This is a genomic window from Janthinobacterium sp. BJB426, assembly GCF_002735705.1.
Classification (GTDB): Bacteria; Pseudomonadota; Gammaproteobacteria; order Burkholderiales; family Burkholderiaceae_D; genus Janthinobacterium.
Map to the genome: position 1 here is coordinate 1 of NZ_PDZL01000004.1, position 56,392 is coordinate 56,392.

55 protein-coding genes and 1 tRNA gene (1 of these 56 cut by a window edge) are annotated in these 56,392 nt (G+C 63.1%); 35 read left to right on the plus strand and 21 right to left on the minus strand.

Translation table 11 applies throughout. The features are described from left to right. Positions 1-328 precede the first annotated feature (328 nt). A complete protein-coding gene (locus tag CSQ93_RS07835; RefSeq protein WP_099377584.1) occupies positions 329-1,708 on the plus strand; it encodes a sodium-dependent transporter in 1,380 nt (459 codons plus the stop codon). Here the strand turns inward: CSQ93_RS07835 and CSQ93_RS07840 are convergent, their stop codons facing one another. From CSQ93_RS07840 to CSQ93_RS07870, 7 genes are all read right to left on the minus strand, one after another. Next, the gene (locus CSQ93_RS07840) at positions 1,709-2,323 is read right to left on the minus strand and encodes a M15 family metallopeptidase (protein WP_099377585.1); all 615 of its coding nucleotides are present in this window, start codon (positions 2,321-2,323) and stop codon (positions 1,709-1,711) included. Next, a complete protein-coding gene (locus tag CSQ93_RS07845) occupies positions 2,323-3,225 on the minus strand; it encodes a LysR family transcriptional regulator (protein WP_099377586.1) in 903 nt (300 codons plus the stop codon). Before CSQ93_RS07845 ends, CSQ93_RS07840 begins: the two co-directional genes overlap by 1 nt. An 83-nt stretch (positions 3,226-3,308) precedes the next feature. Then, positions 3,309-4,118, minus strand: coding sequence for an N-acetylmuramoyl-L-alanine amidase (locus CSQ93_RS07850; protein ID WP_099377587.1), 810 nt, complete (start codon positions 4,116-4,118; stop codon positions 3,309-3,311). A gap of 30 nt (positions 4,119-4,148) precedes the next feature. Next, positions 4,149-5,096, minus strand: coding sequence for a BadF/BadG/BcrA/BcrD ATPase family protein (locus tag CSQ93_RS07855; protein WP_233516106.1), 948 nt, complete (start codon positions 5,094-5,096; stop codon positions 4,149-4,151). A 93-nt stretch (positions 5,097-5,189) separates the two neighbouring features. After that, positions 5,190-6,851, minus strand: a complete 1,662-nt coding sequence (locus tag CSQ93_RS07860; protein ID WP_099377589.1) for a glycoside hydrolase family 10 protein — start codon at positions 6,849-6,851, stop codon at positions 5,190-5,192. Positions 6,852-6,942: 91 nt separating this feature from the next. Next, positions 6,943-8,241, minus strand: coding sequence for an MFS transporter (locus CSQ93_RS07865; RefSeq protein ID WP_099377590.1), 1,299 nt, complete (start codon positions 8,239-8,241; stop codon positions 6,943-6,945). 45 nt (positions 8,242-8,286) lie between these two features. Further along, complete coding sequence (locus tag CSQ93_RS07870; RefSeq protein WP_099377591.1) at positions 8,287-9,168, minus strand: N-acetylmuramic acid 6-phosphate etherase; 882 nt, start codon at positions 9,166-9,168, stop codon at positions 8,287-8,289. A gap of 187 nt (positions 9,169-9,355) precedes the next feature. Between CSQ93_RS07870 and CSQ93_RS07875 the strand changes: the two genes are divergently transcribed. Continuing rightward, positions 9,356-10,414 (plus strand): helix-turn-helix transcriptional regulator, encoded by a 1,059-nt coding sequence (locus CSQ93_RS07875; RefSeq protein ID WP_158301172.1) that lies wholly within the window; start codon positions 9,356-9,358, stop codon positions 10,412-10,414. A gap of 142 nt (positions 10,415-10,556) precedes the next feature. After that, positions 10,557-11,690 (plus strand): nuclear transport factor 2 family protein, encoded by a 1,134-nt coding sequence (locus CSQ93_RS07880; protein ID WP_099377593.1) that lies wholly within the window; start codon positions 10,557-10,559, stop codon positions 11,688-11,690. 2 nt (positions 11,691-11,692) lie between these two features. Here the strand turns inward: CSQ93_RS07880 and CSQ93_RS07885 are convergent, their stop codons facing one another. Next, positions 11,693-12,433, minus strand: coding sequence for a GntR family transcriptional regulator (locus CSQ93_RS07885; RefSeq protein WP_099377594.1), 741 nt, complete (start codon positions 12,431-12,433; stop codon positions 11,693-11,695). 239 nt (positions 12,434-12,672) lie between these two features. Between CSQ93_RS07885 and CSQ93_RS07890 the strand changes: the two genes are divergently transcribed. The 12 genes from CSQ93_RS07890 (at position 12,673) to CSQ93_RS07945 (ending at position 26,745) form a co-directional block, all read left to right on the plus strand. Further along, on the plus strand, positions 12,673-13,995 hold the full coding sequence (locus tag CSQ93_RS07890) for a serine hydrolase domain-containing protein (RefSeq protein WP_233516107.1): 1,323 nt from the start codon (positions 12,673-12,675) through the stop codon (positions 13,993-13,995). Between the two features lie 81 nt (positions 13,996-14,076). Continuing rightward, a complete protein-coding gene (locus tag CSQ93_RS07895) occupies positions 14,077-15,363 on the plus strand; it encodes a D-amino acid dehydrogenase (RefSeq protein ID WP_099377596.1) in 1,287 nt (428 codons plus the stop codon). 80 nt (positions 15,364-15,443) lie between these two features. Beyond that, positions 15,444-15,887, plus strand: coding sequence for a YchJ family protein (locus CSQ93_RS07900; RefSeq protein ID WP_099377597.1), 444 nt, complete (start codon positions 15,444-15,446; stop codon positions 15,885-15,887). A gap of 40 nt (positions 15,888-15,927) precedes the next feature. Continuing rightward, complete coding sequence (locus CSQ93_RS07905) at positions 15,928-17,550, plus strand: carboxyl transferase domain-containing protein (RefSeq protein WP_099377598.1); 1,623 nt, start codon at positions 15,928-15,930, stop codon at positions 17,548-17,550. 13 nt (positions 17,551-17,563) lie between these two features. Next, positions 17,564-18,352 carry an enoyl-CoA hydratase/isomerase family protein gene (locus CSQ93_RS07910; protein WP_099377599.1) on the plus strand — a complete coding sequence of 263 codons (789 nt, stop codon included), beginning with the start codon at positions 17,564-17,566 and terminating at the stop codon, positions 18,350-18,352. Positions 18,353-18,371: 19 nt separating this feature from the next. Then, complete coding sequence (bioA, locus tag CSQ93_RS07915; protein WP_233516109.1) at positions 18,372-19,700, plus strand: adenosylmethionine--8-amino-7-oxononanoate transaminase; 1,329 nt, start codon at positions 18,372-18,374, stop codon at positions 19,698-19,700. Position 19,701: 1 nt separating this feature from the next. Next, on the plus strand, positions 19,702-20,898 hold the full coding sequence (gene bioF / locus CSQ93_RS07920; protein WP_099377601.1) for an 8-amino-7-oxononanoate synthase: 1,197 nt from the start codon (positions 19,702-19,704) through the stop codon (positions 20,896-20,898). Continuing rightward, positions 20,888-21,679: a dethiobiotin synthase gene (gene bioD / locus CSQ93_RS07925; RefSeq protein WP_099377602.1), complete on the plus strand. Its 792-nt coding sequence runs from the start codon at positions 20,888-20,890 to the stop codon at positions 21,677-21,679. The genes bioF and bioD overlap by 11 nt, the downstream gene beginning before the upstream one ends. A gap of 32 nt (positions 21,680-21,711) precedes the next feature. Beyond that, on the plus strand, positions 21,712-22,758 hold the full coding sequence (gene bioB / locus CSQ93_RS07930) for a biotin synthase BioB (protein ID WP_099377603.1): 1,047 nt from the start codon (positions 21,712-21,714) through the stop codon (positions 22,756-22,758). Between the two features lie 94 nt (positions 22,759-22,852). Beyond that, complete coding sequence (locus CSQ93_RS07935) at positions 22,853-24,880, plus strand: acetyl/propionyl/methylcrotonyl-CoA carboxylase subunit alpha (RefSeq protein ID WP_099377604.1); 2,028 nt, start codon at positions 22,853-22,855, stop codon at positions 24,878-24,880. 10 nt (positions 24,881-24,890) lie between these two features. Further along, positions 24,891-25,823, plus strand: a complete 933-nt coding sequence (locus tag CSQ93_RS07940) for a 2-hydroxyacid dehydrogenase (protein ID WP_099377605.1) — start codon at positions 24,891-24,893, stop codon at positions 25,821-25,823. 1 nt (position 25,824) lies between these two features. Further along, entirely contained in the window at positions 25,825-26,745 is a 921-nt protein-coding gene (locus CSQ93_RS07945) for a hydroxymethylglutaryl-CoA lyase (RefSeq protein WP_099377606.1), read from the plus strand. A gap of 149 nt (positions 26,746-26,894) precedes the next feature. On the opposite strand, the gene CSQ93_RS07950 is transcribed toward CSQ93_RS07945, so the two are convergent. Continuing rightward, positions 26,895-26,971, minus strand: a tRNA-Pro gene (locus CSQ93_RS07950). Positions 26,972-27,176: 205 nt separating this feature from the next. Between CSQ93_RS07950 and CSQ93_RS07955 the strand changes: the two genes are divergently transcribed. Then, the gene (locus CSQ93_RS07955) at positions 27,177-27,779 is read left to right on the plus strand and encodes a hypothetical protein (protein ID WP_099377607.1); all 603 of its coding nucleotides are present in this window, start codon (positions 27,177-27,179) and stop codon (positions 27,777-27,779) included. Positions 27,780-27,820: 41 nt separating this feature from the next. Here CSQ93_RS07955 and rsmI read toward each other — a convergent pair whose 3' ends face one another. Further along, positions 27,821-28,729 carry a 16S rRNA (cytidine(1402)-2'-O)-methyltransferase gene (rsmI, locus tag CSQ93_RS07960; RefSeq protein WP_034782777.1) on the minus strand — a complete coding sequence of 303 codons (909 nt, stop codon included), beginning with the start codon at positions 28,727-28,729 and terminating at the stop codon, positions 27,821-27,823. A 165-nt stretch (positions 28,730-28,894) separates the two neighbouring features. Between rsmI and CSQ93_RS07965 the strand changes: the two genes are divergently transcribed. The 7 genes from CSQ93_RS07965 to CSQ93_RS07995 all read left to right on the plus strand — a co-directional run bounded on the left by CSQ93_RS07965 (position 28,895) and on the right by CSQ93_RS07995 (position 33,780). After that, positions 28,895-30,106, plus strand: coding sequence for a penicillin-binding protein activator (locus CSQ93_RS07965; protein ID WP_099377608.1), 1,212 nt, complete (start codon positions 28,895-28,897; stop codon positions 30,104-30,106). Between the two features lie 9 nt (positions 30,107-30,115). Next, positions 30,116-30,475, plus strand: a complete 360-nt coding sequence (locus CSQ93_RS07970) for a YraN family protein (protein WP_099377609.1) — start codon at positions 30,116-30,118, stop codon at positions 30,473-30,475. Between the two features lie 57 nt (positions 30,476-30,532). Continuing rightward, a complete protein-coding gene (locus CSQ93_RS07975; RefSeq protein ID WP_034752465.1) occupies positions 30,533-31,129 on the plus strand; it encodes a phosphoheptose isomerase in 597 nt (198 codons plus the stop codon). Continuing rightward, positions 31,122-31,808 carry a BON domain-containing protein gene (locus CSQ93_RS07980; RefSeq protein WP_051959223.1) on the plus strand — a complete coding sequence of 229 codons (687 nt, stop codon included), beginning with the start codon at positions 31,122-31,124 and terminating at the stop codon, positions 31,806-31,808. The genes CSQ93_RS07975 and CSQ93_RS07980 overlap by 8 nt, the downstream gene beginning before the upstream one ends. An 82-nt stretch (positions 31,809-31,890) precedes the next feature. After that, on the plus strand, positions 31,891-32,412 hold the full coding sequence (locus tag CSQ93_RS07985; RefSeq protein ID WP_099377610.1) for a peroxiredoxin family protein: 522 nt from the start codon (positions 31,891-31,893) through the stop codon (positions 32,410-32,412). Between the two features lie 85 nt (positions 32,413-32,497). Next, entirely contained in the window at positions 32,498-33,088 is a 591-nt protein-coding gene (locus CSQ93_RS07990) for a sigma-70 family RNA polymerase sigma factor (protein WP_099377611.1), read from the plus strand. Beyond that, on the plus strand, positions 33,085-33,780 hold the full coding sequence (locus CSQ93_RS07995) for an anti-sigma factor (RefSeq protein WP_099377612.1): 696 nt from the start codon (positions 33,085-33,087) through the stop codon (positions 33,778-33,780). Before CSQ93_RS07990 ends, CSQ93_RS07995 begins: the two co-directional genes overlap by 4 nt. Here CSQ93_RS07995 and CSQ93_RS08000 read toward each other — a convergent pair. Further along, positions 33,777-34,205: a PaaI family thioesterase gene (locus CSQ93_RS08000; RefSeq protein WP_099377613.1), complete on the minus strand. Its 429-nt coding sequence runs from the start codon at positions 34,203-34,205 to the stop codon at positions 33,777-33,779. The two genes, CSQ93_RS07995 and CSQ93_RS08000, sit on opposite strands and share 4 nt — an antisense overlap. Positions 34,206-34,289: 84 nt before the next feature. Further along, the gene (locus CSQ93_RS08005) at positions 34,290-35,447 is read right to left on the minus strand and encodes a PepSY-associated TM helix domain-containing protein (protein ID WP_099377614.1); all 1,158 of its coding nucleotides are present in this window, start codon (positions 35,445-35,447) and stop codon (positions 34,290-34,292) included. Between the two features lie 216 nt (positions 35,448-35,663). Between CSQ93_RS08005 and CSQ93_RS08010 the strand changes: the two genes are divergently transcribed. The 4 genes from CSQ93_RS08010 (at position 35,664) to CSQ93_RS08025 (ending at position 39,681) form a co-directional block, all read left to right on the plus strand. Beyond that, a complete protein-coding gene (locus tag CSQ93_RS08010) occupies positions 35,664-36,209 on the plus strand; it encodes a YbhB/YbcL family Raf kinase inhibitor-like protein (protein ID WP_099377615.1) in 546 nt (181 codons plus the stop codon). Then, complete coding sequence (locus CSQ93_RS08015) at positions 36,199-37,020, plus strand: helix-turn-helix transcriptional regulator (RefSeq protein WP_199534311.1); 822 nt, start codon at positions 36,199-36,201, stop codon at positions 37,018-37,020. Before CSQ93_RS08010 ends, CSQ93_RS08015 begins: the two co-directional genes overlap by 11 nt. Before the next feature lie 69 nt (positions 37,021-37,089). After that, a complete protein-coding gene (locus CSQ93_RS08020; protein ID WP_099377616.1) occupies positions 37,090-37,434 on the plus strand; it encodes a hypothetical protein in 345 nt (114 codons plus the stop codon). Positions 37,435-37,524: 90 nt separating this feature from the next. Beyond that, on the plus strand, positions 37,525-39,681 hold the full coding sequence (locus CSQ93_RS08025; RefSeq protein ID WP_099377617.1) for a TonB-dependent receptor: 2,157 nt from the start codon (positions 37,525-37,527) through the stop codon (positions 39,679-39,681). Between the two features lie 61 nt (positions 39,682-39,742). On the opposite strand, the gene CSQ93_RS08030 is transcribed toward CSQ93_RS08025, so the two are convergent. The 6 genes from CSQ93_RS08030 to pdxR all read right to left on the minus strand — a co-directional run bounded on the left by CSQ93_RS08030 (position 39,743) and on the right by pdxR (position 44,488). After that, positions 39,743-40,411 carry a uracil-DNA glycosylase gene (locus tag CSQ93_RS08030; protein ID WP_099377618.1) on the minus strand — a complete coding sequence of 223 codons (669 nt, stop codon included), beginning with the start codon at positions 40,409-40,411 and terminating at the stop codon, positions 39,743-39,745. A gap of 90 nt (positions 40,412-40,501) precedes the next feature. Then, positions 40,502-40,807, minus strand: coding sequence for a Txe/YoeB family addiction module toxin (locus tag CSQ93_RS08035; RefSeq protein ID WP_099377619.1), 306 nt, complete (start codon positions 40,805-40,807; stop codon positions 40,502-40,504). Continuing rightward, a complete protein-coding gene (locus tag CSQ93_RS08040) occupies positions 40,788-41,060 on the minus strand; it encodes a type II toxin-antitoxin system Phd/YefM family antitoxin (protein WP_099377620.1) in 273 nt (90 codons plus the stop codon). The genes CSQ93_RS08035 and CSQ93_RS08040 overlap by 20 nt, the downstream gene beginning before the upstream one ends. Positions 41,061-41,181: 121 nt before the next feature. Further along, positions 41,182-42,198, minus strand: coding sequence for a lipoyl synthase (lipA, locus tag CSQ93_RS08045; RefSeq protein ID WP_034782748.1), 1,017 nt, complete (start codon positions 42,196-42,198; stop codon positions 41,182-41,184). A 37-nt stretch (positions 42,199-42,235) separates the two neighbouring features. Then, on the minus strand, positions 42,236-42,940 hold the full coding sequence (gene lipB / locus CSQ93_RS08050) for a lipoyl(octanoyl) transferase LipB (protein WP_035823263.1): 705 nt from the start codon (positions 42,938-42,940) through the stop codon (positions 42,236-42,238). 75 nt (positions 42,941-43,015) lie between these two features. Continuing rightward, positions 43,016-44,488: a MocR-like pyridoxine biosynthesis transcription factor PdxR gene (gene pdxR / locus CSQ93_RS08055; RefSeq protein WP_099377621.1), complete on the minus strand. Its 1,473-nt coding sequence runs from the start codon at positions 44,486-44,488 to the stop codon at positions 43,016-43,018. 115 nt (positions 44,489-44,603) lie between these two features. Between pdxR and CSQ93_RS08060 the strand changes: the two genes are divergently transcribed. Further along, positions 44,604-45,809: a multidrug effflux MFS transporter gene (locus CSQ93_RS08060; RefSeq protein ID WP_099377622.1), complete on the plus strand. Its 1,206-nt coding sequence runs from the start codon at positions 44,604-44,606 to the stop codon at positions 45,807-45,809. Here CSQ93_RS08060 and CSQ93_RS08065 read toward each other — a convergent pair. After that, positions 45,802-46,098, minus strand: coding sequence for a DUF493 family protein (locus tag CSQ93_RS08065; protein ID WP_099377623.1), 297 nt, complete (start codon positions 46,096-46,098; stop codon positions 45,802-45,804). The two genes, CSQ93_RS08060 and CSQ93_RS08065, sit on opposite strands and share 8 nt — an antisense overlap. On the opposite strand from CSQ93_RS08065, the gene CSQ93_RS29420 reads away from it, so the two are divergent. Then, a complete protein-coding gene (locus tag CSQ93_RS29420) occupies positions 46,097-46,333 on the plus strand; it encodes a hypothetical protein (RefSeq protein WP_233516110.1) in 237 nt (78 codons plus the stop codon). The genes CSQ93_RS08065 and CSQ93_RS29420 overlap by 2 nt on opposite strands. Before the next feature lie 82 nt (positions 46,334-46,415). Here CSQ93_RS29420 and CSQ93_RS08070 read toward each other — a convergent pair whose 3' ends face one another. Together CSQ93_RS08070 and CSQ93_RS08075 are read right to left on the minus strand one after the other, a co-directional pair. Further along, on the minus strand, positions 46,416-48,113 hold the full coding sequence (locus CSQ93_RS08070) for a DUF6600 domain-containing protein (RefSeq protein ID WP_099377624.1): 1,698 nt from the start codon (positions 48,111-48,113) through the stop codon (positions 46,416-46,418). A 102-nt stretch (positions 48,114-48,215) separates the two neighbouring features. Then, the gene (locus CSQ93_RS08075; RefSeq protein ID WP_099377625.1) at positions 48,216-48,857 is read right to left on the minus strand and encodes a LysE family transporter; all 642 of its coding nucleotides are present in this window, start codon (positions 48,855-48,857) and stop codon (positions 48,216-48,218) included. 193 nt (positions 48,858-49,050) lie between these two features. On the opposite strand from CSQ93_RS08075, the gene CSQ93_RS08080 reads away from it, so the two are divergent. The 6 genes from CSQ93_RS08080 to CSQ93_RS08105 form a co-directional block, all read left to right on the plus strand. Next, on the plus strand, positions 49,051-49,998 hold the full coding sequence (locus CSQ93_RS08080; RefSeq protein WP_099377626.1) for a DUF808 domain-containing protein: 948 nt from the start codon (positions 49,051-49,053) through the stop codon (positions 49,996-49,998). An 84-nt stretch (positions 49,999-50,082) separates the two neighbouring features. After that, positions 50,083-50,514 (plus strand): inner membrane protein YiaA, encoded by a 432-nt coding sequence (yiaA, locus tag CSQ93_RS08085; protein ID WP_099377627.1) that lies wholly within the window; start codon positions 50,083-50,085, stop codon positions 50,512-50,514. Positions 50,515-50,559: 45 nt separating this feature from the next. Then, a complete protein-coding gene (locus tag CSQ93_RS08090) occupies positions 50,560-52,668 on the plus strand; it encodes an EAL domain-containing protein (protein WP_099377628.1) in 2,109 nt (702 codons plus the stop codon). 195 nt (positions 52,669-52,863) lie between these two features. Beyond that, positions 52,864-54,531 carry a methyl-accepting chemotaxis protein gene (locus CSQ93_RS08095; protein ID WP_099377629.1) on the plus strand — a complete coding sequence of 556 codons (1,668 nt, stop codon included), beginning with the start codon at positions 52,864-52,866 and terminating at the stop codon, positions 54,529-54,531. 24 nt (positions 54,532-54,555) lie between these two features. Beyond that, complete coding sequence (hemN, locus tag CSQ93_RS08100) at positions 54,556-56,004, plus strand: oxygen-independent coproporphyrinogen III oxidase (protein ID WP_099377630.1); 1,449 nt, start codon at positions 54,556-54,558, stop codon at positions 56,002-56,004. A gap of 9 nt (positions 56,005-56,013) precedes the next feature. Then, positions 56,014-56,392, plus strand: partial view of a sulfite exporter TauE/SafE family protein gene (locus CSQ93_RS08105; RefSeq protein ID WP_099377631.1) — the 5' end (the start) only. 392 nt of this gene lie beyond the right edge of the window; only the first 379 of its 771 coding nucleotides appear in the window; it begins with the start codon at positions 56,014-56,016; the stop codon falls past the right edge of the window.

The window sequence follows — 56,392 nt, forward strand, 5'->3', positions numbered from 1 at the left end:
ACTTACATCAAATGCCCACACTTATCGACTGTTAATTGTTAAAGAACTGTATTCGGTTACTGCTTTCGCGCTATCGACAAAGCGTTGTGTTTGTCAGCTGCGAAGAAGGAAGAGTATGAAGCATTTCGCTACGTCCGTCAACTCCTTCTTTTTGCTACATCGCCGTTTCCGGTGATCCTCAACTGCCGCATTTGACTGCGCCTCATTGGGGAGGCGAACTATAGCAAAGCGCCCCCGTAGTAGCAAGGCTTTTCCGGGGTATTTGCGGCCAACTGCTACAATTTCGCCCCCTCAGCGCAAATCCGCGTCCATACATAGAAGATTCACCATGAAACAACAAGCTCAAGGATCAGGCCTGACCCTGAAACGGGCTGGCTTTACCACTGGCTTCGGCGTGCTCGCCGCCACCCTCGGTTCCGCAGTCGGTCTCGGCAACATCTGGAAGTTCCCCTACCTGACGGGCGCCAACGGTGGCGCCGGCTTCCTGCTCATCTATCTGCTCGCTACCTTATTAGTGGGACTGCCCGTGATGATCGCGGAAATCACCTTGGGGCGCCGCGCCAAGGTCAATCCCATTTCCACCATGGAACAGCTGGCACCAAAGGGCAAACCCTGGTGGCTGGTCGGCGTGATCGGCATGGTGGCCGCCTTCCTGATCGTCGCGTTCTACTCGGAAGTGGTCGGCTGGGTGTTTGCGTATATCGCCAAGGCCATCGATGGCTCCATCCTCAGCAGCGACAAGCGCGTGACGGAAGCGGCCTTCGCTTCGCTGATCAGCAATCCCCTGCAATCGCTATTCTGGCAATGGGGCGTGCTGCTGTTTATCGGCGGCATCTTGATGCTGGGCGTGACCAAGGGCATCGAGGCGATCGCCAAGAAACTCATGCCGCTGCTGTTCCTGCTGCTGCTGCTGCTGTGCGCGGTCAGCCTGTCGCTCGACAAAGCGGGCGAAGGACTGGCTTTTCTGTTCCGTCCTGATTTTTCCAAGCTGACAGCCTCCGTCGTGCTGACGGCCATGGGCCTGGCCTTCTTTAAATTGTCCGTTGGCATGGGCACGATGATGACCTACGGCAGCTATTTCCGCGACGACCAGAATATCCCCGTGACAACCCTGCGCGTGATGGCGGCCGACCTCGGCGTCTCCATGCTGGCCGGCATCGCCATCTTCCCCGCCGTGTTCACGTTTGGTTTCGCCCCCAGCGCGGGACCGTCGCTGGTGTTCATCACGATTCCCGCCGTGTTCTCGCAAATTCCCATGGGACAAGCGCTGATGGTGGTGTTCTTCATCCTGGCCGCCGTCGCCGCTACCGGGGCGATGCTGTCCCTGATGGAAGTGCCCGTAGTGATTTTCCATGAACGCTTTGGCTGGACCCGCACCAGGGCTACCGTCGTGACCATGCTGCTGCTGGCAGTGCTCGGTTCCGTCTGCGCGCTGAGTAACAGCACCCTGGCAGACTTCAAGCTGTTTAATTTGAATATGTTTGATCTGTTCGACTTCGTCTCGTCGAATATCTTCCTGCCGGTTGGCGGGATCGCGATTGCCTTGTTTACCGGCTGGGCCTGGGGCAAGCAGCATTTCATCGATGCGATCAGCAATCACGGCCAGCTGCAGAACAGAAAACTGGCGCATGTGCTGCTGTTCCTGCTGCGCTTTGTCTCGCCCGTATTGATCCTGATCGTGATGCTGAAAGGCCTGAAGGCCTTCTAATCAGAGTACCCGGGTGTAGGTCTGGCGCACCAGCACCCGGTCGCCGCAATCGAAATGCCACCATTCGCTGTTGATGCCGAAGAAGCCCGCCTGGAACATGGCGTCGCGCAACAGGCGGCGGTGCGCCACGTGTTCCTCGGTAATTTCCCCTTTCTCCAGCAAAACCAGCTCCAATGCCGGGTGCGAGCGCTCACTTAAATCGTCAAAGCCAGTCCCCATGTCCAGTTCCTGCCCATCCGGGCCGACGATGGTGATGTCGAGCGCCATGCCGAACGAATGGATCGAGCCGCGCGACGGCTCGGCGATGTAGCCGAGCAACTCCGTTCCCTGCAGCGCGTCCCACAGTTGCTGCTGCACCCGCTGCGGACGCAGGGCATCGAGCACCAATAGATGATGATCGGGCCGCCGCGCGGCCAGCCAGGCCACGGCCTGTTCCAGTGCTGCGGCCGCGTCGCGGTGCAGCCAGGCGCAATCGATGGGGCTGTATAAGTCGCGGCCGACGAAATTGTCGGGCGTGGCATAGCGCAAGTCAACGGCGATGCCGGCGATGCTGCTCAGGTGGCGAAATTGCGGATCGCTGCTCACCGCTTCCAATTGCAAACTTGCAACAGACATCAGACTCCTCTTTCCAGGCAATTACGCGCCGCCACGCCGATGCTGTCGGCCAGGCGCCGCGCGCCATGCGACAGCGGCGAGTGGCTCGCCGTCAATAAATACAGTTGGATGGGGATCGTGGGCGCCCAAGGACGGCGCTGCAGCCGCTCGGGCGAGCCGGACGCGGCCGTAAACGGGTCGACCACGGCCATGCCGGCGCCCGCTTCCACCAGAGAACGCGCGATTTGATAAGTCTGCACCACGGTGGAAAACACGGGGTGGATATCCTGCGCTTCGCAGGCGGCGACGACCAGTTCGCCCAGTGGATCGTTGTCAGCATGGCCGATCAGCTCGCCATTCAGGCCATGCGCCGTCAACGGGGTGCCGCAATCGGCCGCGCGCCAGGTGCCGGCCGGGGCGATCACCGTCATGACGCCCTGCGCGATCGGTTCGGCCACGATGCCCGGATGGCGCGGGTCTTGCAGCGACACGGCCAGGTCCGCTTCACCGAGGCGCAAGGTATTGACGATCTCGCCCGTATGGTGGGTAGCCAACTGGCAACGCGTGTGGGGAAAGTCGCGCCGCCACTCCGTCATGGCAAACGGCAAGACGCTGATGGCAATCGTCGGCGTGGAAACCAAACGGATGGTTTCCACCGCGTGGCCCTTCAGGCTGGCCGCCAGGCGGCGGATACCCAATAAGTCGCGGTTGAGCTTTTCCGTCTCGACAAACAAGCGGTGCGCCTCGGGCTTCGGGTACAACTTGCCCCGTACGCGCTCGAACAGCGGCATGCCGAGTTGCAACTCGCAATGCTGCAAGACCTTGGTTACGGCCGGTTGCGAGATATGCAGCACCTGGGCGGCGCCGCTGATGGTGCCAACTTGCATGATGGCGTGAAACACTTCGATATGACGCAGCCGCATGAGCTATTCCTTTACCTTGCCGTGGCCGCCTGGGCCGTCAACGTTCAGCATATAAGAAAAAGTCATGGACTGGAACGGCCATGCTACTTTGCAACAACAGCTGGGGCCGCTGGGGCTGGCGTCGTCAGCACTTCCAGCAGGGCCGCCGTTTCGCCATCAGGCGTGCCGTCGAACAAGGTGTTGCGGTATTTCATCTGGAAGGCGATCAGCACATTGCGCGTCGCTTCATCAAACACACCCGTATTCGGCGTCGCATAGCCGTGCTGGGCCAGCTTTTTCTGGAACCAGACGGCATCCGGCACTTGCTGCTCAAAAATGATTCGCTGCGCGGCCACGCGGTTCGCATCGGGCCAGACGATCAGGCCCGCATCGGCCAGCTGGCGCCATGGGAACAGCGGACCCGGATCCTGCTTGCGCTGCGGGGCGATTTCGTTATGACCGAGGATATTTTCCGGTGCGATGTTGTAACGGGCCTGTATATCTTTCAGCAGCGGAATCAGCTCATCGATCTGCGCCTGCGGGAAGGGATACCAGAGGCGGCCTTCCTGCGTGTCCTTGTAGCCGGGATTGACGATCTCGATGCCGATCGAGCTGACATTCAACTGTGTATAAGTCTTCCAGTTACTCACACCCGCGTGATTGGCCTGACGCGATTCATCGACCAGCACGTAAAACTTCGGCTTGTCCGTGTCCGTCAGCAAATAATGGCTGCTGACCACTTGTTCCGTCAGGATCTTGATCGAGCGGGGCAGGTCGCTGACAGTGTAATGGATGACGATGAATTTCACGCGCGGGCTCTGGCTGCGCGCCGTCAAACTGTGGTCAAGGTGCGGCGCGGGCGTGGTACAGGCGGAGAGCAGGGCCACCAGCAGGGCGAGGGCGATTTTTTTCATGAAAGATCCATGTTCGGGTTAATAAAATAGTCAGTTCTTGCCAGTACGCTGGCTGGCTGCCCGGGCTGCCAGCTTGGCCGCAGCCTCATGCGCACGAGCAACTTTTTGCTCCATCATCAACGATACCGGCAAAGCAGCCCGCATGGCAACCGCAATGGCCGGGTGCAACTGCGCCGCGCGGCCCGCCAGCACCACGGGACGGGAACCGTAGCGCGTCGTCAGGGCCAGCGCCAGACGCGCCAGTTCCTGTCCCGCGCGCTGCAAGATGTCCAGCGCCAGCGGGTCTGCGTCCGCACTGGCGGCCACGGCCAGCGCCAGCCGGCCGATGGCGCCCCGGTCCTGACCATACATGAAGGCGCGCGACAATGACCAGTCGCTGCCACCCAGCTGCGCAAATACGGCCCCGGCCATGGGAGACCCTTGCCAGCTGCCGGGCGCCTCGTCTTCGCGGCGCCAGATGTGGCGCAAGGCTTCGCGCGCGATCCAGTAACCGCCGCCGCCATCGTCGAGCAACACGCCGCGCCCGCCTGCGCGGTGAAACACGCCATCCGCATCGATCCAGGCGGCAATCGAACCCGTGCCAGCGTAGACCAGATAACCTTCGCCTGGTTCAAAACTGTCGCGATAGGCAATGTCGATATCGTTGCCCAAGCGGACATCAACGGCTTCCAGCGCCAGCAACTCCGCCAGCATGTACGCCAGCGCCACATCATCGCCGCCAAAGCCAGTCAAGCCCGCCACCACGGCACGCGGTTGGCCGACGGCCAGCACAGCCTGAGACAGTTTCGCAAACGTGGCGTGCACGGCTGCGCGGCCCGCATCGCTGCTCATTTGCAAGGCAGACAAGCCTTCCACGGCCCCTTCGGCCACGATGGCGCCATCGGCGGTGGCCAGCGCCCAGCGCGTCTGCGTGCCGCCCGCGTCGATGCCCAGCCCGAGCACGGCAGTGTCAGTATTAATTGCAGGGAAGGAAATCATGGCATGAGTGTAAAGCCAAGCGGAGCTTGCAGGCATGAAAGCTTGCGCATGTTTCATGCCCGCAGGTTATGGATTGCCGGTGAGCCGGCAAAGTTACTTGGCGGGGGCCGTAAACGGTTCGCGCACGGTGACGCGGGGGCTTTCATTGCCGAGACGGTCCACGGCGCTGACCACCACCGCGTTGACTTTACCGGTGGCATCGTCGACCAGGGTCAGTTCGCCCTGCACGCCCGTGACGACCGTGAAGCGCCAGTCTTCGCCATAGCGGGCCCAGACGGCGTATTGCGCCACGGGTTTGCCGCCGCCCGACGTCAACTTGACATTCAGGCTGGTGGAATCGCGGCGCAGGGCCAACATGGGCGTGCCCGGTGCTTCCTTGCCCAGCCACGGTGTGGCGGGAATCAGGGCAGGGCTTTGATACACGGTCGCCTTGAGTTGCTCGCTGACACCCTTGCGGTTCTGCATCAGGGGCACCATGCTGAAATGCACTTGTCCATTCGCGCCGGGCCGCGTGCGCGTCACTTCGATCTGCTTGATGATCTCTTGCGGCGTGAAGGATTTGGCGGAATTGTCGATGCGGCTCGTGTACAGGCCTGGCCACACGTGGCGGCCATACGGGTTTTGTGCCAGCCAGTAGTCGAGCAGCACGCCAAACGCTTGCGGCGCCTGCGCCACGGGCCAGTACAGCTGCGGCGACAGGTAATCGAGCCAGCCCTTGGCCAGCCACAATTCCGCATCCGCATACAATTTATCGTACTGGCTGAAGCCGACGATGCCGGCAGGGCGGCGGTCCGGACGACCGATGCCGAAGGGGCTGATGCCAAAACGCACCCAGCTCTTTTCGCGGTGGATGCCTGTATACAAGGCTTCGATCAGCTGGTTGACGTTCTGGCGGCGCCAGGAAGGGCGATCCAGCTGGCCGCCAGCCAGCAGATATTGCTGCCAGGACGGTTCATCGGGGAAAGGCAATTCGCGCTTGGCGCCGCCATTGCCCGCATCCAGCGCGGCCGTTTCCGCACCGGCACCGGCGCCAGGCGCATCGATTGGATACGGATAAAAGTAATCGTCGATGTGCACGCCATCGATATCGTAGCGGCGCACCACGTCGAGCACCACGTCTGTCGTATGTTTCGAGGCGGCGGCGTCGCCCGGATCCATCCACAGGTAGCGGCCGTACTGCTTGACGGATGCCGGGTTGGTGGACGCGAAACTGTCGCGCGCCAGCGGCGACTTGGCCGTCGCGTGACGGGCACGGTAGGGATTGAACCAGGCGTGCAATTCCAGGCCGCGCGCATGCGCCTGCGCTACCCAGAAGGCCAGCGGGTCATACATCGGCAATGGCGGCTGGCCTTGCTTGCCGGTCAGGTATTCCGACCACGGTTCCAGTTGCGACGGGTAAATCGTGTCGGCGCTGGGGCGCACCTGCAGCACAATCGCGTTCAGATTCAAGGACTTGGCACGGTCGAGGATGGCGATCGCCTCGGCTTGCTGCTTAGCGACAGGCAAATTGCTGCGGCTGGGCCAATCGATATTGGCGACCGTCGACACCCAGGCGGCGCGGAACTCGCGTGGCGCGGGCGGCGGCACTTCGCCCGTGATGTGCTGCACGGGCGGCACGGCCGGCAAACCCGCTTCGCCCGGCGTCACTGCGGAGGGCAGCTTGGTGCTGCTACAGCTGCTGAGCAAAGTGGCGGTGGCCAGCGCGGCCAATACGCCGGCGCTGGCGCCCAGGCGTTTTTTGAAAGTAGACAACAAAACAATTCCTTGCAGTGGTGAAGCGCAGGTCTATCGGTGCGGGCATTTTACTGTGCGCCCGCCATCCATGCGGGCGCACGGTTCAAAAGAATCAGGCCTCGGCCTTCTTGCCGAATTCGGGATCGATCTTGACCAGCGCGGCCATGATGAAAGCAGGAATGGTGGCGATGCAAACCCAGATGAAGAAATGCTGGTAGCCGAGCATTTGCTGTATCCAGCCGCTGGCCATGCCCGGCAACATCATGCCCAGGGCCATGAAGCCCGTGCAAATGGCGTAATGGGCCGTTTTATGCGCGCCATCGGAGACCATGATCATGTACAACATGTACGAAGCGAAACCGAAACCATAGCCAAATTGCTCCAGCGCAATACCCCCGGCGATCACATAGATGCTGCTGGGCAAGGCGCTGGCCAGGTAAACAAAGACCAGGTCGGGCAAGTGGACGGACAGCACCATGATCCATAAACAGCGTTTCAAGCCGAAGCGGGAAATGATGAATCCGCCCAGCAAGCCGCCCAGCGTCAGGGCGATCACGCCGATAGTGCCGTAAACGAGGCCCACCTGTTCCGTGCTCAGGCCCAGGCCGCCCTTGGCGACAGGGTCTAGCAGGAAGGGTGCCGCCAGCTTCAACAGTTGCGCTTCGCCGAGGCGGAACAGCAGCAAAAAGCCCAGGATGACGAAAATATCCTTCTTCTTGAAGAAGGAAGCAAAGGTGGCGACGAATTCCTGCAACGGAGAAACACCGGCGCCCTGGATGCTGGGGCGGTCATCCTTCGGCTTGGGCAAGATGAAATAGTGGTACAGGAAGAGGGCGATGAACAATCCTGCCAGAATGGCAAACACGACGGACCAGGCCAGTTGCACATTGCCCGTCGCATGCGTCAGATAGCCGGCCAGATACACGAGGCCGCCCTGGCCCGCGATCATCGCCAGGCGATAGAAAGTGCTGCGTACGCCGACAAAGGCCGCCTGCTGGTGCTCTTCCAGTCCCAGCATGTAAAAGCCGTCGGCGGCGATGTCATGCGTGGCGGAACTGAAGGCCATCAGCCAGAAGATGGCCAGGCTGATCTGGAAAAAGTGGGGCAAGGACGTCGTCAGGGCCACCAGCGCCAGCGCGGCGCCGATCACCAGCTGCAAGCCGACGATCCAGAAGCGCTTGGTGCGGTACATGTCGATAAAGGGCGACCACAGGGGCTTGATGACCCAGGGCAAGTACAACCAGCTGGTATACAGCGCGATATCCGTATTGCTGAAACCATAATTCTTGTACATGATCACGGACAAGGTCATGACCACTACATAGGGAATGCCCTGGCCGAAATACAGGGAAGGGATCCACAGCCACGGCTTGTTCGTGCGCACCGGGGCGGTTTGTTTCACTAGCTCCATACATCCTTCTTTGTCTCCCAGACAGAAGAATGCCGCGCCATCGGATCACGCCGCCAGTGCCGCCCGCACACTGCCGTCCGCGCCGGCCAACAATGCCTGTGCCTGGTTTGTGTTGATTTTTTTGATCAAGGCAACAATCGCCACCTTGACGTGAAATTGGCATTGCTCCAGCACGGTCCTGGCCTGCACTTCGCTGGCACCGGTGGCATGCATGGTCAGACGCACCGCCCGCCAGATCAGCTTGGCGTTGGTCGGCTTCAAGTCTACCATCAAGTTTCCGTAAGTTTTATGCAAACCCACCATCAGCGCGCTGGAAATCGTATTCAGGGTGATTTTTTGCGCCGTGCCCGCCTTCAGACGGGTGCTGCCAGAAATGACTTCCATACCCGTGTCGAGCACGATACCGCATTGCGCCTCGTGTGCCACGGGGGCATCCACATTGTTGGCGATGCCTATCGTCAAGGCGCCCGCCTTGCGCGCGGCCAGCAAGGCGCCCAGCACATACGGCGTGGCACCGGAGGCGGCCAGCAGGATCACCACATCATTGACCTGCGGCTGCAGGGCCAGCAAATCCTTCTCACCTTGCGATAAATCATCTTCGGCCCCTTCGACTGCCGTAAACATCGCGCCCGCGCCGCCGGCCAGGATGGCGACGGCCCGCTCGGGCGGCCAGGAAAACGTAGGATTCAATTCAACGCTGTCGAGCACGCCCAAGCGGCCGGACGTGCCCGCGCCCACGTACAGCAGGCGTCCGCCGGCCGCGATGCGGGGCAGGGCGGCCGTGATGGCGGCAGCGATGTCGGGCGACGCCAGCCGCACGGATTCGACGGCCCAGAACTGGTCATCGACCAGCGCCGCCACCAGTTGCTCCACCGGATACAAGTCCAGGTCCGGATGCCGCCGGCTCGGGGTTTCAGTTTTCAACATGATTTCAGAACATGGTTGAACGTGAAACCAGTTTAATACCAACGGGCGAGATCAACCATGAAAGGTTGGCGGACGGGCATAACGGGCGTTTATGGCTGGCGCAGGAGCGTGGCGTACTACTTGTACTTCGATACGCCCCCGTTTGTGTCTATACTTCCGTTCGACGCCAACATCCACGACACGCCCCATGATCGCTCGCCAATTGCTGTTCCTGTTTAGCGCCCTGGGCGCCATCAACGGCATTTTCCTGGCCGTCTATTTTTTCAGCCGTCGGCCTCGCTGCCTGGCCGACTGCATGCTCGGTGCATTGCTGCTTGCCGTCGGGGTGCGCACCGCCAAATCCGCCTTCCTCTACTTCAACCCGGCGATCGCCATCGAATTCCGCCAACTGGGCCTGTCGGCTTGCCTGCTGATCGGTCCCCTGACCTATCTCTATGTGCACTCTTTCATCGCCGGGCGCGCGCAACTGCCTGCCGGCCAGCAATGGCGCTGGCATCTCGGCCTGTCCTTCCTGATCATTGGCATAGGCGTTGCCTTTCCGTATTCCGCATATCGTTCCGTGTGGGACCTGTCGAGTCATGCCATTCATGTGTTCTGGCTAGGCTACCTGCTGGCGGCCGCCAGGCTGCTCTGGCAAAGCCGCCATGCATGGCTGAACGACGGACAGCGGATGGCGACCAGCAGCGTGCTCCTGCTAAGCGTCTTTGCCGGCAGCGGTGTCATGCTGGCGGCGTACGCGAGCACGCCGTTCACGTCCTATATTGTCGGCGCCTTGTCGTTCACCTTCTCGCTGCATGTGGCGGTCATGGTCTTTCTGCTGAGAAAGGAAACCTCGACGCCTGCCGATCTGAGGCAGAAATACCAGCATAGCCGCCTGACGCACGAAGATGGGCTTGCCGTGCTCGCTGCGCTGGAACAACAGATGAGCGGGCAACAATCCTATCTGAATCCGAACCTGACCCTGGCCCAACTGGCCAAGCGGGCGGGATGCACGCAGGCGCAGGTATCGCAGGTGCTCAATGACAAGCTGAGCAAGAGCTTCACTACCTACGTCAACGAATACCGTATCGCCGAAGCGAAACAGGTATTGACGGACGAACCGCAACTGAACATGGATATCGTTGCCGAGCGCTGCGGGTTCAATTCCAGTTCCACCTTCTACTCGACCTTCAAGAAAGTTGCTGGGCAAACGCCCGCCAGCTTCCGCGCCCAATCCAGCCAGGCGACCAGGGCCATTTCCGCGTAAGACCACTCCGGAAACGCCATTCCGGAGTCTGAAATCCTGTTTGGCGACATCAATTCCCCTGCATTTCGATAACTTATCGACCAACAACGATCTGCAATAGTCGTTGCTCCGATAAACGCAGTTCTTCATTCAGGGTAAAGTCATGATTCAGTTTTTATTGCGAACGGTACTCGCCTGTTGCTTGCTAAGCATCACCGCCGTCGGCACCGCCGCAACCGCAGACCAGGACGAAAATGCCGTCCGGGAAACCGTGGGCTTGTATCTGCATGGCACCAGCTTCAACGTACAGGACGAAATCAACCAGGCCTTCCAAGCGAATTCCCGCCTTTACCTCGACGGCAAAAACGATACCGAATGGGAGTTGAGCGGTCCGGAATACGCCAAACTCTTTAGCGAGGAGAAAAAAGGGCAATTCAATGGACGCCACGGACGGCTGATTAAAGTGGATGTCAGCGGCAAGGTGGCCACGGCCAAGGCCGAGATCCACATTCCCCAGCAAGGGGTCCGTTACGTGGATGTCTTTCTTTTGAAAAAGATCGCCGGCAACTGGAAGATCATCAGCAAGTCGGCCCATCGCGAGCCAGCAGCTCCGCGCCACGCACGCAAGGTGCTGCTGGTGGCGTCGAATGTGCATCAATATCCGGGCACAAAAATTAATGCAGGCAATAATTTCCCCGAACTGGCCTATACCTATGATGCCTTTCGCAAAGCAGGGTACGCGGTCGACTTCGTCAGTCCCGAGGGGGGCGCCATTCCCCTGGAAATGATCGTCACGTCGGACGCGCTGCTCAAGAAGTACCTGTACGACAGTGATTTCATGTGGGCACTGGCCCATACCAGGCCCGTCGCCGAGGTCAAGGCAGACGAGTACGCGGGCATGGCTTTCGTCGGCGGCGGCGCGGCCATCGTCGGCATCCCGGAAAACAAGCCGCTGCAGGACATCGCCTTGCGTATCTACGAACAACAAGGCGGAGTGATCGCGGCCATCTGTCATGGCACCGAGGGCATCAAGAACCTGAAGCTCAGTGACGGTACTTTCCTGATCCAGGGCAAGACGCTCACCTCGTTCCCCGATGCGTATCTCAACAAGGAATCGCCGGTATACAAGGCCTATCCCTTTTCGGCGGAAGCCAGCATCAAGCGCCATGGCGGCATTTTCAGGCACGGCGCCAATGGCAAGAGTCACGTCGAGGTCGATGGCCGGCTGGTGACCGGCATGAGCTGGGAGTCGTCCGTCGGCGTGGCGGAATCCATGATCCGCCTGCTCGAACAGTAGATTTATGGAGCGCGGCGCATTTCCGCCACAAAATCGTAATGATCGCTGCGGCAATACGAATGCGTCAGTTCCACCGCTTCGCCCGACTCCAGGTAGGCGATGCGCGTGATGAACAGCACGGCCTGGCCATCGGGGATGCCCAGTTGCTTGGCCAGCACATCCGTCGCATTCATGGCGCGGATGTGCTGCAAGGCGCGCACGGGGGACTTCTTGATGCTGCTCAAGTATTCATACAGCGAGTCACCCATGGCGGCCGGGTCCGGCACCACGCTGAAGGGCAGCACGCTGACTTCATACGCCATCACGACGTCGTCAGCCAGGCGCAGGCGCTCGAGGCGCGCCACTTTCGTGTTCTGCGCCAAGCCCAGGCTCAGCTGTTCATCGCTGCTGGCGATGACGACTTCGCGCTTGAGCCAGCGCGAGCCGGGGCGGTAGCCGCGCTGCTGCAGCTGCTCGGAAAAGCTCGACAAATTCGACAGCGGCTGTTCGATGCGCGGGGCAATATAGTTGCCCGAACCGCGGCGGCGCACGACGAGACCTTGCTCTACGAGCTGGTCGATGGCCTTGCGGGCAGTCACGCGCGATACGTCGAGCAGTTCGGACAGGGTACGTTCAGATGGCAGGGCCTGGTCTACCTGGTAGCGGCCGTTGCGTACGTCATCGCTCAGCTTGCGGGCGATCTGCATATATAAAGGCGAATTGTCATTTAAATCGACCTTGAGTTCTACGCTGGTCTGGCTCATACAGTTCTCCTTGTCCTCCTAGTGTAATAGCGATGGCGCTTGCGCGTAGCCCGTCCACCCATGAATAAATGGAAAATGACCATAAATAACGGTTATACACTTAAAAAAACAATGTTTTACCGTACGTATAGCTTTGCATTATAGATAAATAAGCAATTTTCATTAGCGTAGTCAACCATCCCGCCCTATGCTGGTGGCGCCTCCACCACATCGCAAAACAGGGAAACATGCACAATAAAATGACGGGCTTACTGGGCTTGCTGCTGCTGGGCACGACCTGGAGCGCGCTGGCCGCCCCGCCCGGCAGTGGCATGCAGCAAGACCATCAGCGCGCGCTCGATGCCACGCTGGCCGCCATCGTCGATGATGCGGCCCACCCGCTGGCCAGCCTGTCCGTGCTGGCCATCCGCCAGGGCAAGGTGTCGTATCAGCAACAATTTGGCTACCGGCATATCGGCGCCACGCCGGCGGACAGCTTGCCCGTGACGCCGGCCACTCTGTTCCGCATCGCTTCCGTATCAAAGATGATGACCACCGTGGGCCTGATGCGGCTGGTCGAGCAGGGCAAGCTGAGCCTGGACCAGGACGTGGGCATCTATCTGGGCTTTTCCCTGCGCAACCCGCACTTTCCCCAGCAAACCGTCACCCTGCGCAGCCTGCTCAGCCACACTTCCTCGCTGCGCGATGCGGGCGGCTATGCCTGGGGACCGGAACGCAGCTTGCGCGACGTGTTTACGGCCGGCGGCGATACGATGTGGGATGCGGCCGCGGCGCCGGGCCGCTACTTTATGTATTCCAACCTGAACTGGGGCGTGATCGGCACGGTGATGGAAAAAGTCACGGGCGAGCGCTTCGACTTGCTGATGCGGCGTCTGCTGCTCGATCCCCTCGATGTGCGCGGCGGCTACAACCCGGCGGCCTTTCCGGCGGAAGACGTGGCGAACACGGCCACCTTGTACCGCAAGCGCACGCTGGAGACGGAAGTGTGGCAGCCGCAAGGGCCGTGGATCGCCCAAGCCGACGATTTTTACACACATCCACCGGCCAACATGGCCAGCTATGTGATCGGCAGCAACGCCACCGTCTTCAGTCCCACGGGCGGCTTGCGCATTTCCGCCGCGGGACTGGGCAAGGTCATGCAAATGCTGCTCGACGGCGGCCGCTACCAGAATCAACAACTGTTGCAACCGGCCAGCATCGCGCTGATGTTTGGTCGCCAATGGCAACTGGCACCCGATGCCCACAATGGCGACAGCGAGCGGGGCCTGTACCGCGCCTGGGGCCTGGGCAACCAGCAGTTCGATGCAGTGGCGGGGCAGGGCAACGGCCTGGTCGAGGGCGCCAGTTTCGCGGCCGTGGGACACCTGGGCGACGCGTATGGCCTCGTGTCCGCCTTCGTGCTCGATTTCAAGAACAGGAACGGCATGGTGATGCTGGTGGGCGGCACGGGCAGCGATCCCGAACACTATCCTGGCGCCTATTCCGCCATGGGACGCAGCGAGGAATTGATACTCACCGCGCTCTACCGTGGTGCGATAGATAACAATCAGTCCGTGCATTGAAATGGTGCATTCCTGAAAGTTATGGCTGCACCATGATGTTTCATTGGCTGCCTTGGCGGCCAGCCTCTAAGCTCTTCCCGAATGCTTCCGCACCATGGGAGCGCAACGCAGCGAGGCAACATGCAGCAACAAGTCATCATCATCGGCGGCGGCGTCGTCGGTCTGACATCGGCCTGGTGGCTGGCCGAGGCCGGCTACAAGGTCACGGTACTGGAACGTAATGAACAGGTGGCGATCGCCGCCAGCTACCGCAATGGCGGCCAGCTCAGCTATCGTTATGTGGCGCCCCTGGCGGACGCGGGCGTACCCTTCAAGGCCCTGCAATGGCTGCTGCAGAAAGATGGTCCGCTGCGCTTCCGTCCCGAGGCCGACTGGCGCCAATGGCGCTGGATGGCCAGTTTCCTGCGCAATTGCAATGCCGCCAGCAACGCCCGCACGACGGCCAAGCTGCTGGAATTAGGCGAACTGAGCCGCGCCGGCATGGCGCAGCTGGAACTGACCGTGCCGCCCGAAGCGTATGCCTGGCGCGATGCAGGCAAACTCATCGTCTACCGTTCGCCCGCCATCTTTCAACGGGCCGTGGCGCGGCCCGAATCGGAAGAAGCGCGCCTCGTCCTGTCGCCGACGGAGGCGGTACAGCGCGAACCGGCGCTGGCCGCCCTGCAGAATTCATTGGCAGGCGGCATCTTTACGCAAGGCGAGGCGGTGGCCGATTGCCACGCCTTTTGCCTGGCCCTGGAAGCGCGCCTGCTGCAGCACCCGAATTGTTCGCTCATATTAAAAGGCGAGGCGCGCCGCCTCGTCACGCACAAGGGCAGGATCACGGGCGCCGACACCAGCCTGGGCCTATTGCAGGCAGATCACTATGTGCTGGCGGCCGGCATCCAGAGCCGCGACCTGGCCGCCACGGCGGGCATTTACCTGCCCCTGTACCCGCTGAAAGGCTACAGCCTGACGGCGCCCATCCGCGCGCAAGACCGGCCGCCCGAGATCAGCATCACGGATTTTGAGCGCAAGGTGCTGTATGCGCGCATTGGTGGCGACCTGCGCGTGGCCGCCATGGTCGACATGGTGGGCGCCGACAACAGCATCGACTGGAACCGCATCGCCGGCCTGACGCGGCTGGCGCGCGAAGCCATGCCGCACGGCGCCGATTACGACCAGGCCACGGCCTGGGCCGGTTTGCGTCCCGCCACGCCGAACAGCGCGCCGCTGGTGGGTGCCAGCAAATATGCGAACTTGTGGCTCAACGTGGGCCACGGCCCGCTGGGCTTCACCTTTGCCGCCGGCACGGCGCGCATCCTGGCCGACCTCATGGCCGGCAAGGCGCCGCCGTTCGCGCTGGACTTCCTCAGTCCGAAAAAATAGCCGGCCAAGGCGGCGCGCACGCGCCGCTGCCGATATGGCGGATAATTGCGGAACTTTCCTGTTCCCCTATCCGTCAGCGCATGCCCACACCCTCGACATCTGCCGCCTGCCCCTGTGGCGGCGCCTCCTACGCCAGTTGCTGCGGCCCGTATATCGCGGGCGACGCCTTGCCGCCCACGGCCGAAGCCCTGATGCGTTCGCGCTACACGGCGTTCACCTTGCGCGACGAGCCGTATCTGCTTGCCACCTGGCACGCCAGCACCCGTCCCGCCGACGCTTTATTTGCCGAAGAAGAAAAAGTCCACTGGCTGGGACTTGAGGTAAAATCTGCTTTACGTTTACGTCAACGTAAAGCAGTATCAGCAGATCAAGCCGAAGAGATACACCGCGATAGCGTGGAATTCGTAGCCCGCTACAAGGTCAACGGCCGCGCGCACCGCCTGCATGAAGTGAGTCGCTTCGTGCGCGAAGCCGGTGACGGTGGCATGCGTTGGTTTTATCTCGACGGCAGTTTTCCCGAATAGCGCGACCCGAGAGACCGGGCGATCATAAAAAGGAACCGCAATGCCGCACATCGAAAGCAAACTCAATCCGCGCAGTGAAGATTTCAAGGCCAATGCCGCGGCCATGCAAGCCATCGTCGACGATTTGCGCGACAAAGTGGAAAAGATCGCGGCCGGCGGCGGCGAGGCGGCGGCCGCCAAGCACCTGGCGCGCGGAAAACTGCTGCCGCGCGACCGCGTGCAGATGCTGCTCGATCCCGGCACGCCCTTCCTCGAGTTTTCCCAGATGGCGGCCTACGCCATGTACCAGGACGCCAAAGGCGTCGATGCGGCGCCCGCCGCCGGCATCATCACCGGCATCGGCAGGGTCTCGGGCCAGGAATGCGTCATCGTGTGTAACGACGCTACCGTCAAGGGTGGCACGTATTACCCGATGACGGTCAAAAAGCACTTGCGCGCCCAGGAAATCGCCGACCAGAACAACCTGCCGTGCATCTACCTGGTCGACTCGGGCGGCGCCAACCTGCCGAACCAGGACGACGTCTTCCCCGACCGCGACCATTTCGGCCGCATCTTCTACAACCAGGCGAATCTGTCGGCCAAGGGCATCCCGCAAATCGCCGTCGTGATGGGTTCTTGCACGGCCGGCGGCGCCTACGTGCCGGCCATGAGCGATGAATCGATCATCGTCAAGGAGCAGGGCACGATTTTCCTCGGCGGCCCGCCGCTGGTGAAAGCGGCGACAGGTGAAGTGGTGACGGCGGAAGACCTGGGCGGCGGCGACGTGCATACGCGCTTGTCCGGCGTGGTCGACCACCTGGCGCAAAACGATCTGCATGCGCTGTCGCTGGCGCGCACCATCGTCTCGAACCTGAACCGTAAAAAACCGCAGCAGATGGACTTGCGCGCATCCGTCGAGCCGAAATACCCGACGCAGGAACTGTACGGCGTCATCCCCGTCGATACGCGCAAGCCGTTCGACGTACGTGAAGTGATCGCGCGCATCGTCGACGGCAGCGATTTCGACGAATTCAAGGCCCGCTACGGCACCACCCTGATCTGCGGCTTTGCGCACATCTATGGCGTAAAAGTCGGCATCATCGCCAATAACGGCATCTTGTTCTCCGAATCGGCCCTGAAAGGCACGCATTTCATCGAATTGTGCTGCCAGCGCAAGATCCCGCTCGTCTTCCTGCAAAATATCACGGGCTTCATGGTGGGCCGCAAGTACGAAAACGAAGGCATTGCCCGCAATGGCGCCAAGATGGTGACCGCCGTGGCCACGGCCGCCGTGCCGAAATTCACCGTCATCATCGGCGGCAGCTTCGGCGCCGGCAACTACGGCATGTGCGGCCGCGCGTTTTCCCCCCGTTTCATGTGGATGTGGCCGAATGCGCGCATTTCCGTCATGGGCGGCGACCAGGCCGCTTCCGTGCTGGCCACCGTCAAGCGCGACGGCATCGAAGGCAAGGGCGGCGCATGGAGCGCGGACGAGGAAGCCGCCTTCAAGCAGCCGATCAAGGACCAATACGAACACCAGGGCCACCCGTATTACGCCACCGCGCGCCTGTGGGATGATGGCGTGATCGACCCGGCCGACACCCGCATGGTGCTGGGCCTGGGCCTGTCCGCCGCCTTGAACGCGGAAATCCCGGACACGAAGTTCGGCGTATTCCGCATGTAAGGGGGAGAAGACCATGGAATTTGAAACCTTAAAGCTGGTCATCGAGGGCAATGTCGCCACCGTGACCCTGAACCGTCCCGACGTGCGCAATGCCTTCAACGAGACGACGATCGCCGAACTGGCGCGCGCCTTCGAGGGTCTTGGGCGCAGCGACATGGTGCGCGCCATCGTGCTGGCGGCAAATGGCGCGGCCTTTTGCGCCGGTGCGGACCTGAACTGGATGAAGAAGATGGCAGGTTACACGCATGCCGAAAACCAGGCCGACGCGCTGCAGCTGGCGCAGATGCTGCGCACGATTTACCTGTGTCCGAAACCCGTGGTGGCGAAGGTCCAGGGCGACTGCTATGCGGGCGGCATGGGCCTCGTCGCCGCATGCGATATCATTCTGGTTGCGGAAGACGTGCATTTCTGCCTGAGCGAAGTGCGGCTGGGACTGATCCCGGCCACTATTTCACCGTATGTCATCAAGGCCATGGGCGAAAACGCGGCACGCCGCTATTTCCTGACCGCGGAGCGATTCTCCGCCCAGGAAGCGTTGCGCGTCGGCTTTGCCCACGAGGTAGTCGAGGCAAGCGCGCTGGACGCGAAAACCGCCGAGGTGCTCAAAGCGCTGACGGGCAACAGCCCGCACGCCGTGGCGCAAGCGAAAACGCTGGTGCGCGAGATCGTTGGCCAGCCGGTCAACGATGCGCTGCTGGCGGACAGCGCCGAGCGCATCGCGCAGATCCGCGCCTCGGAGCAGGGCCGCGAAGGCGTGCAATCGTTCCTCGACAAGCGCAAGCCGAGCTGGCTCATGGGCTAGCAATATCATTGGAGCAGTTTTGAAAGTAGAAAAACAATCGGGCTGGGTCGAACGCAGTCTGCGCAGCGTGTGGCATCCGTGCACGCAAATGCAGCACCACGAGACTGTACCGCTCATCCCCGTCAGCCATGGCCGCGGCGCCTGGCTGTACGACCACGAAGGCCGACGCTACCTGGATGCCATCAGCTCCTGGTGGGTGAACCTGTTCGGCCATGCGAATCCGCGCATCAATGCGGAACTCAAGGACCAGCTGGACCGCCTGGAACACGCGATGCTGGCCGGCTTCACGCATGAACCGGTGATCGAACTGTCGGAAAAGCTCTCTGCGCTCACCGGCGGCGTGCTTGGCCACAGCTTTTACGCATCCGACGGGGCGTCGGCCGTGGAAATCGCCCTGAAAATGAGTTTTCACGCCTGGCGCAACAGCGGCAAGAGTGAAAAGCAGGAATTCGTCTGCCTGAAGGGCAGCTACCACGGCGAAACCATCGGCGCCCTGGCCGTCACCGACGTCGCGCTGTTCAAGGATGCCTATGGCCCCCTGCTGCGTGCCACGCAAACGGTGATGTCGCCCGACTTCCGCCAGACGCAGGAAGCCGAAACCGCTGAAGATGTGGCGCGCCGCGCCGCCTTTGAAGTGGAACAGCTGTTCCAGGAAAAAGCGGACAAAATCGCCGCCATCATCATCGAGCCGCTGGTGCAGTGCGCCACCGGCATGGCCATGCACGACCCGCTGTACCTGTCCTTGGTGCGCGCCCTGTGCGACCGTTATCAAGTCCATTTGATCCTCGATGAAATCGCCGTCGGCTGCGGCCGCACGGGCACCTTCTTCGCGTGCGAACAGGCCGGCATCTGGCCCGATTTCGTCTGCCTGTCGAAAGGCATCAGCGGCGGTTATTTGCCGTTATCGCTGGTGATGACGCGCGAAGATATCTATCAAGCCTTCTACAGCACCGACGTGCGCCGCGGCTTTTTGCATTCGCACTCGTACACGGGCAATCCGCTGGCCTGCCGCGCGGCGCTGGCGACCTTGTCGATCTTCGAGGAAGACGATGTGCTGGCGGCCAACCGGGTGCGCGCCGAAAAAATCACGCGCGCCCTGGCGCCGCTGGCGCAGCACGAGCGCGTAAAACACTTCCGCCAGCAGGGCATGATCTGGGCGTTTGACGCCGTCGATGCGGCACCCGACTTTTCGCGCCGTTTCTTCAGCACGGCGCTGGAACATGAACTGCTGATGCGCCCCATCGGCTCCACCGTCTACCTGATGCCGCCGTACATCCTCGACGACGCCGAAATCGCGGGCCTGGGCCAGCAGACGCTTGCCGTCTTCAACAAAGTGATCGGAGCCTGAGATGGAACTGATCGCGCGCTTGAAGCAGCAGTTGCAGAGGCTGGAAGAGCGCAGCCTGATCCGCCGCCGCCGCACCGTCGACACGCCGTGCGCACCGCGCCTGACGGTCGATGGCCGCGCCATGCTGGCCTTTTGCAGCAATGACTACCTGGGCCTGGCGTCGCATCCGCGCATCGTCGCCGCGCTGAAAGAGGGCGCCGACCTGTATGGCGCAGGCAGCGGCGCTTCGCACCTGATCAGCGGCCATAGCCGCGCCCACGCGCAGCTGGAAGAGCGCCTGGCAGATTTCGTGGGCGCCAACCTGGAACAGGCGCGCGCCCTGTATTTTTGCACCGGCTACATGGCCAACCTGGCCGTGCTGACCGCCCTGTCGGCGGGCGATGCGGACACCGAGATTTTTTCGGAAGCGCTGAATCACGCTTCGCTGATCGATGGCACGCGCCTGGCGCGCGTGAAAACGCGCGTGTATCCGCATGCCGACCTCGATGCCCTGGCGGCCCTGCTGGCGGCCAGCACGGCGAAAACCAAGATCGTCGTCACCGACAGCGTCTTCAGCATGGATGGCGACCTGGCGCCGCTGCCCGCGCTGCTGGCCCTGTGCGAACAATACGGCGCCTGGCTGGTGGTTGACGACGCGCACGGCTTCGGCGCGCTGGGAACCAATGGCCGCGGCGCGCTGGAACACTTCGACCTGCATTCACCCTACCTCGTATACGTGGGCACCCTGGGCAAGTCGGCCGGCGTGGGCGGCGCCTTTGTTTGCGCGCACGAAGCCGTGATCGACACCCTGATCCAGAAGGCGCGCCCCTACATCTTCACGACGGCCGCCGCGCCCGCGCTCGCGCATGCGCTCCTGGCCAGCCTGGACATCATCGCCGGGGACGAAGGAAAACAACGTCGCATGCACCTGGCCGCGCTGGTGGCGCAATGGAACGAGGGCTTGCAACTGCAGCACTGGCAAGCCTTGCCGTCCGTGACCGCCATCCAGCCCGTCATCATTGGCGAGAATGCCGACATGCTGGACATCGCCGCCCACCTTTACCAGCAGGGCCTGTGGGTCGGCGCCATCCGCCCGCCCACCGTGCCAGCCGGGTCGGCGCGCCTGCGCGTGACTCTGTCAGCCGGCCACACGGCGCAGGAGGTGGCCCAATTGATCAACGCAGTCAACACCCTGGAAAGGAATCGCCATGAGCCTTGATGACCCTATCGTGGCGGAAGTGCTGGCGGACCTGGCGCCGGCCGTGCAGCCGGCGCCGGCCACTGCCGGCCTGCCCTCGCGCTTTGCCTGTTTCGTCACCGGCACCGACACGGAAATCGGCAAGACCTTGACGTCGTCGGCCCTTCTGCACGCGCTCGTTGCGCGCGGCGTGCGTGCCTGCGGCATGAAGCCGGTCGCCGCCGGCGCCGAGATGCGCGACGGTGAACTGCATAATGAAGACGCCGACAGCCTGATCGCCGCCGGCAACGTCACCATGCTGCGCAGCCTGACGACACCCTACATGCTGAAGGAGCCGGCGGCGCCGCATATCGCCGCCGCGCTCGAAGGCGTGAGCATCGAATCGGTGCCGATCCTGGCCGCCTACCTGGAAATCGCCGCCGCCTCGGACGCCGTGGTGGTCGAAGGCGTGGGCGGTTTCCGCGTGCCGCTGTCGCCCGGCTTTGATTCGGCCGACCTGGCGCAGCAGCTCGATTTGCCCGTGATCCTCGTGGTCGGCATGCGCCTGGGCTGCATCAGCCAGGCCTTGCTGACGCTGGAAGCCATCGAAGCGCGCGGCCTGACGGTGATCGGCTGGGTGGCCAACACCCTGGAAGTGGAAATGCGCTTCCTCGACGAAAATATCGATGCGCTGATCGAGCGCATCCCGGCGCCGCTGCTGGGCAAGGTACCGCGCCTGGCGCAACCGGGCGCGCAAGCGGCAGCGGCGTATCTCGATTTCACCGGCTTGCCGAACTGGCCGGCGCAGCATCCCAACACTTAATGTAGCTAAAAAATAGAAACGAAGGAATCACCATGTCTTTAGTCCAAGAAGCAGCAAAAACCGTCGAACTGCACCGTCCTGCGGCGCGCATCACCCTGCCGGAAGCGGCCACCTGGCCCATCGCCGATGTGCTGGCCCTGTTTGACCTGCCTTTCAATGACCTGATGTTCAAGGCCCAGCAAACCCACCGCATCAACTTCCCCGATGGCGATGTGGAACTGGCGACCCTGCTATCGATCAAGACGGGCGGCTGCGAGGAAGACTGCGGCTACTGCCCGCAAGCGGCCCGCTACGACACGGGCGTGGAAGCGAAAAAAATCCTCGACATCGACACGGTGCTCGACGCGGCCCGCCAGGCAAAAGCCAACGGCGCCACGCGCTTCTGCATGGGCGCCGCCTGGCGCGGCCCGAAGGACCGCGACATGGAAAAAGTCGAAGAGATGGTGAGCAAGGTCAAGGCGCTGGGCCTGGAAACATGCGCTACTTTGGGCATGCTGGAAGAAGGACAAGCGGACCGCCTGAAAAACGCGGGCCTGGACTTCTACAACCATAACCTCGATACAGCGCCCGAGTTTTACGACAACGTCATCTCGACGCGCGAATATCAGGACCGCCTCGATACTTTGGGCCGCGTGCGCGAAGCGGGCTTGAAAGTGTGCTGCGGCGGCATCGTCGGCATGGGCGAAACGCGCTTGCAGCGCGCGGGCCTGATCGCCCAGCTGGCCAATTTGAATCCGTATCCGGAATCGGTGCCCGTGAATCACCTGGTGCAGGTGGAAGGCACGCCTTTGTTTGGACTGGAAGCGCTGGATCCGTTCGAATTCGTGCGCACGATTGCCGTCGCACGCATCACCATGCCGAAAGCGCGCGTGCGTTTGTCGGCGGGCCGCCGCCAGATGGGCGAAGCCGTGCAAGCCATGTGCTTCCTGGCTGGCGCCAACTCCATCTTCTACGGCGACAAGCTGCTCACCACCGACAACCCGGAAGCGGAAGACGACCGCGTCTTGCTCGGTAAGCTGGGCTTGCAGACGCGCGGCGCCATGCTCGACTCGGTACAGAAAGAGAAGTGCGGCTGCTGATCCAGCCCATCGGAATGCGCTCCACCAGGGCGCATTCCTCACAGCGACACCTCAGATAAAAAACTTCCAGCCACGAGCTGCAAAGAGAGAGACCATGTTCACTAAAATCCTGATCGCCAACCGCGGCGAAATCGCTTGCCGTGTCGCCGCTACCGCGCGCCGCATGGGTATCCAGACCGTCGCCGTATATTCGGAAGCAGACGCCAACGCCAAGCACGTCGCCGTGTGCGACGAAGCGGTGCTGATCGGCCCCGCGCCGGCCAAGGAAAGCTATCTGTGCGGCGACAAGATCATCGCCGTGGCGCTGGCGACAGGGGCGCAGGCGATCCACCCCGGCTATGGCTTCCTCTCCGAGAACGCCGACTTCGCCGACGCCTGCGCCACTGCGGGCCTGGTCTTCATCGGCCCGCCGGCGTCCGCCATGCGCGCCATGGGCTCCAAGTCGGCCGCCAAGTCGCTGATGGAAAAAGCAAATGTGCCGCTGGTGCCCGGCTACCACGGCGAAGAACAGGATGCGGATTTCCTGCACGGCCAAGCCGACAAGATCGGCTACCCCGTGCTGCTGAAGGCGTCGGCCGGCGGCGGCGGCAAGGGCATGCGCGTCATCGACAACAGCGCCGACTTCAAGGCGGCACTGGCCTCGTGCAAGCGCGAAGCGATCAGCTCTTTCGGCGACGACAAGGTGCTGGCCGAAAAATACCTGTCGCGTCCGCGGCATATCGAAATTCAGGTGTTCGCCGACACCCTGGGCAACTGCATCTACCTGTTCGAGCGCGACTGCTCGGTGCAGCGCCGCCATCAAAAGGTACTGGAAGAAGCGCCGGCGCCGGGTATGCCGCTTGACCGCCGCGCGGCCATGGGCGAAGCGGCCGTCGCCGCTGCCAAGGCTGTTGGCTATGTCGGTGCGGGCACGGTCGAATTCATCGCCAACCAGGATGGTTCGTTCTACTTCATGGAAATGAACACGCGCCTGCAAGTGGAACACCCGGTGACGGAAATGATCACCGGCACCGACCTGGTGGAATGGCAGTTGCGCGTCGCCTTTGGCGAGCCGCTGCCGAAAAAACAGAGCGAACTGGCGATCCACGGCCACGCCATCGAGGCGCGCATCTACGCGGAAAATCCGGAGAAGGGCTTCCTGCCGTCGATCGGCACCCTACGCCACATGCAGTCGCCATCGGCCGTCACGTTCGAACTGGGTGGCACGCTGGTTCCGGCCGCCGTGCGCATCGATTCGGGCGTGCGCGAGGGCGATGCGATTTCACCATTCTACGACCCGATGATCGCCAAGCTGATCGTCTGGGGCGCGGACCGCCGCGAAGCGCTGGCACGCATGGCGCAGGCGCTGGCCGACTACCAGATCGTGGGACTGGCCAGCAATATCGCCTTTTTGAAACGCCTGGTCGAAGGCCAGGCGTTTGCCAGCGCCGACCTCGATACGGGTTTGATCGAGCGCAATCACGACACGCTGTTCCCCGCCCTGCAGGCGGCGCCCGACACGGCCCTGGCGCTGGCGTCCGTCGCCCTGCTGCTGGAAGAAAAAGCGGCCGCCGAAGCGCAATCGCTGCAGCGCGCCGACCCGTGGGGCAATGCCCTGGGCTGGCGTCTGAACAGCACCCTGGGACGCAGCCTGGCATTTGCCGACGAATTCACCTTGGCCAGCGAGGGCAAGGCCTATACCGCGCGCGTTGCCTACAAGACGGATGGCTGGCTGTTCAACGGCCAGCCCTTGAGCCTGACGGCGCACCAAGGCAACGAGCTGCACATCAAACTCGGTGAACGTGCCGTGCACGGCACGGTGCTGCGCGACGGCGAACAGTTCCACGTGTTTACCAGCGGCTTGCACCATACCCTGCATTACAGCGACCCGATGGCGCATGCGGGCGAAGTGGAAGCAGAAGGCGGCCGCCTGACGGCGCCGATGCCGGGCAAGGTCGTCGCCGTGCTGGTGAACAAAGGCCAGGACGTCAAGAAGGGCGAGCCGTTGGTCATCATGGAAGCGATGAAGATGGAGCACACGATCGCCGCGCCGCACGACGGCCTGGTGGAAGACGTGCTGTATGCCGTCGGCGACCAGGTGGCCGACGGCGCGCCGCTGCTGGCCTTCAAGGCTGCCGCATAAGGCAGCCACGATGCGCATCCTGTTACAACGTTCGGATGGCAAGGAAGCAGCGTGGATCAGCGACTTCCGCGACTTGCTGCCCGAGGCCGACATTATCTTCTGGCGCGAAGGCGAAGCGCTCGCGCCATGCGACTACGCCGTCGTGTGGCAACCGCCGGCGGCCATGCTGCCCGAGCTGGCCAACGTCAAGGCCATCTTCAACACGGGCGCCGGCGTCGACGCGCTGTTGAAATTCGGCGAGGCGCTGCCCGCCCAGGTGCCGCTGGTGCGTCTGGACGACGCGGGCATGGGCGTGCAGATGGCCGAATATGTGAGCCACGCCGTGCTGCGCCACTTCCGCCGCTTCGACGACTACGAGGCGCAGGGCCACGCCGGCACCTGGCAGCCGCTGCCTGCCTTCGACAAGGCGGATTTCCCCGTCGGTGTGCTGGGCATGGGGGTGCTGGGCACCCGCGTGCTGCAAGCGCTGGCGCAATTTGAATTCCCGCTGCGCGGCTGGAGCCGCAGCCACAAGCACGTCGATGGCGTCGAATGCTTTGCGGGCGAGGAGGGGCTGGAAGCATTCTTGCGCGGCACGCGCGTGCTGGTGTGCATGCTGCCGCTCACGCCGGACACGCATAACCTGCTCGACCGCGCGCGCCTGTCGATGCTGCTGCCGGGTGCCTACGTCATCAACGTGGCGCGCGGCGCGCATCTGGCCGAACCGGATTTATTGACCCTGATCCGTTCCGGGCATATCGCCGGGGCGACCCTCGACGTGTTCCGCAACGAGCCGCTGCCGCAGCAGCACCCGTTCTGGCAAGAACCCCGCATCACCATCACGCCGCATATTTCGGCCGCCACCCTGCGCCGCGAAAGCGTGGCGCAGATCGCCGCCAAGATGCGCCGCCTGCAAGCCGGAGACTCTGTCGCCGGCATCGTCAACCGTTTGCAAGGATATTGAAATGAATGCTCAAGCCAGTTTGCCCAAGCAGGTCAAGATCGTCGAAGTGGGTCCGCGCGACGGCCTGCAAAACGAGAAGGAAACCATCAGCGCCGCCGTCAAGATCGAGCTGGTCGACCGCCTGACCCTGGCCGGCTTCGCCAACATCGAGGCGGCGTCGTTCGTGTCGCCGAAATGGGTGCCGCAGATGGCCACCAGCGCGGAAGTGATGGACAAAATCGCGCGCCGCGCTGGCACGATTTATTCGGCACTGACGCCGAACATGCAGGGTTTCGATGCCGCGCTGGCGGCGAAGGCCGATGAAGTGGTGATCTTCGGCTCCGCGTCGGAGGCATTCTCGCAAAAGAACATCAACTGCTCGATCGCCGAATCGATCGCCCGCTTCGAAGGCGTGGCCAAGGCGGCCAAGGAACACGGCCTGCGCCTGCGCGGCAGCATCAGTTGCGCCTTCGGCTGCCCCTACCAGGGCGACGTGCCGCTCGATGCCGTGGCCGACGTGGTGGGCCGCATGCGCGACCTCGGTTGCGACGAGATCGACATCGCCGACACCATCGGCGTGGCCACGCCGCGCAAGACGCAGGCGGTGATGCAGCGCGCCATCGCGGCTTTCCACGTGGGCGGCCTGTCCGGCCACTTCCACGACACCTATGGCCAGGCGCTGGCGAATATCTACGCCAGCCTGGAAACGGGCATCGCAATCTATCACTCGTCCGTCTCCGGCCTGGGCGGCTGCCCGTACGCCAAGGGCGCCACCGGCAACGTGGCCACCGAAGACGTGCTGTACATGATGCAAGGGCTGGGGATTGCCACCGGCATCGACCTCGACCTGGTGGTGGACGCGGGGCAGTTCATCTCGCAGCAGCTGGGGCGCAAGGGATCTAGCCGGGCCGGCAACGCCATCGCGGCGAAACGCGCCGGCTGAAATTTGGAAGTTTGGGGTCAGACCCTCAATGCCGCTAGCGTCAAGCTCAGTGCCAACACATCCGGGGGTCTGACCCCGGCAGTACAGACGAAAAATACAGACGAAAAAAAACCCAAGAGCCTGAACTCTTGGGTTTTTTTCTACAAATTTGGTCGGAGTACAAGGATTCGAACCTTGGACCCCCTGGTCCCAAACCAGGTGCGCTACCGGGCTGCGCCACACTCCGAAGACCAAGATAATACAGGCCGTATCGACTTCGGTCAAGGGTCAGGTGAAACTCTATGTAAATTATTTACGGGCGGCACTGGAACCCATGTATTTTTCAAAACGATTGAAGTGTGCGACACTGGCTTGGCAAGTTTTCCCGATCAGACATGAAGGCGACAACGGCAATGGAGTTCAGGATAGAAAGAAACGACGGCGGCCGGCCCATGCCGAACCGCCGCGGCATCGTGCTGGGCATCGCCGTGTCCTTGCTGCTGCATAGCGCCTTGATCTACCTGTGGCGCCACGTGCAGCCGGCCGCGCGGATGGACACGGCCCCGCGCGTGGAATCGATCGCCGTGTGGATACGTCCGCTGGCCGCCAAACCTCCCCCGCCGCCCGTCGAAGTCGTCAGACCGAAACGCGAACCCAAGCCCATCAGCAAGCCAAAACTCGCCACTGCCCGGGAAACGCCGGCGGCGACCACACCGCCAGCATCCAGCCCGCAAGCCATCACGGTCGTCCCGGCATCACAGGCCACGCCGGTGGCCAGTGCCGATACATTCAGGCAAGAAACCCCGGAAACACCGAAATTCGACATGGACGCGGCCAGGAAGACGGCGCGCAAGATGGCGGGCGAGCGCGATCCCGCCAAGGCGGGCACGGCCGTGGGGCAAATCCCCGACAAGCCGCTGCAAACGGAAACCCAGCTGGCGCGCGACATCGCACAAGGCAAGCGCGGCGATTGCCGCACCGCCTATTCAGGCGCGGGCTTGCTGGCGCCCGTGCTGATGTTGCTCGACAAGAAGGATAGCGGCTGCAAGTGGTGACAATTTAACAACCTACCTATTTGGGGCAGGCCGCAATCAAATTATTCCTGCCCCTTCAACTGCAACGCCCGCTCATACAGGGCGTTTTTCTTGCGCCCCGTGATTTGCGCCGTCAAGTTCGCCGCCTGCTTGACGCTGCATTCGGCCAGCAAGATGTTCAGGATGCGTTCCGCTTCCACGTCTTCCGCGTCCTGCGCTTCCGTCGCGCCTTCCAGCAGGACGACGAATTCGCCCTTTTCGCGGTGTGCATCGGCGCGTATCCACGCCTCCGCCTCGGACAGGGGACAGCGGTGGATTTCTTCGAACAGTTTCGTCAGTTCGCGCGCGAACACCACCTGGCGCGTCGGCTCGAACGCTTCCACCAAGGCCGTGGCGCAATCGAGGATGCGGTGCGGCGCTTCATAGAACACCATCGTCGCCGTCACGCCGCGCAAGCTGTGCAGCATGTTTTCGCGCTGCTTGGCCTTGGCTGGCAGGAAACCGACAAAGTAAAACTGGTCATTCAACAAGCCGCTGGCGGAAATGGCGGTGATCGCCGCCGACGGGCCGGGCAGGGGCAGCACGCGCAAGCCGGCCGCGCGCACGGCGTCGACGATGCGCGCACCGGGGTCGGAAACGGCCGGCGTGCCGGCGTCGGACACCAGCGCAATGCGCTCGCCGGCGTGCAGGCGGGCGATCAGGGTCTGCGCCACTTCGCGTTCATTATGTTGATGCGCCGCAATCAAAGGCTTGTTCAGGCCAAAGCGCGTCAGCAGGTGCGCCGTGTTGCGCGTATCTTCACAGGCGACGGCATCGGCAAGGCTCAGCAGATGCAGCGCGCGCAGGCTGATATCGGTCACATTGCCGATCGGCGTGGCCACTATATACAATGTTGCGATAGGATAGACCTGGTGCGCCGCCTCTGTCATGATGGGCAGGCTGGCGATGGAACTGATTTCTTGTACGGTCATTTTGGAGGTTAAATGCTTGCTAATAGTGTGAAGTTACTGCTTGTTTGTGCCGCGACCGGCATGCTGAGCGCTTGCAGCACGCCTTGCGACGCGCCCGGGCAATTGTGCGCGCCTATTGAATCTAACACAAGGGCGCTGCCGCCTCCGAAGCCGCTGCCACCGCCCGTGCCGCCCAAGCCGCCCGCGCCCGAACCGGTGACGTTTGCCGTGGCCGTGCCCGATATTACCGCGTACGACGGCAGCGGCGCGCCGCTGGCGCCCATCACAAGCAAGCCAGCGACGGGCACGCCGCAGGACATGCCGGCCGCTACGGCGCCGGCGCCGTCCGACGGCAATGTCCACCACATCGGCCTGCTGCTGCCGCTGCGCTCGGCTTCCCTGGGACCGGCCGCCGAACTGCTGCGCGCCGGCTTCATGGCCGCGTACGAGCGCGACCGCAGCGGCTTTGAAGTGACGGTGATCGATACGGGCGACGGCAGCAGCGACGTCCTGAACAAGTTTGCGCAAGCGCAAGAAGAACAGGACATCGTCGTGGGACCTTTGTCGCGCTCGGCCGTGACGGCCGTGGCGAACAGCGATCTGGTGCGTAAACCCACGATCGCCCTGAACCACCCGGACAACCGCGGCGAGGCGCGCCTGCCGGCCAAGCTGCTGGTGATGGGCCTGTCGATCGAGGCGGAAGCGCGCCAGGTCGCCGCCTGGGCCGCCAGCGAACAGCCTGGCGCCAGTGCGCTGGTCCTGTCGGCCGGCTCGCCCTCGCAGCGCCGCATCAGCGCCGCCTTCAAGCAGGAATGGCTGCGCCAGGGCGGCAAGATCGAAACGATGGACTTGACGGCAACGAATGGCTACCTGAGCGATGCCGAACTGGTGCAGCTGCGCGCGCGCCTGGCCGCCACGCCGCCGGGCCTGCTGTTTGCCGCGCTCGACGCCGACCAGGCGCGCCAGCTGCGCGTGGCCATCGGCAGCGATTTGCCCCTGTATGGCACCTCATCCTTGAATCCCGGCACGGGACGCGGCGCCAGCGGCCCCGAGCTCGACGGTGCGCGCCTGCTGGACTTGCCATGGCAAGTCCAGCGCGACCATCCGCAAGTGATGGTGTATCCACAGCCCGAGCAGCCAGCCGAACGCCGGCTGACGGCCGACATGGAACGCCTGTACGCGCTGGGCATCGATGCCTTCCGCGTGGCGCGCGAAGTGGCGCTGCGGCCGAACGCGCCATTTACCCTCGATGGCGTGACGGGCCGCCTGGCCGTGCGCTTTGAGGAGAATCAAAGCGTGTTCGAACGCACGGAGCAAGCCGCCACCTACCAGCAGGGCGTGCTGGGCACCTGGCCGCCGGCCGCGCCCACGCCTGTCTCTGTGCCGCCGGCCCAGTAAGAGCACGCCATGCCACCCCTGCCTTTCCAGAATAAACAGGCACGGGGACGGCAAGGGGAAGATGACGCGCTCGCGTATCTGCTGCTGCAAGGCTTGGTGCTGCTGCAACGCAACTATTTGTGCAAGGGTGGGGAGCTCGACCTGATCATGCGCGATGGCGCCTCGGTCGTCTTCGTCGAAGTACGGCTACGCAGCAGTACAACCTTCGGCGGCGCCCTGGCCAGCATCACGCCAGCCAAGCAGCGGCGCATGGTGGTGGCCGCGCAAACCTGGCTGCTGGGGCAGAAAACGCTGCCGCCATGCCGCTTCGACGCGCTCGCCATCGATGGCGGACGCATCAGCTGGCTGAAGAACATCCTCGATATGTAAGCATTTTTAACAGTGCTTGTCCGCCATGCCGCGCGCCTGCACTATAATCGGCAGACTATGAATAATCAACGCATCCTCTCGCACTTCCACGAAAGTGCCGAACTCAAGATCCAGGCCGCCACCGTACTGGCGCAACCGATTGCGCAGGCGATCGACCTGATGTTTTATGCATTGTCCAACGGCAACAAGATCCTCGCCTGCGGCAACGGCGGTTCCGCCGCCGACTGCCAGCATTTCGCAGCCGAGCTGGTCGGGCGCTTCGAACGCGAGCGCTTTCCGCTGCCGGCCCTGGCGCTGACGACGGATACGTCGATCCTGACGGCCGTGGCGAACGACTACAGCTACCGCGAGATTTTCTCGAAGCAGGTGCAGGCCTTCGGCCAGGCCGGCGACATCCTGCTGGCCATCTCCACGTCGGGCAATTCGGCCAACGTGATGGCAGCCGTGGAAGCGGCGCTCGAGCGCGAAATGCGCGTCGTGGCGCTGACGGGCAAGGACGGCGGCGCCATCGGCAAGATGCTGACGGACGCCGACGTGCATATCTGCGTACCGGCCGAGCGCACGGCGCGCATCCAGGAAGTCCACCTGACCACCATACATTGCATCTGCGACGGCATCGATGTCGCTCTATTCGGAGGAGACGTGAATGACTAAATTCGGTACTGGCCCAGGCTGGAAACGCGTACAACGCCCGCTGGCCACCGCACTGCTGTGCGGCGCCATGCTCACCTCGCTCACCGGCTGCATCGAACTGATGGTCGGCGGCGCGGTGATGGGCGGCGTTGCCGCAGCGGACCGCCGCACCCTGGGCGCCCAGACCGAAGACAAGTCGATCGCCCTGAAAGGCGAGTCGCGCATCCCCTCCATCACCGGCGACGTGGGCCACGTCAACGTCACCAGCTTCAACCGCCGCGTCCTGCTGACGGGCGAAGTGCGCGACGAAGCGATGAAAAATGCCGTCGAGCGCGAAGTGCGCAATATCGAGGGCGTGGAATCGGTGGCCAATGAATTGATCATCGCCGGTCCGGCCAGCTACACCTCGCGCTCGAACGACGCGCTGATCACCACCAAGGTCAAGGCCAGCCTGGTCGACATGAAAACCATCTCGGCGGCCTCGTTCAAGGTCGTCACGGAAAACGCCACCGTCTTCCTGATGGGCAGAGTCACCCAGCGCGAAGGCACGGTCGCGGCCGACGTGGCGCGCGGCGTGGGCGGCGTGCAGAAAGTGGTCAAGCTGTTCGACTACATTTCGGAAGCGGAACTGAAGCAATTGCAGCCCGACCCGCCGCAGCAGCGCACGACGAACACCGTCAGCGACACGGTGCAGCAGTAAGCGCCTCCTCCGTTTGACCTACGGCTTTGATGCGGCGATACGGATATAATGGCCGCATCGTCGCGCTTTTCAAATGAAAACCATGTCAACTACGCCATCCGCAAGCAAGTCCTGGGTCAAGCCAGCCCTGATCGCCGTCTTCGTGGCGGGCGTGGCGGCAGCCGGCTATCTGTCGCTGAATGACAAGCAAAGCGCGCCGGACGTGACCTTCCACGGCATCCATGGCGAGAAAATCACCTCAAACAGCTTGCGCGGCAAGGTCGTGATGGTCAATTTCTGGGCCACCTCGTGCACCACCTGCGTGGCGGAAATGCCGGAGATGGTCGATACCTACAACAAGTACAAGGGGCAGGGACTGGAATTCGTGGCCGTGGCCATGAAGTACGATCCGGCCAACTACGTGCTGAACTTCGCCGAAACGCGCCAGTTGCCGTTCAAGGTGGCGCTCGACGTGACGGGCGAAGCGGCCAAGGCCTACGGCGACGTGGCCCTCACGCCCACCACCTTCGTGCTCGACAAGCAGGGCAAGATCCTCAAGCGCTACGTGGGCAAGCCGGAATTCGCCGAACTGCACAAGCTGCTGGATTCGGCCATCGCGGGATAGCACGGTACAAAACCCTGTTGCCAAGCGTTGTCAATCTGTTATAACCTTCCCTTGCGTGATCCCGTTCACCTTGTGAAGGCCAGCCGTGTCCCTAGCCGCTCAATCGCTCGACCCGCAGCAACTCAAAACCTGGCTGCTCGCCGCCGGCAACAAGGACGCCACCGCGTTCCGTCAGCTATATCACTCCACCTCATCGAAACTGTTTGGCTTCGCGCTGCGTATATTGCATAAGCAAGAGCTCGCTGAAGAAGCCTTGCAAGAGGGGTTCGTCGCCATCTGGAACAACGCCGCCACTTACCAGAGCCATCTGGCGGCGCCGATGACCTGGATGGCCACCATCGTGCGCAACAAGGCGTTCGATGTGCTGCGGCGCAGCGACGATACCGTGGAAATCGATGCCGAACAGTTTGATAGCGAAGTCATGAATGCACTCCGAGACCCCCAGGCCACGCCGATCGAGTCACTGCAACTGAGCGGTGACGCCAAGGCGCTGGCGTTTTGCATGTCGGCCCTGGAAGGGCTGCACCGGCAGGTGGTCGCCCTGGCCTTCTATCATGACCTGTCGCACAGCGAAGTGGCGCAGCAGATGTCGCTGCCGATCGGCACCGTGAAGACGTGGATACGCCGCAGCCTGGAACGGCTGCGCACGTGCCTGGCGAAACGGGAGGCATCATGAATATCCGCGGCAATGACGTGCTGCGCCAGAAACTGGCGTCCGAATATGTGCTGGGCACGCTGAAAGGGGGCGCGCGCCGGCGTTTCGAAGGCTGGCTGCACAATGACGCCGATTTGCGCAATATCACAGCCGAATGGCGCCAGCGCCTGGAACCGATGGCCGAATTCGCCACACCCGTGGCCCCGCCCAAGCGCGTGTGGCAGCAGATCGAGCAGCGCCTGCACCTGAAGCCGCAGGGCGGCTGGTCTGTGTTCCGCGATTCGCTGTCGTTCTGGCGTTCGCTGGGCATGGCTTCGAGCGCCATCGCCGCGCTGCTGGTGATCGTCGTGGCCACGCGCGTGATGGATGCGCCGCAGATCAGCTATGTGGCCAGCCTGACGGACGAGAAGGCGCAAACGGCCCTGCTGCTGACGGCCGACAGCCGCCACGGCGCGCTCGAGGTGCGCATGGTGGGCAACGCGCCCGTGCCTGCTGACCGCGACCTGGAATTGTGGGCCGTGCCGAAGAGCGGCAACCCGCGCTCCCTCGGCTTGCTCGCCGACAAGGGCAATGTGAAACTGGCCCTGTCCCAGCGCGCCATCGGCAGCGACGTGGCCTTGCTGGCCGTTACCCTGGAACCGAAAGGCGGTTCGCCGAATCCGAACGGACCGACGGGACCGATTCTCTACAAGGGTAACTGGGTGAAGATTTAAGCTTGTTTGGGATATAAAATCATCTGCGTGCAGCGGAACAGGGCAATCGTCTTGCCCGTTTCCTTGCTTTTCACCACGGCATCCCACACTTGCGTGTTGCGGCCCTTGTGCTCGACCTTGGCCGTGCAGGTAAGCGTGCCTTCGCGGGCTGTGCCCAGGTGGTTCGATTTCAATTCGATGGTCGTAAAATTACTGGCGCCTTCGGGCAGGTTGACGATGCAGCCATAGCCGGAAGCCGTGTCGGCCAGGGTCACCACGCTGCCCGCGTGCAGGTAGCCATTCGGCGCCAGCAAGTGCGGCAGCACGGGCAATTCCGCCGTCAGCTGGCCATCGCCCACTTCCGTGATGACGATGCCCAAGTGGCCGGGCAGGCGGCCGGTGCCGCGTTCATTCAACATTGCTACGGTAATCTCGGGATTGCTCATGCTGGTCCTTGTGCGGGTGAATCCGGGATACGCCGGAAAATACTATAATGATAGCAACTTTCCCCGCATCGGTTTGGCGGCCGCTTATTTCCGGCGACGCCGCCGTTTCCACCACACCAAACTGCCCGTCAGCAGGAACAGCAAGGGCATCAAACCGAAGACGGTAATGAAGGCGCGCCCGGCCACGCCAAACGCCTGGCCCGAATGCAGGGGGAATTGCCAGCCCAGGAATACATCGCCGGCCGGCGCCCGCAAGGGATCGCGTATGCGCAGGGGCAAGCCGCTGCGCGCGTCCAGGGTGATGCGCGTGGCGCCGTCGCCGTGGGCGATCTCGCCAGGCTGGCGCACGCGCACGTCATACGGCTGATCCGTTTTCGCCGGCAGCACGATGCGCGACACGCGCGCCTGCGGATACAGCAGCTGCGCGGCGGCCATGGCCTGGCCCGCATCAAGCACGGCGCCATCCTGGCCCACATTTTTCAATTTTGCCGTATCCGGCACCGTCGACACGAGTTCCACCAGCGGCACGATCAATTGCGGCAAATTGAAATAGATGCCGGAAAAGGCAAGCACGGCCAGCACCGGCGCGGCAAAGAAGCCGGCCGCCTTGTGAAACGTGTAATGAAAACGGGGCCAGGAACCGCCATGCGACACCGTCAGCGCGCGCTTGACCGCCGTCCACTGCAGGCGCGGCCACCACAGATAAATGCCGCTCAAGGCCATCAGCAGCAGCATCACGCCCGAGATACCGGTAATGGTCTTGCCCACTTCGCCGGACAAACCATAGCGGTGCAAATGAAACATGCCCGACATCAACAGCGGGCGCGTGAGGCCGAAACGCCCCCAGTCGCGCTCGCCTTTGACTTGCAAGGTGTAGGGGTCGACCATCACCTGGCGCACGATGGCCTGGCTGAAGGCCGACGGTTTGCCAGCCTGGCGGTACGAGGCCACGTACACGTCGCGCGCATCGGCCGGCGGATTGAGCTGCGAGGGCTTGCCGTAGGCGGGGTCGGCCGCGAGAGCGTCCACCACCGCCTGCACCGTGCGCGGCGTCACCTCAAATACCTGGCCGGGCGCAGGCCTGCTCGCCTGCAACAGTGTGGGATTCAGATACGCGTCGAGCTCCGGCATCCACGCGATGGCGGAACCCGTCAAGCCCAGCAGGACGAACAGGACGCCAAACCACAGGCCCGCATACAGGTGCAGCTTGGTGAACAACCATGGGATCGGGCGTGGGGACATGGACACTTTGGGAAATTTGGGCTGCGAAACGATAGCATGAAAGCCCGGCAGTGAAAATCATGCGTGGTCAGAAAGCGGGAAACCAAGCAACACGCTCATGGCAGCGTTGGAATGAGGTAAAAACGAGCGTTTCGGCACCATCAGCGAGCACATCGGCATCGCGGGTAAATGTTGCACGGCATACACTTTCCCCTATACTTCATCGAAAGGAAAACCATGACCACCTCCCGATTGCTCGCCGTCACGCTGGGTTTCGCTCTGCACCTGGGCGCCCAGGCCGCCGATTTCACGGTCACCAGCACCGACATCGCCCCTGGCCAGACCCTGGCGCCCGCGCAAGTGTTCCAGGGCTTCGGCTGCACGGGCGGCAACCTGTCGCCGCAATTGTCGTGGAGCAATGCCCCGGCCGGCACCAACAGCTACGCCATCACCCTGTACGACCCGGACGCACCCACGGGCAGCGGCTGGTGGCACTGGAGCGTGTTTAACTTGCCAGTGTCCACCACGTCCTTGCCTGCGGGAACGACGGCGACCACCTTGCCCACAGGCGCCATGCAAGGACGCAACGATTACGGCGACAGCGCCTACGGCGGCGCCTGCCCACCACCAGGCGACAAGGCGCACCGCTACCAGATCACGATCTGGGCGCTGAAAACGGACAAGCTGCCGCTGGACCAGCACGCCAGCGGCGCCATGCTCGGCTACATGCTCAACGCCAACGCGCTGGGCAAGGCACAGCTGACGGGACTGTATGGCCGATGAGATGGACGCGGTGGCCCTGAGCGAGCTGCGCATCGCCCACGGCACCATCGAGGCGCGCCGCGCGCAAACCCTGCGCCGCGTGCCTGTCTTCCAGAGCGCGCTGTGCCGCGTGCGGCAGGGCACCAAGCTGCTGGAATGGGGCGCTCGCCAGGCGCGCGCCGGCGCGCACGACGTGGTGCTGATGCCGGCGGGACAGGAACTGGGCGTGGCCAACCTACCCGGCGCGCAAGGCTACCGGGCTGAAGTGCTGAGTTTTTCACCGGCCCTGATCGCCCGTTTCCGCGCGCGCCATGGCAGCCTCGTCGATGCCCAGCTGCGCCAGGCGGCCACGGCCAGCCTGTGCGTGCCGCTCGACATGCACGCGGCACTGGCCTGGGACCAGCTGATGGCCAGCCTGGCGAGTAGCGCACCGCCCGCGCTGCTGGCGCACCAGGCGGAAGGCTTGCTGCTGGCCCTGGCCCTGGGCGGCCATTGCGGCCCCTTGCTGCTGGACCGCCGCGATCCACTGGCCGCGCGCGTGCAGCAAGTGCTGTTGCTGAACCCGGCCGCCGACTGGAGCGTGGCCAAGGTGGCTGCCCAGCTGCATGTGGGCGCGTCCACCCTGCGCCGCCAGCTGGCCCTGGAACAACGCCATTTCCGCACTATCCTGGAAGACGTGCGCCTGGGACTGGCCTTGCAGGAATTGCAATCCGGCATCTTACCCATCGGCGACATCGCGGCCGCCTGCGGCTACGCCTCGCCCTCGCGCTTCGCGGCCCGTTTCCGCCAGCACTACGGCTTGTCGCCGCGCGAGCTGCGCGCCACCCTGTAAGCTCGCTCTAGCGCAAATGAATTGCAACAAGCGCTGACAGCGGAGCGATTTTCTTGCTACTATGCGCCCATGTCTTCCCGCCAGCCCACCCGCAAGCTTGCTCATCACGGTGCCGCCGCCCTCGCGCGCACGCCGTGGCGGCTGTGCGTGGCACTGTTCACTGCGCTGGCCCTCGTGTTCCTGCTGTCGACGGCCGCCTCGCATCTGCACAAGACGACCCTCGACGCGGAAGAGTGCGCGCTGTGCGCCACCGTCATCGACAAGGTGGCCGATCTCGCCGTGCCGCCGGCCATCGTCGAGCCGCCCGCCCAGTTACTACCGTACCGCCTGCTGGCCATCGCGCCCGCACCCCTGGCGCCCGTCGCCGCCCTCGTTTTGCCGCCCGTGCGCGGCCCGCCTGCCGCCTCACTGTAGTTCCCACGCTGTTTTTATCCTTTTCAGGCTGCCCCTTGCCGCATATTGATGCGCGCCGGGCCGCCTGGCGTTGACACTTTGAGGTTTATCATGCAACACACACCACGCCTGAGCGCGCTGTCGCTCGCCCTTGCCAGCCTGTTCAGTTTTTCCGCCCACGCCGCCGAGCCTGCCGAAGCCAGTACTGATGCTGCCCCGCAAGACATGCAAAAGGTCGAAGTCACGTCCGCCCATCTGAAAAGCGCACGCATCGAGCTGTCGCCGAAAGTCGGCACCACCATCTACAGCATCGACAGCCACATGGTCGACATGCTGGGCCAAGGCGACAACACGCCGTTCAATGAAGTGCTGCTGCGCCTGCCGGGCGTGTCGCAGGATTCGAAGGGTTCCGGCGCCCTGCACGTGCGCGACGACCATGCCAATGTGCAATACCGCATCAATGGCGTGCAATTGCCAGAAAGCATCACCGGCTTCGGCCAGTCGATCGACACGCGCCTGATCGACAAGACGGATTTCATGACGGGCGCCTTGCCGGCCCAGTTCGGCCTGCGCACGGCGGGCATCGTCGATATTGAAACGAAAGAGGGCGGCATGACGCCTGGCGGGCGCATCGGCATCATGATCGGCAGCCACGACCACGTGGAGCCGAGTGCCGAATTTTTCGGCAGCGTCGGCAAATTCAATTACTACCTGTCCGGCAGCTACCTGGGCAATTCGCTGGGTGTGGAAAACCCGCAAGACACGCGCAGCGCCCTGCACGACAAGACGCGCCAGAACAAATCGTTCGGCAGCCTGTCGTATTTCCTTGATGACAACACCCGCCTGGGCGCCATGTTCGGCACGTATAACGGCCGCTTCCAGATCCCGAACAATCCGGACCAGGCGCCCGCTTTCAGTCTGAATGGCCACAGCGATGCGCAGGCGGGCACGTCCACGTTACCGTCGTCGCTGCTGAATGAAAACCAGCGCGAAGTGAACCGCTTCCTCGTGCTGTCGCTGCAAAAAAGCCTGGGCGACGTCAATTACCAGGTGTCGGCCTTCCACCAGTATTCGGAACTGCATTTCACGCCCGACGCTATCGGCGACCTGATCTACAACGGCGTCGCCTCGGACTCGCGCCGCGCCAACAGCGCTTCCGGCGCCCAATTCGATATCAGCTACAAGCTGCACCCGGACCACACCGTGCGCGCGGGCCTGGCCTACACGCGCCAGAAGACGACGAGCGACAACGCGGTGGCCGTTTTCCCGAGTATTGACGGGGCGCAAACCTCCACCACGCCGATCACGGTGCTGGACAACAGCGGCAAGACGGGCACCCTGGCCAGTGTTTACCTGCAGGATGAATGGCATATCAGCAAGCCTTTGACCCTGAACTATGGCGCCCGCTTCGACAAGGTCTCGGCCTACACGAGCGAGCAACAATGGAGCCCGCGCATCAACCTGGCGTACCAGCTGGCACCGGGCACGGCCCTCCACGCCGGCTATTCACGCTACTTCACGCCGCCGCCGCAGGAACTGGCGGCGCAAGGCAGCATCGACCTGTACGCGAACACGACGAACGCGCCGGAAATCGGCCAGTCCGACAACGTCAAGGCCGAGCGCACGCACTACTATGACGTCGGCATCAGCCATCAGGTGAATGCGAAACTGACCGTGACGGCCGATGTGTACTATAAAAAGATCAACAACCTGCTGGATGAAGGCCAGTTCGGCCAGGCGCTGATCTTGACGCCGTTCAACTATGCGGATGGCTACGCCAAGGGCCTGGAATTGTCCGCCATCTACAGTGAGAAAAACTGGGGCCTGTTCCTCAACGCCAGCACGCAAAAGGCGCAGGGCCGCAACATCAATTCGGGGCAAGCCCTGTTTGGCGCCGATGAGTTGAACTACATCAGCAAGAACTATGTCTACCTCGATCATGACCAGAAATACACGCTGTCGGGCGGCGGCCATTATCACTTTGGCGATTCGCAAGTAAGCGCTGACTTCCTCTACGGCAGCGGCTTGCGCTTGACACCGGACGGCGGCGCACCGAATTCCGGCCATTTGCCCGGCTACTTCACCGTCAACACGGCGCTCACGCACACGTGGAAAAACACGCCGGTCGGCAAGGTCGAGGGACGGCTGGCCCTGATCAACCTGTTCGACAAGTCGTACCTGCTGCGCGACGGTTCCGGCGTGGGCGTGGGGGCACCGCAGTATGGCGCCCGCCGCAGCTTCTATGCAGGCCTCTCAACCAGCTTTTAACCGTTACGCGCGAAGACAGCGGCAGGGAGCAACGCCTGCCGCTGTCGGTTGCCGTCAGGAATCAGCCATCACCCCAGGCGATGGGCGCCTGGCCATGCGCCTGCAGATACGCATTCGCCTGGCTGAATGGCTTGCTGCTAAAGAAACCTTTACTGGCCGACAAGGGAGACGGGTGCGGCGCCGCCAGCACCAGGTGCTTGCCGGGATCGATCAGGGTGCGCTTGGCTTGCGCGTAGCCGCCCCACAGGATGAACACGAGGTGTTCTCGCTCGGCGGACAGGTGACCGATGGCGCTGTCCGTCAATTTCTCCCATCCCTTGGCCGCGTGCGAACCGGCCGCCCCGGCGCGCACCGTCAGCACGCTGTTGAGCAGGAACACGCCTTGCCCGGCCCAATCGGACAAATCCGTGCGCGTGCGCTCGATACCCACGTCGCTGCGTAATTCCTTGAAGATGTTCTGCAGGCTAGGCTGCGGTGGCGTGCCTTCGGGAATCGAAAAGCACAGCCCCATGGCCGCACCGGGCGTGTGATACGGGTCTTGCCCCAGGATCACGACTTTGACCTGCCCGAACGGCGTCAGGTCGAATGCCCGGAAAATGAGTTTACCGGGAGGACAACACGGTCCCGCCGCATACTCTTGCTTCACGAAGGCGGCCAGGCGTTCCCAGTAGGGCTGGGCAAACTCGCCCTCCAGCCGCGCCTTCCACGATGCGTCGATGCGTACGTCCATGGCTCCTCCGTCAATCATGTTTTTAAAGCATCATCGATCAGTATAGCGGCGTCACGTCCGGTACCGCGTTACGGTACGGCTAGGCAAAATTTATTTATCGTCGTAGTGATAACGGCACGCGGCCACATAGATGCAGCCCGCGTCGGGCAGGTACACGAGTCGGTGCTGGCGGTCGATGCGGCGCGACCAGAAACCCGTCAGATCGCCTTTCAGCGGTTCCGGCTTGCCCGTGCCCTTGAAGGGGTCGGCCAGGCATTCATCGAGCAAGTCATTGATTTTTTGCAGGATTTTCAGATCGCTCTCTTGCCAGAACAGATAATCTTCCCAGGCATGATCGGTCCAGGCCAGCACGGCGCTGCGCGCCTGCTGCTTGTTCTCAGTCTTCCTGTTTTTCATGCTGCGCCAATAATTCTCGTGGCTGCGCCTTGCCCGCCTTGATCTGCGCCACGGACGCCATCAGGCGACTGGCATTCTTGGCCGTGCCCAGCAAATACAGGGTTTCCTCGATACTGTTGTAGTCCGACAAGGACAGCATCACCACGTGCTCGCCATTCACGCGCGTGATCACCGTGGGGGTATGGTCATTGCAGACGTCGTCCATCACGCTTTTCAGGCCCGCGCGCGCCTCGCTGAAAGTCAGGATATTCATGCCGTGCCACCGCTCCCTTGAAAGTACATGCCAATAATTGTACAGGATGTTGTACATCACCTCAATTAGACAAAAAAAACCGCCCGGCTAAAGCGGACGGTTTTTGATACAACTCAAGTGCTTAGAAATTCAGCGCCGATTCCACGCCGGCGCTGTGCGCCTGTTCATCCGCGTGGTACGAGCTGCGCACCATGGCGCCCACGGCGGCGTGGGTGAAGCCCATTTTGTACGCTTCTTCCTCGAACATTTTAAATACGTCCGGGTGCACGTAACGGCGCACGGGCAGGTGGCTGTTCGATGGCGCCAGGTATTGGCCGATGGTCAGCATGTCGATGTCGTGCTCGCGCATGTCGCGCATCACTTGCAGGATTTCCTCGTCCGTCTCGCCCAGGCCCACCATGATGCCGGACTTGGTCTTCACGTCCGGGTACATGGCCTTGAAATCTTTCAGCAGTTTCAGCGAGTGCATGTAGTCGGAGCCGGGACGGGCTTCCTTGTACAGGCGCGGCGCCGTTTCCAGGTTGTGGTTCATGACGTCAGGCAAGCCATCCTTGAACAGGTTCAGGGCTTTTTCCAGGCGGCCACGGAAGTCGGGCACCAGCACTTCGATGCGGGTGTTCGGCGACAGGGCGCGCGTTTGCTGGATGCACTCGACGAAATGGCCGGCGCCGCCGTCGCGCAAGTCATCGCGGTCGACGGAGGTGATGACGACGTAGTTCAAACGCAGCTTGGCGATGGTTTTCGACAAGTTGGCCGGCTCTTCCTTGTCCAGCGGATCAGGACGGCCATGGCCGACGTCGCAGAACGGGCAGCGGCGCGTGCACTTGTCACCCATGATCATGAAGGTGGCCGTGCCCTTGCCGAAGCATTCGCCGATGTTCGGGCAGCTGGCTTCCTCGCACACGGTCACGAGCTTGTTTTCGCGCAGGATGTCCTTGATTTCATAGAAACGGGTCGAAGCCGAGGCGGCCTTGACGCGGATCCAGTCCGGCTTTTTCAGGCGCTCGACTTGCTCGATCGGAATGATCTTGATCGGAATGCGCGAGGTCTTGCTGGCGCCTTTTTGCTTTTCGCTCGGGTTGTACGCTGGAGCGGCAGTAGCGGCGGGGGCGGTGCTGGAAATGGTCTCAGAAGTCATGGCTGCAAGCCCTTGACGGGCATGTTGGTTTGTTTGCTCAGGCATCCGCTGCCTGAGGCGCGCCTGCGGCGCTGTTTACTTCGCTTACATCGAGTAATACGGTCAATTCCTGGGCCAGGGCCCGCTGCACTTCTGCCAGCGGCGCCGAAACGCCCATGCTGCGCATGTCCACCGTCTTCAGACCGGAATAGCCGCAAGGGTTAATCCAGGAAAACGGGGCCAGGTCCATCGCCACGTTGAGCGACACGCCATGGTAGGTGCAGCCGTTGCCGCGCACTTTCAAGCCCAGCGCGGCGATCTTCGCACCCTTGCTTGGTCCGCCGGCAATATAGATGCCAGGCGCGCCATCGATGCGCTCGCCAGCGAGATTATACGCCGCCAGCACGTTGATGATGGCTTGCTCGATTTTATGCACGAACTGGCGCGCATACAGCTTGCCGCCCGGCTTGTTGCGGCGCAAGTCCATCAGCAGGTAAATCACCACCTGGCCGGGACCGTGGAACGTCACTTCGCCGCCCCGGTCCGTCTGCACCACGGGCACGTTCTCGGCGCCGGCCAGCAAATGGCCGCGGTCGGCCGCCAGGCCCAGCGTGAACACGGGCGGATGCTCGACGATCCACAGTTCGTCGCGCGTGTCCGTCGTGCGCGCGTCGGTAAAGGCGCGCATGGCGGCAAAGGTCGGCTCGTAATCGACGCGGCCCAGCTCGCGGATCAGCGCCGTTTCGGTGCGGGTGGTGGTCATGACAGATTCTGTAATCAGCTGCCGGCGCCCTGGGGACGCTGCGGCGAAGCCGTGATTATAAGCCAGGCCGCCATTTCATTCCGGGCCGGACTCTGGCAACCACAGCAATCTGCCCAATTTTTGTGCAGCATGGCGTATCTGGGCCCCATTCAGGGCCGTATAGCCGAGCAGCACGGCCGGCGCCAATTTTGCGCTGTGACAAAAATCGCCGAGCGGCTGCAGCGCCAGCCCCTCTTGCGCGGCGCGCGCGCAAAATGCCCGCTCGTCGCTGTCCGGCGGCAGCCACAGCACGCAATGAAAGCCCGCCTGCTGGCCGGAAATGGCGTAGCGGCCGGGCGCGGTCTGCTCGAGGCAGGCCAGCAGCAGGTCGCGCCGCTCCTTGTAGGCCAGCCGCGCCTGGCGCAAATGGCGCACGAAGGCGCCATCCTCCATCCAGGCGGCCAGCGCCAGTTGCTCCGTCACGCCCACGGACCTGCCCGTCAACCGCAGCATGCGCAGCAACGGCGGGCGCAAGGCGGGTGGCAGTACCATGAAACCCACGCGCAGGCCGGCAAACAGCGTCTTGTTGAAACTGCCACAGTAAATCACGCGCTGGTACTGGTCCAGCGCCTTCAGGGCCGCCAGCGGCGCGCTCTGGTAATTGAATTCGCTGTCGTAATCGTCTTCCACCACCCAGGCGCCGCTGTCATTCGCCCACTCCAATAACGCCAGGCGGCGCGTGACGGACATGGTCACACCCAGCGGCGACTGGTGCGCCGGCGTCACATACGCGAGGCGGGCATCCGCGTGGGCGGCCAGGGCGGCGCAATCGATGCCCTCGGCATCAACGGCAATGTCGACCGGCACGGCGCCAGCGAGGGCGAACAGGGCGCGCGCGGCCGGATAGCCGGGTTCTTCCAGGCAGACTTTATCGCCATCGCGCACGATGCTGCGCGCCAGCAAGTCGATTGCGTGGCGGATGCCGGTCGTGACGACGATGTCTTGCGGGTCGCAGCGGATGCCGCGGTACTTGGCGAGGAAATCGGCGATCTGCTGACGCAGCTGGGGCAGGCCGGCCGGATCGGCGCTGCACAGCTGCTCCGGCGTGGCGGCGGCCAGCGCCCGCGTGGCGCACTTGGACCAGGCCGCCATGGGAAACAGGCTGGCGTCGGCGCGCCGCGCAACAAACGGCAAGCCGTCGCGCACGCCCGTATCGGACACGGGAACGGGCTCGGAAAATGGCCCGGCCGGGGTGGCATCTGCCAATCCTGCCATCAAGAAGCGTTCCGGCACGACGGCGCACACGCGCGTGCCGGAACCGGGCACGCGCGTCACGTAGGCTTCCGCGTGCAGGCGGTCGAACACGGTTTCGATGGTGCCGCGTGACAACTCCCACCGTTCCGCCAGGGTGCGGCTGGATGGCAAGCGGCTGCCCGCCGGCAGCATCTTCGTCAGGATGGCCGAGCGCAGCGCTTCATACGCGCCATCCTGCTTGTTGACGCCCTCCTTGTCGAGCCAGCTGGTGGGACGAGGCAAGTCCAGGGCGTGCGGTGATTTTCCTCGCGGCATAATAATCGTCCAAGTGGTCCAATGAATTTTCTGATGACTGGCACTTCGCATTACACCACAAACATCCTACTCTCACCGTTCTGGTGCGTCTGCCATTTCTTGCATATCGAAAAACATGAATCAACGAACAACACTTCCCCTGTGGGCCTGGGGCGGCATCGTGCTGCTGCTGGTCTGCCTGTCGCGCATCAGCATCGACATTTATCTGCCGTCGCTGCCGGCCATGGCCGATGCCCTGCATGCCAGCGATGCCCAGCTGCAACTGACCCTGAGCCTGTTCATGGCCGGCTCGGCCGCCTCGATGCTCGCTTGCGGGCCGCTGGCCGACCGCTACGGACGCCGTCCCGTGCTGCTGGCCGGCACGGCCATTTATGTACTCGCCAGCATCGTTTGCAGCGTAACTTCCGACGTGCACGTGCTGATCGCCGCGCGCGTGCTGCAGGCGTTCGGCGGCTGCAGCGGCACCATCATCGGCCGGGTCATGGTGCGCGACCGCTTCGATCCCGCCACGCAGGCACGCATGCTGGGGAAAATATCGATGGTGATGGGTTTGTCGCCGATCCTGGCGCCGCTGGCCGGCAGCGTGCTCGACGCGGCGTTCGGCTGGCGCGCCGTGTTTGGCGTGCTGTGTGCGCTGGGCGCGCTGTCGCTGGGGTTGATCGCCGCCTGGGTGCCGGAAACCAGGCCGGCCAGCGTCGTGCCACAAGGTAATACTTTGGCGCTGTACCGCCGCCTGCTGGGCGACGCGTATTTCCTGCGCTATGCGCTGGCCATCGGCTGCGTGTATTGCACGTATTTCCCCTTCATCGCGGAATCATCCGTGCTGCTGCAAAGGGGCATGCACCTGTCGCCGCATGCGTATGCGCTGGTGTTCGCGCTGACGGTCAGCGGCTATATCGCGGGATCGAGCCTGTTTCGCGCACTGGGGCCGCGCCTGGGCGCCGATCATATGCTGGGCGTGGCGGTGCTGCTGAATGTAACGGGCGCGGCCAGCCTGTTGCTGGCGGGTACGTTGGCGCCGCAGCACGTGGCGTCGCTGGTGGCGCCGATGCTGCTGGTGATGGTGTCGGTGGGCATGGCCATTCCCGCCTGCCAGCTGGCCGTGCTGCAGCCGTATGGCGACCAGGCGGGCAGCGCCTCGGGCCTGTTCTTCTTCGTGCAGATGGCCATTACGGCCGCCTGCGGCGCCGTCATCGCCGCCATCACGGACGGCAGCGAAAAGCCGCTGCTGTGGGTGACGGCGGCGGCCAGTGGCGCCTTTGCCGCCGTCTGGCTGCTCACGAAGAGCCGGGCCAGCGTGGCGGCAGCCAGCCTTACATGACGATCTTCACCATCGGGTGGCCCGACAGCGCCATGTACAGGGCGTCGAGCTGCTCGCGGCTGATGGCGCGCACGGTGACGGTCAGGCCCGTGTAATTGCCCTTGCCCGATGGACGCTCTTCCATGCGGCCCGCGTGGAAGGTCGGATCGTGGCTGATCACCAGTTCCAGCATGGTCGGCGCGAAGTCGACATGCGTCGGGCCCATGATCTTGATGGGAAAATCGCTCGGGTATTCGATCAGCGATTCGCTGGGAGGAATGATGTGTTCGCTGGGAGGGATGGTTTGCATGGGAATTCCAATCAGTGCCGGTCAGTGCCAAAGGCGTATTGTAGCCAACTTTGGCAGCGCCTGCGCCCGCTGCCATGGCGCCAGAGGCGCGGAAAAAAAAAGCCAGCTTTGTAAGCTGGCGAAAACTATTTCGTTTGGACAAAATAGCCGGAAAATCGGTGCTGTCAGCCGTGAAGGCATTGCGCTGTCTTGCAATGACGTCACTGTAGACAAAACACCGCGGCTTGACCGCTGAAATGTGACGAACTGTCGGTTTGGCGGCTTGAACGTCGATAATCCATGACCGGACGGACAGGCGGCCAGCGCCAGCGGCCCGTTCAGCGTTCCATTTCCTGCATCCGGCCACTGCGGCCGGGAGCGCCGCGCTCATTGGCCCTGTCGTTGGCCCTGTCGTTGGCCCTGTCGTTGCCCCTGTCATTGACCCTTTCTTGATTCCTGGCGCGCGCGGCTGGAGCCGGCATCGGCGGCGCTGCGGGCCGCGGCTGGGCCACCGGCGGCGGGGCAGGCATGGACGGCGGCGGTGCCGTTTGCAGCACTTCGCGGCGGGGACCACGTTCTGCGCGATCCGGGCGCGGCGCATCAAAGGGACGCTCGGCGCGGGGCCGGTGCTCGCCACGCCAAGCGGGATGTGCCACCTGGTCTTGCACGGGTGGCAAGGCCGGCATCGCCGGCATCAGGGGCTGTTGCGGCTGGGGCGGCTGTGCCGGCACGGGCGGCCGGTTCGGCTGCATGGGACGCGGCGCCAGGTGCGTCTGGCCATCGTCCGTCTGCAGGCGACCGGGGCGGTTGACCCAATCGCGCCGGAACTCCCTGTCGCCGCGCGACGCATCGGAAGGGCGCTGCCAGTTGCCCGCCGGCGCAGCCGGCGTGCTCAAGGGCATGCTTTGCAGCACGGGCGCCGGCATGATGGTGCGGTTGCGGTGTTCGCGCTCACCAGCCACGGGACGGCGCCCCTCGGCCACGCGGTTGAGGCGGCGTTCATACTCTGCGCTGGCGCGGTAGCCGGGCACGTAACGGTCGTGCGGCGACAGGGGAAACCAGCCCACGTCGGGACGCTGGCCGCGGTTCATCCCGTGATTGCCGCCAACCCAGCCCACCAGGGCCGGCGCCCAAGGCACGCGGCCGCGCTCGCGGCCCGGCGCCCAGCCCCAGCGCTGGCCCAGCATTACCCAGCGGCCGTAATGCGAGGGCGCATAGCCCCAGGGTGCATTGTCGACCCAGGTCCAGCCCCATGGCGCGATCCACGTCCAGCGCCCGTCGCTGTACGGCGCCCAGCCGGCCGGCACCGTGCTGGGCAGCCACAGGGGGCCGTATTCCGCATCGTCCTGCCAGGCGCCGTAGCGGTCCAGCTCTTCATACCCTGTCGTATCGTCCGTGACATAGCGCAAGGCCGGCGCGGCGGCGGGCAAGGCTTCGGGCCAATTGTCGAAGGCGATCCGCTGCAAGGCGCCCGTGCGCAATTCTTCGTCCGTCAGTTCGGCGCGCTTGCCGGCACGCAAGGTCACGCTGCCCGTCGCGCCATCCACGTCGGCCGCCCCGTCGAGCACGCTGACGACGCTGGCGCCGCTCTGGCGCCCCGCCTCGATGCGCACCCAGCCCGGCTGGGTCAGGATCACGCGGGCCTGGGCCGTGGTCAGCTCGAAGCCGCGCAGCGCGTCGGGATTGCGCACGCGCACGCTGACCGTGCCATAGCTGAGGTGCAATTTGAAACTGTCGTCATCGAGTTCGCTCACTTCCAGCTCGGAATCGCCATCGAGGCGCACGGCGGCCGCGCCCACGCGCAATTCCGCCAGCGCGCCGCGCATGGTGCTCAAGCGGTTATCCGTCGTGACGGGCCAGTTCAGCAGGGCATTTTGCGCCTCGCCATCGCCGGCGCGCACCAGCACCTGCCCTTCGACGGTGGAAATGCGGCCCACGCGGACAGGCGGATCTTCGGCCAGGGCCAGGGAGCACGCCGACGACAGCAACACGGCGCACACGGTATTGAGGAAGGGGAAAGACAGGATCGGACGCATGGCAGCGCTCCAGGCAGGACTTACAAGGATGACATGCCCGATTACATCCGCATTGGGCGGGCATCGCAAGCGGGCTTACAAATGTTTGCAACTTGATCTGCCTCAGGACGCCGCCTGGCCACCGCGCTTGACGAAGAACAATGCCGTGCCGACGGCCATCAGCAAGCCGCCAAAGAAGCGGTTCTGCTTTTTCACGGCCTTGGCATCGCGGAAAAAACGCTGCATCGAGGAAGCCAGGAAGGCGTAACTGTGCATGACGATCTGGTCGATCGTGCACATGGTGACGGCCAGGATCAGCAATTGCGGCAGCAGGGGCGAAGTTGGACTGATGAATTGCGGCAATACCGCCACCATGAAAATGATGCCCTTCGGATTCGTCACATTGGTGAGAAAGCCCGTCAGCACGCGCCGGCCCATGGGCGGCACCACGGCGTCGGCGTGCAGCTCACCCGCCACCGCCACCTTGGCGCGCCACTGCGACAGGCCCAGGTAGATCAGGTACAGGGCGCCCACCGTCTTGACGATATTGAACGCCACTTCGGAAGCCAGCAGCAAGGAGCCCACGCCGGCGCCGGCGATGCCCAGCACCACCAGCAGCCCCAGCTGCAGGCCGAGAATCGTGGCGCTGGCCTTCTTCACCCCGTACGACAGGCCGTGCGACATCGACAGCACGGCGCCCGAGCCGGGCGAGACGGCGATGATGGAGGCGGCGATGACAAAGGTGATCCAGGTGGCAAAGGACATGCGGTTTCCATAAAAATGATGGTGATGAGCAATTTTAACCCGCTCAGTGCGGCCTTGCCGGCCATCCCTGGGGTAAGATCGCAGTCACACCTTAGCCACATCGTTCCTTGCCGTACAACCAAGAATAACATCATGAAAAACAACACTTTCCTCGCTCCAATATTCCCTGCCACCACCGTGGGAGCGCGCTGAGATGGCCGGCTCCAGCCTGCTGGCCCTGCTCGACGACATCGCCAGCATCCTCGATGACGTTTCCCTGATGACCAAGGTGGCCGCCAAGAAGACGGCCGGCGTGCTCGGTGACGACCTGGCCCTGAACGCGCAGCAAGTGGCCGGCGTGCGCGCCGAGCGCGAACTGCCCGTGGTGTGGGCCGTCGCCGTCGGTTCGCTGAAGAACAAGGCCATCCTCGTGCCCGCCGCGCTGGCCATCAGCGCGTTTGCGCCGTGGGCCATCACGCCGCTCTTGATGGTAGGAGGAGCCTACCTGTGCTTCGAGGGTTTTGAGAAGATCGCGCATAAGTATTTGCACCCGGACGACAGCCACAAGGCCGAGCTGGCGCAGGCGCTGCGCGACCCGCAGGTCGACCTCGTCGCGCTGGAAAAAGACAAGATCAAGGGCGCCATCCGCACCGATTTCATCTTGTCGGCGGAAATTATCGTCATCGCGCTGGGCACGGTGGCCGCGGCCACCTTCGCCGAGCAGGTGGCCGTCGTCGTCGGCATCGCCCTGCTCATGACGGTGGGCGTGTATGGCCTGGTCGCCGGCATCGTCAAGCTCGATGATGCGGGCTTTTACCTGGCCGCGCGCAAGGGTGCGGGCGCGCTGATGGATGGCGTGCGCGGCTTTGGCCGCATGCTCGTGTCAGCGGCGCCGAAACTGATGAAATTTCTCTCCGTCGTGGGCACCCTGGCCATGTTCATGGTCGGTGGCGGTATTTTGACGCATGGCTGGCCATGGGCCAGCGGCATGCTGCACCATGTGGAAGCCGCCGTCGGCGGCGTGGCCGGCATCGGCCCCGTGCTGGCAGCCGTCACGCCCAGCCTGATCAACGCGGTGGCAGGCCTCATCGCCGGTGGCCTGGTGCTGGCCGGCGTCACGGCCGTGTCGGCTTTGTTGCGCATGATCAAGCCAAGCAAATAGACTTTCTGGTCTGATGGGGCGGCAGGCGCATCCGTGCCTGCCGCCCCGGCCATGCCGGCGGCGCCCGCTGCCCATGGAGACCCTATGCATACTTCCCCCGCCCCACGCCCCAGCAGCGCCTTTATCGGCGCCTCCTGGGCGGCATTGCTGATCGGCATCGTCACCTACCTGTCCGGCCTGTGGAACGCCGGCATGGCCCTCAACGAGAAGGGCTATTACTTCACCATCCTCATGTATGGCCTGTTCGCCGCCATCTCGCTGCAAAAATCCGTGCGCGACCGTAACGAAGGCATCGCCGTGACGGGGATATACTTTGGCCTGTGCTGGATTTCCGTGCTGCTGGCCTTGCTGTTATTGACTGTGGGCCTGTGGAACGCTAATCTGCAAAATAGCGAGAAAGGGTTTTATGCGATGGCATTCCTGCTGAGCCTGTTTGCAGCCGTGGCAGTGCAAAAGAATGTGCGCGACGTGGCACGGGCCGCGCCAGCCACCTCTGCCGAGGCGCCGGGAACTTAAACACCAGCGGGGCATCTATTCCTGTATCCATGTCGGGAGAGGATGATGAGCGACCAGCAGAAACGTTTGCAAATGGCACTGGAGGCGGCGCACATGGCGATCTGGGATTCGCGCATCGTCGCTGGCCAGGTCATCGACGGCACGGTCAGCTGGTCGGCCAAGGGCGCCACCTTGCTGGGCCTGGAAGAGCGGGCGCTGACGCAGCCATTCCGCAGCTTTCTCGACTGCGTGCACGCCGGCGACCGCGACAAGGTGATCAAAGTGCTGCAGGACGGCGTGCGCCGGCGCGGCGGCTACGCCCTGCAATACCGCGTCGTCTGGCCCGATGGCAGCGAACACTGGCTGGCGGCCAAGGCGCACATCTTCATGGATGCCGGCGGCCAGCCCGAACGCACCCTGGGCATCATCTGGGATATCACCGAGCACATGGCGCGCGAACTGATGATCGCCGAACGCAAGGAACTGGCCGAAGTGACGCTCAGTTCCATCGGCGACGGCGTCATCACCACCGATCCGTTCGGCAAGACGCGCTACCTGAACCGGGTGGCCGAGCAATTGACGGGCTGGAGCAACGAGCTGGCCCAGGGCCTGGATATCTGGGAAACCCTGAACCTCGTCGATGAACACACGGGAGAGCCGCTCGAACACGTGGCCATCAAATGCTTGCGCCAGCGCCAGGCCATCGGCATTTCCACGCATGCGCAGCTGGTCAAGCGCGACGGGCGGCGCATCGCTGTGGAAGAGTCCGCCGCGCCCATCTGGTCGCGCAATGGCGACATCCTCGGCGCCGTCGTCGTGTTCCGCGACGTCAGCCACGAGCGCAAGCTGAGCCAGCAATTGTCGTGGCACGCCACGCACGACACCCTGACAGGCCTGATCAACCGGCGCGAATTCGAGCACCTGGTGGCTGGCGCCCTGCACACGGCCAAGCAGGATGGCCACGTGCATGCGCTGCTGTACCTGGACCTGGACCAGTTCAAGGTCATCAACGATACCTGCGGCCATGGCGCCGGCGACGTGTTGCTGCAACTGCTGGCGAAGATGCTGCAGGCACAAATGCGCGACAGCGACATCCTGGCGCGCCTGGGCGGCGACGAACTGGGCGTGCTGCTGCCGCACTGTCCGCTCGACCACGCGCGCGTCATCGGCGAACAGCTGCGCCAGTCCATCCGCGATTTCCGTTTCGCCTGGGATAGCCGCAGCTTCGAGCTGGGCGTGAGCATCGGCATGGTGGAAATCAGCCAGGACAGCAAGTCCATGAGCGAGCTGCTGAGCGCGGCCGACCAGGCTTGCTACCTGGCCAAGGAGCAGGGCCGCAACCGCATCCACGTCTACCAGGAGTCCGACGTCATGCTGGCCCAGCGGCATGGCGAAATGCTGTGGATCTCGCGCCTGAACGAAGCGTTCGCCCACGATTATTTCCGCCTGTACGCCATGCCCATCGTGCACCTGCACGACAGCCAGGAACACCACGACGAAGTGCTGATCCGCATCCGCAACAGCAAGGGCGATTTGATACTGCCCGGCGCCTTCATCCCGGCTGCAGAACGCTACGACATGATGCTGTCCATCGACCGCTGGGTCATCCGTGCCGTCTGCGCACATATCGAGAGCGTGCGCGACAGCCTGCCGCCTTTGGCCGCGCTGGCGGAAAGCCGGCGCCGCGCACCGGCCCTGTATTCCGTCAACCTGTCGGGCATGTCGCTGGCCGATGCCGGCTTGCACGATTACATCACCGAGCAGTTCGTGCAGTTCGCCATCGCGCCCGAGCAGATCTGCTTTGAAATTACGGAAACGGCCGTCATCGCCAACCTGCCCAAGGCGCAAGTGTTCATGCGCCAGCTCAAGGCCCTGGGCTGCCGCTTCTCGCTCGATGACTTTGGCAGCGGCTTTTCCTCGTTCGGCTACCTGAAAGCGCTGCCCGTCGACTATCTCAAGATCGACGGCGTTTTCGTGCGCGACATCGCCACCAACGCCATCAACCGCGCCATGGTCAAGGCCATCAATGAAGTGGGGCACGTAATGGGCCTCAAAACGGTGGCCGAATACGTGGAAGACGCGGCCACCCTGGCCGTCATCCGCGAACTGGGCATCGACTACGCGCAAGGCTACGCCGTGGGCAACCTGCGGCCGCTGACGGCGGGCGTGGATTAGCCGCCAGCGGCAACCAGTATCTTTAAAGCAATGCCGCATTGCTATCGCTAAATGCGTGCAAGCACGACCAATCTTGAGGATTTTGATCTACATCAATAAATTTGCGCAGGCGACTCCTTACACTGATCTCCATTCTTGCAATCGTGCAAGTCTTACTCACCAATTGCCTATTTAACTGATCAGGAAGCCGCGACCATGCGACAAAATTTGCCAGTGACTAACCGTGAAGTCCTCGTCCTGGACGATCAGGCCATCGTGTCGAAAACGGATATGAACGGCAATATCGTCTATGTGAACCCCTACTTCAGCCAGGTCAGCGGCTTCAGCGAAGCCGAGCTGCTCGGTTCGCCCCAGAACATCGTGCGCCACCCGGACATGCCGGCCGAAGCGTTTGCCGACCTGTGGACCTCGATCCAGGCCGGCACGCCATGGACGGGCCTGGTCAAGAACCGCTGCAAGAACGGCGATTTTTACTGGGTGCGCGCCAACGTCACGCCCATCCGCGAAGCGGGCAAGACCATCGGCTACATGTCCGTGCGCGTGAAAGCGGACAAGGACCAGGTCAAGGCAGCCGAAGAAGCCTATGCGGCCATCCGCAACAAGGAAGGCGGCAACATCGTCATCAAGAACGGGCAGATCGTGCGCCCTGGTCTGGCACACCTGCTGCATAACCTGACGCACATGTCGCTCAATCTGCGCATCTGGGCCGCCACCTCCATCGTCAACTGCCTGCAACTGCTGGTGTGCGTCATCAGCCTGTTCGCCAGCGGCGGCAAGATCACCAATTACGCCATCTTCGGCGCCACCCTGTTCGGCTTCCTGATCAACGTTTTCCTCTGGTACACCTTGCGCATGTCCGTGCTCAAGCCGCTGGGCAAGGCCCTGAACGGCGCACGGGCGATTGCCGCCGGCGACCTGTCGGGCAGTTTTGAAACGGAAAGCACGGATGAAGTGGGGCAATTGCTGCGCGCGCTGCAACAGATGAACAGCAATCTGATCGCCACCATCCGCGACGTGCGCATCAACGTGGAAACCATGGCCGTGGCCACCAAGCAAATCGCCGTCGGCAATATGGACCTGTCGGGCCGCACGGAATCGCAGGCCGCCAGCCTGGAAGAGACGGCCTCGAGCATCGAGGAATTCTCGTCGACCGTGAAACAGAATGCGGACAACTCGGTGCAAGCAAATGAACTGGCCGTGGCCGCCTCGAAAGTGGCCGTACAGGGCGGCGAGATCGTTGCCGAAGTGATCACCACCATGGACGAGATCAACACCTCGTCGAAGAAAATCGTCGACATCATCGCCTTGATCGAAGGCATCGCCTTCCAGACCAACATCCTGGCCCTGAATGCGGCCGTGGAAGCGGCGCGCGCCGGCGAGCAGGGCAGGGGCTTCGCCGTCGTGGCAGGCGAAGTACGCAACCTGGCGCAGCGCTCGTCCGTGGCGGCCAAGGATATCAAGCAACTCATTGAAATTTCCGTCGGCAAGGTGGGCGCCGGCATGCTGCAGGTGAACCGCGCCGGCGCCACCATGGAGCAGGTGGTCAGCTCCGTCAAGCAGGTGACGGCCATCATGCAGGAAATTTCCATCGCTTCGCGCGAACAGAGCATCGGCGTCGACCAGGTCAACCAGGCCATCGCCCACATGGACCAGGTGACGCAGCAGAACGCGGCCCTGGTGGAAGAAGCCGCCGCGGCCGCCACACGCCTGGCGGAAGAAGCTGCCAGCCTGTCGCAAGCCGTAAGCCTGTTCAATTTCGGCAAGATGCCGCCACCGCGCCGCGTCGCCATGCCTGGCGGCAAGTCGGGCGCCGCAGGCGCCGCGAACGCCGGCAAACCCGCCATGAAACGCCTGGCCGCCTAAACCTTTCAAGACTTTACACACATCATGCCTACACTACTCAGCAGTGCTTCCGCCGACCTGGACGCCGTCGTCGAATTCGACCCGGTCATCATCGGCAAGATGAGCCAGTCCGGCCCCCGCTACACGTCCTACCCGACCGCCGACCGTTTCAATGCGGAATTTGGCTACGGCAACTTCCTCGAAGCGCTGGCCGCCCTGCGCATGCGCGGCGGCCGCCGGCCGCTGTCGCTGTATGTGCACGTACCGTTCTGCGACACCCTGTGCTACTACTGCGCCTGCAACAAGATCATCACGAAAGACCGCAGCAAGGCGGCCACCTATCTCAGCTATTTAAAACAGGAAATCGCCATGCAGGGCAAGCTGTTTGCCGGCATGAACCAGATCGAGCAATTGCACTTCGGCGGCGGCACACCGACTTACCTGAGCGAAAAGCAGATGGATGAACTGATGGCGCATTTGCGCCAGCATTTCGAGTTTGCGTCCGATGAAGACGGCGAATACTCGATCGAGATCGACCCGCGCACCGTCTCGCGCGAGCGCGTGTTCTCGCTGCGCGCGCAAGGTTTTAATCGCATCAGCCTGGGCGTGCAGGATTTCGATGCCGACGTGCAAAAGGCCGTCAACCGCATCCAGCCGGAAGCGGAAACGGTGGCCATCATGCAGGCGGCGCGCGACGCGGGTTTCCGCTCGATCAGCATCGATCTGATCTATGGCTTGCCGAAGCAAAACCTGGAAACGATGACGGAAACCCTGCGCAAGGTGATCAACGCCAGCCCCGACCGCATCGCCCTGTACCATTACGCGCACATGCCGCATCTGTTCAAGCCGCAGCGCCGCATCCTCGACGCCGACATGCCCGACAGCGCCACCAAGCTGGCCATGCTGGGCCTGTGCATCGCACGCCTGACGGCCGCCGGCTACGTCTACATCGGCATGGACCATTTCGCCAAGCCGACGGACGACCTGGCCGTGGCGCAGCGCCAGGGCCGCTTGCACCGCAACTTCCAGGGATACTCGACGCGCGCGGAAGCGGACCTGATCGCCTGCGGCGTGTCGGCCATCAGCTCCGTCGGTGCCGTCTACAGCCAGAACGAGAAGACGCTCGACGCGTATTACGAAAAACTCGACGAAGGCGTGCTGCCGATCGCCCGCGGCATCAAGCTCGACACGGACGATTTATTGCGCCGTATCATCATCCAGATGCTGATGTGCAATTTCGAATTGTCGATCGCCACCATCGAGCAAGCGCACCCCGTGAAATTCCGCAGCTATTTCGCCGCCGAACTGGACAAGCTGCGCGAACTGGCGCGCGACGGTTTGCTCGTCATCGAGGAAGACTGGCTGACGGTGACGCCGAAAGGGCGCTTGTTGATCCGCAATATCTGCATGGTCTTCGACCGCTACCTGACCCTGGCGCGCGCCAACACGGCGCCCGACGCGGTGCAGCCGCTGCGCTACTCGAAAACGGTGTAGCGCCGCGCGATGAATGCCCTCAGCCTCGTGCCCATGTTCCTGGTCGGTCTGGCCGGCAGCGTGCACTGCATCGGCATGTGCGGCGGCATCGTCGGCGCCCTGTCGCTGGGCGGCGGCGCAGCGGCGGCGCCCACGCGTCCCGTGATCGCCATTGCCGTGGCGCGCCCGGCATTGCAGACAAGCTTGCAGACGAATGTGCTGCGCGTGCTGGCCTACAACGGCGGGCGCATACTCAGCTACATGCTGGCCGGCGCCATGGCCGGCAGCCTGGCGGGCGCGGGCATGCTGCACCTGGCGTCACTGCAAGTGGCCGGCTACTGGCTGGCCAACCTGATGCTCGTCGCCCTGGGCCTGTACCTGATGGATGCCTGGCGCGGCCTGGCGCATC

Excerpts from the sequence above, each read along its gene's own strand:
- CSQ93_RS07835 (WP_099377584.1), top strand. The coding sequence starts at position 329 with ATGAAACAACAAGCTCAAGGATCAGGCCTGACCCTGAAACGGGCTGGC.
- CSQ93_RS07840 (WP_099377585.1), bottom strand. The coding sequence starts at position 2,323 with ATGTCTGTTGCAAGTTTGCAATTGGAAGCGGTGAGCAGCGATCCGCAA.
- CSQ93_RS07845 (WP_099377586.1), bottom strand. The coding sequence starts at position 3,225 with ATGCGGCTGCGTCATATCGAAGTGTTTCACGCCATCATGCAAGTTGGC.
- CSQ93_RS07850 (WP_099377587.1), bottom strand. The coding sequence starts at position 4,118 with ATGAAAAAAATCGCCCTCGCCCTGCTGGTGGCCCTGCTCTCCGCCTGT.
- CSQ93_RS07855 (WP_233516106.1), bottom strand. The coding sequence starts at position 5,096 with ATGATTTCCTTCCCTGCAATTAATACTGACACTGCCGTGCTCGGGCTG.
- CSQ93_RS07865 (WP_099377590.1), bottom strand. The coding sequence starts at position 8,241 with ATGGAGCTAGTGAAACAAACCGCCCCGGTGCGCACGAACAAGCCGTGG.
- CSQ93_RS07870 (WP_099377591.1), bottom strand. The coding sequence starts at position 9,168 with ATGTTGAAAACTGAAACCCCGAGCCGGCGGCATCCGGACCTGGACTTG.
- CSQ93_RS07875 (WP_158301172.1), top strand. The coding sequence starts at position 9,356 with ATGATCGCTCGCCAATTGCTGTTCCTGTTTAGCGCCCTGGGCGCCATC.
- CSQ93_RS07880 (WP_099377593.1), top strand. The coding sequence starts at position 10,557 with ATGATTCAGTTTTTATTGCGAACGGTACTCGCCTGTTGCTTGCTAAGC.
- CSQ93_RS07885 (WP_099377594.1), bottom strand. The coding sequence starts at position 12,433 with ATGAGCCAGACCAGCGTAGAACTCAAGGTCGATTTAAATGACAATTCG.
- CSQ93_RS07890 (WP_233516107.1), top strand. The coding sequence starts at position 12,673 with ATGACGGGCTTACTGGGCTTGCTGCTGCTGGGCACGACCTGGAGCGCG.
- CSQ93_RS07895 (WP_099377596.1), top strand. The coding sequence starts at position 14,077 with ATGCTTCCGCACCATGGGAGCGCAACGCAGCGAGGCAACATGCAGCAA.
- CSQ93_RS07900 (WP_099377597.1), top strand. The coding sequence starts at position 15,444 with ATGCCCACACCCTCGACATCTGCCGCCTGCCCCTGTGGCGGCGCCTCC.
- CSQ93_RS07905 (WP_099377598.1), top strand. The coding sequence starts at position 15,928 with ATGCCGCACATCGAAAGCAAACTCAATCCGCGCAGTGAAGATTTCAAG.
- CSQ93_RS07910 (WP_099377599.1), top strand. The coding sequence starts at position 17,564 with ATGGAATTTGAAACCTTAAAGCTGGTCATCGAGGGCAATGTCGCCACC.
- bioF (WP_099377601.1), top strand. The coding sequence starts at position 19,702 with ATGGAACTGATCGCGCGCTTGAAGCAGCAGTTGCAGAGGCTGGAAGAG.
- bioD (WP_099377602.1), top strand. The coding sequence starts at position 20,888 with ATGAGCCTTGATGACCCTATCGTGGCGGAAGTGCTGGCGGACCTGGCG.
- bioB (WP_099377603.1), top strand. The coding sequence starts at position 21,712 with ATGTCTTTAGTCCAAGAAGCAGCAAAAACCGTCGAACTGCACCGTCCT.
- CSQ93_RS07935 (WP_099377604.1), top strand. The coding sequence starts at position 22,853 with ATGTTCACTAAAATCCTGATCGCCAACCGCGGCGAAATCGCTTGCCGT.
- CSQ93_RS07940 (WP_099377605.1), top strand. The coding sequence starts at position 24,891 with ATGCGCATCCTGTTACAACGTTCGGATGGCAAGGAAGCAGCGTGGATC.
- CSQ93_RS07945 (WP_099377606.1), top strand. The coding sequence starts at position 25,825 with ATGAATGCTCAAGCCAGTTTGCCCAAGCAGGTCAAGATCGTCGAAGTG.
- CSQ93_RS07955 (WP_099377607.1), top strand. The coding sequence starts at position 27,177 with ATGCCGAACCGCCGCGGCATCGTGCTGGGCATCGCCGTGTCCTTGCTG.
- rsmI (WP_034782777.1), bottom strand. The coding sequence starts at position 28,729 with ATGACCGTACAAGAAATCAGTTCCATCGCCAGCCTGCCCATCATGACA.
- CSQ93_RS07970 (WP_099377609.1), top strand. The coding sequence starts at position 30,116 with ATGCCACCCCTGCCTTTCCAGAATAAACAGGCACGGGGACGGCAAGGG.
- CSQ93_RS07975 (WP_034752465.1), top strand. The coding sequence starts at position 30,533 with ATGAATAATCAACGCATCCTCTCGCACTTCCACGAAAGTGCCGAACTC.
- CSQ93_RS07980 (WP_051959223.1), top strand. The coding sequence starts at position 31,122 with ATGACTAAATTCGGTACTGGCCCAGGCTGGAAACGCGTACAACGCCCG.
- CSQ93_RS07985 (WP_099377610.1), top strand. The coding sequence starts at position 31,891 with ATGTCAACTACGCCATCCGCAAGCAAGTCCTGGGTCAAGCCAGCCCTG.
- CSQ93_RS07995 (WP_099377612.1), top strand. The coding sequence starts at position 33,085 with ATGAATATCCGCGGCAATGACGTGCTGCGCCAGAAACTGGCGTCCGAA.
- CSQ93_RS08000 (WP_099377613.1), bottom strand. The coding sequence starts at position 34,205 with ATGAGCAATCCCGAGATTACCGTAGCAATGTTGAATGAACGCGGCACC.
- CSQ93_RS08005 (WP_099377614.1), bottom strand. The coding sequence starts at position 35,447 with ATGTCCCCACGCCCGATCCCATGGTTGTTCACCAAGCTGCACCTGTAT.
- CSQ93_RS08010 (WP_099377615.1), top strand. The coding sequence starts at position 35,664 with ATGACCACCTCCCGATTGCTCGCCGTCACGCTGGGTTTCGCTCTGCAC.
- CSQ93_RS08015 (WP_199534311.1), top strand. The coding sequence starts at position 36,199 with ATGGCCGATGAGATGGACGCGGTGGCCCTGAGCGAGCTGCGCATCGCC.
- CSQ93_RS08020 (WP_099377616.1), top strand. The coding sequence starts at position 37,090 with ATGTCTTCCCGCCAGCCCACCCGCAAGCTTGCTCATCACGGTGCCGCC.
- CSQ93_RS08025 (WP_099377617.1), top strand. The coding sequence starts at position 37,525 with ATGCAACACACACCACGCCTGAGCGCGCTGTCGCTCGCCCTTGCCAGC.
- CSQ93_RS08030 (WP_099377618.1), bottom strand. The coding sequence starts at position 40,411 with ATGGACGTACGCATCGACGCATCGTGGAAGGCGCGGCTGGAGGGCGAG.
- CSQ93_RS08035 (WP_099377619.1), bottom strand. The coding sequence starts at position 40,807 with ATGAAAAACAGGAAGACTGAGAACAAGCAGCAGGCGCGCAGCGCCGTG.
- CSQ93_RS08040 (WP_099377620.1), bottom strand. The coding sequence starts at position 41,060 with ATGAATATCCTGACTTTCAGCGAGGCGCGCGCGGGCCTGAAAAGCGTG.
- lipA (WP_034782748.1), bottom strand. The coding sequence starts at position 42,198 with ATGACTTCTGAGACCATTTCCAGCACCGCCCCCGCCGCTACTGCCGCT.
- lipB (WP_035823263.1), bottom strand. The coding sequence starts at position 42,940 with ATGACCACCACCCGCACCGAAACGGCGCTGATCCGCGAGCTGGGCCGC.
- pdxR (WP_099377621.1), bottom strand. The coding sequence starts at position 44,488 with ATGCCGCGAGGAAAATCACCGCACGCCCTGGACTTGCCTCGTCCCACC.
- CSQ93_RS08060 (WP_099377622.1), top strand. The coding sequence starts at position 44,604 with ATGAATCAACGAACAACACTTCCCCTGTGGGCCTGGGGCGGCATCGTG.
- CSQ93_RS29420 (WP_233516110.1), top strand. The coding sequence starts at position 46,097 with ATGGGAATTCCAATCAGTGCCGGTCAGTGCCAAAGGCGTATTGTAGCC.
- CSQ93_RS08065 (WP_099377623.1), bottom strand. The coding sequence starts at position 46,098 with ATGCAAACCATCCCTCCCAGCGAACACATCATTCCTCCCAGCGAATCG.
- CSQ93_RS08070 (WP_099377624.1), bottom strand. The coding sequence starts at position 48,113 with ATGCGTCCGATCCTGTCTTTCCCCTTCCTCAATACCGTGTGCGCCGTG.
- CSQ93_RS08075 (WP_099377625.1), bottom strand. The coding sequence starts at position 48,857 with ATGTCCTTTGCCACCTGGATCACCTTTGTCATCGCCGCCTCCATCATC.
- CSQ93_RS08080 (WP_099377626.1), top strand. The coding sequence starts at position 49,051 with ATGGCCGGCTCCAGCCTGCTGGCCCTGCTCGACGACATCGCCAGCATC.
- yiaA (WP_099377627.1), top strand. The coding sequence starts at position 50,083 with ATGCATACTTCCCCCGCCCCACGCCCCAGCAGCGCCTTTATCGGCGCC.
- CSQ93_RS08090 (WP_099377628.1), top strand. The coding sequence starts at position 50,560 with ATGAGCGACCAGCAGAAACGTTTGCAAATGGCACTGGAGGCGGCGCAC.
- CSQ93_RS08095 (WP_099377629.1), top strand. The coding sequence starts at position 52,864 with ATGCGACAAAATTTGCCAGTGACTAACCGTGAAGTCCTCGTCCTGGAC.
- hemN (WP_099377630.1), top strand. The coding sequence starts at position 54,556 with ATGCCTACACTACTCAGCAGTGCTTCCGCCGACCTGGACGCCGTCGTC.